Below are 47,802 nucleotides of genomic sequence, written 5' to 3' on the forward strand. Positions count from 1 at the left end.
TCCAGTTCGGCATCGCCCACCAGCGCAACCATGCGCCCCATCGGGGCATCGCTTCCCCAGCTTTTGGCCTTGATGTAATCTTGGATGATCGAGGCGAACGACGTAATCGCGACACCAAGGCCCACCGAGCCGGTGGAGAAATCCACGTCGTCGATATCTTTGGTCCGGCTGGGATAAGACTGCACCCCGCCAAAGCCCCGGAAGTTCTCCATCTTCTCGCGTGTCTGGTTGCCCATCAGGTATTGCATCGCGTGAAAGATCGGTGATGCATGAGGCTTGACGGCCACACGGTCCTCAGGCTTCAGGGCCGAGAAATACAGCGCCGTTATGATTGACACCATTGAAGCCGACGAAGCCTGATGCCCACCGATCTTGATCCCGTCCACCTTGGGCCGAACATGATTGGCGTGGTGAATCATCCAGTGTGACAGCCACAAAAGCCGTTGCTCGATGGTCTTAAGGTGGGCAATATCGGTGGGCATGAGAGGCTCCTTACTCGGCGGCGTGATGCATAGGTTGAGGCAGTGCTTGATCAAGGTCGGCTATGATGTCATCGACATCCTCCAACCCAACCGACAAGCGGATCAGCCCGTCGGTGATGTCATGTTCGGCGCGTTCTTCGGGCGTATAGGTCGAATGGGTCATCGAGGCCGGATGCTGGACCAGCGTTTCGGCATCGCCCAAGGACACGGCTCGCTGGATCATATTCAGGTTGTTCATGAACCGAACACCACCTGCCATGCCACCGTCGACTTCGAAGGCGATCATCGCGCCGGACTTGGACATCTGGCGCGTCGAAAGTTCGTGTTGGGCAAAACTTTCCAGCCCGGGAAAGTGTACGGCCCGGACTGACGGGTGTTCCTGAAGATGGTCGGCCACAATTCGAGCCGAAGCGCAATGACGCTCCATACGCAGGGCCAGAGTTTTCAACCCGCGCAGGATCAGCATCGCATTGAACGGCGCCATGACCGCGCCGGTCATGTCCTTCATGCCAACAAGCCGGATCTCGGCGATCTGTTCTGCCGCTCCGACAACCAAGCCGGCAACCACGTCACCATGTCCACCGAGATACTTGGTCGCGGAATGCAGCACGATGTCGGCACCCAGTTCAATGGGTCGTGTCAGGAAGGGCGTGGCATAGGTATTGTCGACGACCACCTGCGCCCCGGCTTCATGCGCGATCTTGGCGGTGGCGGCAATGTCCACCAATCTCATATTCGGGTTGGCCGGGGTTTCGAAATAGACGACCCGGGTCCGCTCCGAGATCACCGCGCGCAGGTTCTCCGGGTCAGTCATATCTACATGGGTGATTGTCACCCCCCATTTCGCCAGCCCATGTTGCATGAAGGCGAAGGTGCAGCCGTAAAGCGTCTTGTCCACGATCACCTCGTCGCCGGGTGACAGCAGGGTCCACAGCACCGCAGTGATCGCCCCCATACCTGACGACAAGGCCAACCCGGCTTCAGCCCCTTCAAGCGTGGAGATGCGCTGTTCCAGCAGGTCACAGGTCGGGTTTGAGATGCGGCTGTAAATATGCCCCTGACGTTCACCGGCGAACATCTCGCCCCCGACCTCTGTTGTCTTAAACGCAAAGGTCGATGTCAGATGTAGGGGCGGTGTTAGCGCGCCTTGGTTCTGCTGAGGATCATAGGCGTGGTGGATGGCACGGGTGGCGAAGCCTTTGGATGAATTCATGGCAACCTCTCTCATGTTGTTTGAGGCAGGATGCGATGTATTGGCAGGGGGGAGATTGCGAATTATGCTGCGTATTAAATGAATTTTAGCATTATCTGCCAACAAGGGGGCGAAGTGGACGCCAAAGACCGACAGATCATACGCGCCCTGCAGGCAAATGGGCGTATGACTAATCAGGACCTCGCTGCCGCAGTCAACTTGTCGCCGTCGCCCTGCCTGCGCCGCTTGCGCAACCTCGAGGAAAGCGGCACGCTCCGGGGATTCAGCGCCGAGGTGGACGCGAAAGCCTATGGGCTGCCGATCACGGTCTTTGTGCGCATCCGGTTGGAGCGCCACAATGAAGACGATGTACGGCGCTTCGAAAGCAGGATCCATGCGATTGACGAAGTGCTTGAGTGCCATGTCCTGACCGGAGCCTCTGATTATCAGTTGCGTGTGGTGGTGCCCGGGCTGGATGACTATGAGGATTTCATCCGCCATCGCATCCATCCCATCGGAGGCATTGCCTCGATCGATACCAGTTTCGTTTATTCTACCGTAAAGAAGACCAACGTGTTTCCGGCAATCGACTGACCGTCCCTGCAGTGGCGGCAGTAGCCGCGTCCAGTAAGTCGCTGACTCTGGCTGTCGCAAAAGTTTGCGACACATCCGTCATTGAGCACAGAGCTAGAAGAGGGCGCACAGTTTTAGAATTCCAGTTCGACCAGAAGGTCCTTAGCGTTAATCTGGCCGCCGGGTTGCACATGAACGGCTTTGACCACCGCGTCGCGCTCGGCGTGGATGCCGGTTTCCATCTTCATCGCTTCGATGGTCAGCAGCATGTCGCCTTCCTTGACCTCCTGACCGGCGGTGACGGCGACGGTGGCCACGACACCCGGCATCGGCGCGCCGACATGGTTCGGGTTGCCTGCCTCGGCCTTGGGCCGGGCCTGCGTGGTCGATGTCACCATGCGGTTCGGAACCCGGATCACGCGCGGCTGGCCGTTGAGTTCAAAGAACACTTTGACCTCACCCTTTTCATCAGTCTCACTGACGGCCTGGCAGCGGATTTCCAGCGTTTTGCCCGGGTCTATCTCGGCAGTGATCTCTTCACCCGGCTCCATACCGTAGAAGAAGGTGCGGGTGGGCAGAGTGCGGACCGGGCCGAAGACGCGGTGGCGGCCCATGTAATCCAGGAACACCTTGGGATACATCAGATAGCCGTTCAGGTCCTCGTCATCGACCTCTTTGCCTTCCAGCTGCTTGGACAGGTCGGCGCGGGTGGCTTCCAGATCGACGGCTTCGACATCCTTGCCCGGACGCTCTGTATTCGGGGCTTCGTCCTTGAGCACTTTCTTGATGATCGTGTCGGGGAAGCCACCCGGAGGCTGGCCCAGATTGCCGCGCATCATGTCGATGACGGAATCCGGGAAGGCCACATCCGTATCCGGGCTTTCCACGTCGGAACGGCTCAGGTTCTGGCTGACCATCATCAGCGCCATGTCACCCACAACTTTGGACGACGGCGTCACCTTCACGATGTCACCGAACATCTGGTTCACATCGGCATACATCTGCGCCACTTCGTGCCAGCGCTCCTCCAGACCCAGACTGCGCGCTTGCGCCTTGAGGTTGGTGAACTGACCGCCGGGCATCTCGTGCAGATAGACCTCGGATGCAGGGGCCTGCAGGCTGGATTCAAAGGCCGCGTATTGGCCGCGCACCGCCTCAAAATAATCACTAATCTCGCGGATGGCCTTGATGTCCAGCCCGGTGTCGCGCTCGGTATGGCGCAGCGCCTCGACCACGGTGCCCAGCGTCGCCTGAGACGTGTTGCCCGAGAAACTGTCCATCGCGCAATCCACCGCGTCCACGCCCGCCTCGGAGGCAGCCAGAATGGTAGCGCTGGCGATGCCTGCGGTGTCGTGGGTGTGGAAGTGGATCGGCAGCCCGACCTCTTCCTTAAGTGCCCGGATCAGGATGCGGGCCGAGGCCGGTTTCAGCAGGCCAGCCATATCTTTAAGACCCAGCACATGCGCGCCTGCATCGCGCAGTTCCTTGGCCATGCCGACATAATATTTCAGGTCATACTTGGCGCGATCCGGGTCCAGAATATCGCCGGTGTAACACACGGTGCCTTCGCAGATCTTGCCGTTCTCGACCACGGCATCCATCGCCACGCGCATATTCTCGACCCAGTTGAGCGAGTCGAACACGCGGAACACATCGATGTTTTGCGCCGCCTGACGGACGAATTCCTGCACCACGTTGTCGGGATAGTTGGTGTAGCCGACGCCATTGGCCCCGCGCAGCAGCATCTGGGTCATCAGGTTCGGCATCCCTTCGCGCAGGTCGCGCAGACGCTGCCACGGGCATTCCTGCAGGAAGCGATAGGCCACATCAAAGGTCGCACCGCCCCAGCATTCGACACTGAACAGTTGCGGCAGGTTCGCCGCATAGGTCGGCGCCACCTTGATCATGTCGATCGAGCGCATCCGGGTCGCCAGCAGCGACTGGTGGCCGTCGCGCATGGTGGTGTCGGTGATCAGCAATTGCCGCTGCGCCTTCATCCAGTCGGCCACCGCCTGCGGACCCTTTTGTTCCAGCAGGTTGCGGGTGCCCATCTGCGGTTCGGCTTTCAAAGCGGGGGGCCTGGCCTCTTTCAGATCGGCGCGCGGTTCGGGGCGGTCCTTGGTTTCGGGATGCCCGTTTACCGTGATATCCGCGATGTAGGTCAGAACCTTGGTGCCCCGGTCGCGGCGTTTCTTGAAGGTAAACAGGTCCGGCGTCGTGTCGATGAATTTGGTGGTGTACTCATTCGACAGGAAGATCGGATGCTTCAGCAGGTTGATGACGAAGTCGATATTGGTGCTGACCCCACGAATGCGGAACTCGCGCAGGGCGCGGTCCATCCGGGCGATTGCCATGTCCGGCGTTGGTGCCCAGGCAGTGACCTTGGTCAGCAACGAGTCGTAATACCGCGTGATCACCCCGCCCGAATAGGCGGTGCCGCCATCCAGGCGGATGCCCATGCCGGTTGCTTCCCGATATGCGGTGATGCGGCCATAGTCCGGGATGAAGTTGTTCTGCGGATCCTCGGTGGTGATCCGCGTCTGCAACGCGTGCCCGTTCAGTTGCACATCCGCCTGACTTGCCGCGCCGGTTGCTTCAGCCAGCGTTTTGCCCTCGGCAATCAGAATCTGGGCTTGCACGATGTCGATGCCGGTGACTTCTTCGGTAACGGTGTGTTCGACCTGCACGCGGGGGTTCACCTCGATGAAGTAGAACTTGCCGGTTTCCATATCCATCAGGAATTCGACAGTCCCCGCGCATTCATAGTTCACATGGGCACAGATGCGGCGGCCCAGCTCGCAAATCTCGGCGCGTTGCGCGTCGCTCAGGTACGGGGCGGGGGCGCGTTCCACGACCTTCTGGTTCCGGCGCTGGACCGAGCAGTCGCGTTCATAAAGGTGATAAATCTCGCCATGCTTGTCGCCCAGAATCTGCACCTCGACATGGCGGGCGCGGGTGATCATCTTTTCCAGATAGCCCTCGCCATTGCCAAAGGCGGCCTCGGCCTCGCGGCGACCCTCCAGCACCTTTTCTTCCAGCTCATCCTCGGATTCGATCGGGCGCATACCACGGCCACCGCCACCCCAGGACGCTTTGAGCATTAGAGGATAGCCGATTTCCTTGGCCTCAGCCCGGATCGCATCCATGTCATCGCCCAGCACTTCGGTCGCTGGGATCACAGGAACGCCGGCTTCAATGGCAACACGACGGGCGCTGGCCTTGTCACCCAGCGCGCGCATGGTTTCCGCCTTGGGGCCGATAAAGGTGATCCCGTTCTGAACACAGGCATCCACGAAATCGGGGTTCTCGGATAGCAGGCCGTAACCGGGGTGGATCGCGTCCGCGCCGCAGTCCTTGGCCACGCGGATGATCTCGTCAATCGACAGATACGCCGCAACCGGCCCCATGCCTTCGCCAATGCGATAGGCCTCATCCGCCTTGAAGCGATGGAGGCCCAGTTTGTCCTCTTCGGCGAAAACAGCGACGGTGCGTTTGCCCATCTCATTCGCTGCCCGCATCACGCGAATGGCAATCTCGCCGCGATTGGCGATCAGGATCTTTTTGAAGTCAGTCATGTCAGGTCCCGGTCATTTAGGTGTGGCATCCAATAAGCGGATCAGCAGGGTGGGTGCGAGGCGTATTGCAAACAGGCGGACCCCGTTGACAGTCCCCCGGATTGCTTTCGCGACAGGCGGAATCGCCTGAATTCCATCGCTTTGCCATGGGCGAATGAGAAGCGTTTGAAAGGCGCGGAGGTTTCCTCGAAACCGGCATCAAGCAGTAGAAGAATGGAGACGGTGTTGTGCGCCAAACAACAGGCTTCTACGTGTTGTACGCCCATTGGCAACTGTTCCAGAAAACAACGCACAGCCCATCTGCCTATGCCTTTACCTTGCATATCGCGGCGCAGCCAGAAAGACAGTTCGGTTCCTAGGCTGACAATGCCGATCACCTCGTCACCGATGCAAATTGCGCGAGCGATTACATCCGCATCGGCTAGAAAGCGGGTATATTCCTGTAGCGAGGTATGATCGATGGGTATCGGCAAAGCCGCGAGCCACTGCACCAGACCTCGATCTCGCAGTGCCTTGCGAATGGCCGTTGCATCCGAGCGCCGGTAGGGGCGCAAAAATGCCTTGCCGACACAGGCATCAGGGGCGCTGGAAGAGCCTTTTCTGGTCATGGGCAAGATCATAGGCGATGCCCTGCGTTGGGTCGCGTGTCGATCGGGCATCCATCGGGGGACACAACAAAGAAGGTAGAGGCCGTCAGCGTGCCGCTGTTATCGATCAGCGCCAGTTTGAGCGCGGATTCCGGATCAAACAGGCACGCGAAATCGGAACCGTCGAATTCCAGACGTTTCGCCACGAAAAGGTCAAAGGCCGTTGTGCGGAAGTCTACAGGCCGGTTTTCACCCCGAACGCGGATAATGTGGTGTACGGCATTGGCCATTCTGGTCTTTCCCTAGTTTGCCTCATCGGTGATCGATACGCTGGTGTATCTGTTTTCTCGGTATCTGTGGGTGTTTCAGTCGGGCGAACGCTGCTGCAAGAGAAGCATCGACAGTTCTGCGTGTTTTCGGCGCAAAGCCGGCGCACTAAATCCGATCGACTGGCGATATTTGGTGACAGTTCGTCTGGAAAGGTCCAATCCGGCCTCGCTCAGAATTCGGAAAATCTCGGTATCGCTGAGAGGAGCGCGCTTGTCTTCGCGCGCAATTGCCTTTCGGATTATCTGAAGCGCAACATGCTTTGTTCGGGGTTGCCCGCGATACATGACCGGTGCGCAAAACAGGGATCTCAACGCAATGTTCCCTTGTGGACATTGTAGCCTGAGCCCGGTCAAGATGCGGCTTACCGTTGCTTCGCTGACACCTATATCATCCGCTACTTCGCTCATGCGCATTGGGCGCAGGGCGGCGTATCCTTTGGTCGGGAAATCTCGCTGCCGCACAAAAATTGCCTTGATTACGGCCAAAGTGGTCGAGCTTCGCAGGTCGAGGGCAGCCTTGAACGATTTTGCGGAATTCACCAGCTCGCCCAGCTGTGATGAATGGGAAAGGTCATCGCCGCTCTGCGACATTGTCGACAGGGTGAGGCGAACACTGGGAAAGCTGGACCTGTTGAGCTCAATTAACAGTTCGCGGTCAACGATAGTTAGGATGGCGTCACAGTCCCGCAAAAGTGCTTCATCATATTGAAACCTCGTTCCGGGCTTTGGGTCCATCCGCCGGATGTGTTGCAAGCAGCGTGCCACATCGCGTGGGTCCGCATGCAAGCGTTTTGCCAACTTTTGGAGGTCAAACTCCAAAAGGTCATCTAAATGCGTGATCAACTGATCCATCAGTTCATCCAGCAGTCCGCGATCGATCGCCTGAAGCCTCAGGCAGTCGCGCAAATCCCGCGCAAACAAGCCAGCCGGCTCGAGGGTTTGAAGATGGCGCAATACGCGCTCACATTGCGCCTCGTCATATCCGGCATTGCGAGCAACCGCTTTGACGGGTTTTCCCAGCCAGCCGCTTGGTTCGATTTCCGCCAGTAACGCCAGCGCGATTTCCACTTCTGCCTCTGAGCTCAAGATAAGCGGGAGTTGCTCGGACACATGATGATAAAGGCTTACGCGGGTATCACATGACACCTCGGGGCCTTCCTGGAAATCGCACGGCGGGCAAAAGGTTCCAAGGTCATGGGTCGCCCGATCGGCGGAGACAAACGGGTTGCTATCAATCATCTCTGACAAGTGATCAAGCATATCCGCCTTGGACATGCGCATCACGTCGAAGGCCTGAATCATTGACCGGTTCAACGCGCGTGTCTGACTTGGTTTTGGCGTAAGGATCAATCCCATTGGTCCGTCCTTCGCAACGTTCCTTCTGATTGTTGCAGACGCGGATCAGGCGACATCAAACGCGGCCAGGCAATAGTGTCTTGTCGCACGAGCGATCGTTGATAGATTGGCGTCGGCAAAAAGAGAAAACCACCGTCATGCAGATTGGCACTGGACAATACAAACCGACTTCTTTCGAACGGAGTTATCCTGGAATCTCGCCGCAACTTATGGCCCGAACCCGCCAATTGTGGTCGGCGAAAGGTTTGGACCTCGACGAAATCTGGAACAAAACGATCGTTCGGTTTCGCGGTTTCCAAAGCGGCAGAAACTGGGTGCATGACGGTGATAGCGGACCGATCGACAACTTTTTTATGTTCGACCAGGCGGTAATGTGGGTTGCGTCTTTGCACGCAAGTGCCACTGCAGCTGAGAGCGTTGCGGATACCGGGCTCAGCGCGCCGCAATGGGCGGCGCTGCGTGCGTTGACGTTTCGAATGATCGAGCAGTTGGACGCGATCCGGCTGCTGTTCCTGACCGATCTTCCGACGCCCTCGATGCAAATCGCCCGCTCTCTTTCCGAGGACGTGGACATGGCATTGGCCTTTGTGTCCCGGCCCAAGCTTGCGAAGCGGTTTGTCGAGTGTGGAACGGTAGACGAAGCCAACGAATTCTGGCGGCGTCATATCGCCGGCGGCCGCGCCTACAAGGCCGTGAGTGAACAGCTCTATCGGGCTGGATTGGAACTGAACCAGAGCGAAGAATACGGTAATTGGCGCCGTCAAGTTCAAACGATCCTGAGCGCAGCCGTGCATACATCGTATCGTTCGCCCGCAGCGTACCGAGAACCGATTGCGCCCGGACGGTTTAGCGAAACCGGAGATTGCCTTTATTTCGTGACGCTTCGTTTGCAAGAGATGTGTGCCTATTCTCATGGTCTTTGCGCAGAGTTTTCCGAGGATCTGTCGACTATCAGTAGGAAGGGCCCGAATGACGCTGAAGACGGTTTGCATAGGCTGACGCCTGCGATCTCACAGATCACGATGGATCAGTTGCGGTGGACCCTGGATTCCGGATCCACCGACCTAGTGTCTGCCGACCTCGGGTGTTAGTGTTTGATTTCTTCCTGCGGCCCGATCTGGTTCTTTGCGATCCATTGAGCCGCCATGACCAACGCCCCCATGGCAAAGTCTTTGCCATGCTCGTCGATCATTTCTTCGGCGATTTTGGATAGCTGCGCAAAGTAGCGATCTTTGCTCTGTTCTTCGGGTGTGAGTTTGTTGTCCATCGTACATCCCCTTTTCTTTGCTTGGTGGAACTATTTGAACATCTGGGCAGGAAACGTGACCATTGCGGCCTTGCCCGAGGCGAACCCGATGGCGAGGTGCTCTCCGGTTTTTGACCAGCTCAGACTGTTGACTGATGTGTCGCGCTCATGATGAAGCATCATGTCCTGTGACGTGCCGATACGCGCCAGCGTCACCAGTCCGCTGGCATAGCCGGTGGCGACGATGTTTCGCTCGGGGTGTGCTGTGATCGAATTCAGCACGACAAATCCGGGTTTGCCGGTCGTAAGCGGAGTGCCGGGTTTGTCATCGACCGGCAGATCGCTCATGTCCCATCCTGCCAGCCGGTAGGCACCCGAAGTCACCAAAGCATTGCCGGCTTCGCTGAATGCGACGTCGCGGACCGGGTTTGGATAGCCCTCGACGCACTGAACCGAGCGCTGAGCAATGTCTATGATGTAGAACCTGTTTTCTGCCGAAGCGCAGACCAGATGGTGGCCAGATTTTTGCCAGACGAGGCCTGTTATGTCGCCAGGACAGGAAATGACAGTTGGTGTGTCGTTGGTGGCGGTGAGCGGAACGATGCTCAGAGCGCCCGCCCCCCAAGCGGCGGTCGTCCGGCCATCTGCCGCCACGGTCAGACACGAAATCGGGTGGTCAAGCTTGAACTCGGCCTGCACGACCATTTCAACCGGGTCGACAAGTTCGAGTACATTGCCTCGTGCAATCGCCAGCAGGTCGCCGAACTGACTGGCAGAAATTGCTGTAACCGGCTTTGGCTGTGGTTGCAGCTTACGCACGATCTGGCCGCCCGCCGTGATCTGCTGGACGGCTCCGTCCATATCAATGGCAGCAAAGCCCTGTGTACCAAACCGAACGACAGGCAGATCGGTTCGTACCGCGATGTCGGGGGTTAAAAGTGGCGCGACCGGATTCTCGCGCGGGCGTATAGTCGTGCGACCAGTGTCCAACTCCAGACGCGTGCGGACTTTTGGACTTTCCGCATCATTTGTCGATGCCAGCGCGACCTTGCCCGCCGAGTGTATGAAGATCGCCGCGGTATCATCGTGATTGAATGCGATTTGAGTGATTTCGCCATTGAGTGTCCATTCTCTTGCCAAAAGGCTAAAAAGAGATAATCCAGAAGCGCTATTTTCAGCCATCAACTTTCCTCCAGTTTCGCCAATGATTCGAGTTTTTCGTCTATACCGGCAACGTCTCTTTCAAGAGAAGCTATTCGTCTCTGACTGTTTTCCAATTCGAACTCGAATTGAGAATTGGTGCTTTCCATTTCAATGGAATCTGGATTCTTCGCCAAAAGAATTTCGACCCCGGATCTGCGCTGAAGAAGCCGCAAGAACCTTGTGTTTTCTTGGGAAAGTTGACTGACGATATGTGTTCTCTTCCGAAAGAGTTCGGCGGTTTTTTCTGATTGACCGGACATCTAATTTCCTTCTATGGCTTGTTCGTTCAGAATTGAATTATGAAAAACAGAAGGCAAAATGAAATGGGAAAAATTGCAACAAAGAAGTTCTTTGAGACCTTGAACGCAGTTAGTTTGGATATCTTGGGGCCGGAAAGCGCTGTTGTTGATGCAACGCGCAGGGCGCTGAATGATCCCGCGCCGGAAAACCTTGTTATGGTGCAAGAGGCACTTATGGATGCCAGTGAAGACCAAAGAGAGGCCATTATGCGCAAGGTGCATTCGCGATTGCGAAACAATATCGAGGCGATATGGGATCAGTTGCCTTATGCAAATATAGTAGCTCGTCCAAATTGATGGACTTATGCTAAATGCATACACTTTCCGGGTGCTCATTTTTGATAGCGCAAGTTCCATGCAATACCTGTCTGATCGCATACGGCATTCCGTACACGGGTTCGTTTGAGGCCCATTGTGAAAGCACTTGGGGAGCTCGGTTTCCTATCGGTTGAGTTTTTGTCTCAATCGATTTTCGGCGATCAAATTACCATCAATACCATGCGTGACAAAGATCAAATCTTGACATTACGCATCATAGATTCATCTTTTTTTTACGAACTATGAAAAATCAGTTTCGTATCGTTACACATGTAAAATCGGATGGTTTCATAACTTTACAGTTCAGAAAAACGAAAAAATCCCCGGTGCGCATAGTGCGAATCATTTTGCGATCAAAAACTGTGTATCTCAATCCGGTGCAAACAGCTACTGCCCAACATGCCGACTTTTGTCCTGATCCAACCCCAGTCGGGTATATCGAACACATTTCCAAAGTGTAAACATGGCGAAACAAGTGTAACGATCGTAAAGAACCTTTACGATTTTGATACATATTGGATTTGAGATGAAATCGCCCTGACATTGGCAGAATGAAAATCCAATAAAGAAATCCAAGTTTATTTCTGTTTAATTTTGACGAGTTAATAGAAACTTTCGTCAAAAGTTCAATAATTGCAACGCCCCGTGCCCGATTTGGCACGGCGCTTGCATGTACTCCCTTATAACGCCGCGTTTCCGAAATTTGGAAACCACCAAGAACGAAGGAACAGGGAGGTTCCATTTGCAATACCGATGCCAGTTCGCCCGAGCAACGTACGGCAGCAAGCAAATGGTCATACTACCTAAAACCTTTGCCGTGATCCGACTGGCCGGGTCTTTCAAGCGCATTTCGATGTGCTTGCAGAACCTTGGCCTATCAACTGGCAGCAAGCTGCTGCCTCCAACCGACCGTGCAAACGGTCAGAGCTGAAGGAGGCTCATGGCATGGCGATTACGCTAAATAAGATTACCTCCCAACGGGGGATTTCGGTGGGGGAAGCCACCAAGAAAATCTCTGATTTGGGCTGGAATCCAACATACGTTCAGGAAGCGAACACCTTTCCGACCGACTACAAGATCACGAAAGCCCCCCGCGACCCAATGAAACAGGTCTTGCGTTCCTATTTCCCGATGGAAGAGGAAAAAGACAACCGGGTTTACGGTGCATTGGATGCGGCACTGCGCGGCGATATGTTCCGCAATGTCGAGCCGCGCTGGATCGAATGGATGAAGCTTTTTCTGGCCATCATCCCATTCCCGGAAATCTCGGCGGCGCGCTCTATGGCTATGGTTGCCCGTCTTGCGCCGGGTGAAGATCTGCGTACCGGCTTTACCATGCAGATGGTCGATGAATTCCGTCATTCCACAATTCAGATGAACCTGAAGAAGTGGTACATGGAGAACTACATCGATCCGGCCGGGTTCGACATTACCGAAGAAGCATTCGGTAAGTGCTATGCGACGACCATTGGTCGTCAGTTTGGCGAAGGCTTCATCACCGGCGACACCATGACCGCCGCGTGTATGTATCTGACAGTTGTTGCCGAAACAGCGTTCACCAACACGTTGTTCGTTGCCATGCCGTCAGAGGCAGCACGAAATGGGGACTACGCTCTGCCGACCGTGTTCCTGTCGGTGCAGTCGGACGAAAGCCGCCACATCGGTAACGGCCACTCGTTGCTTATGGCTGCGCTGAAGGAGCCTGATAACCATCAGTTGCTGGAGCGCGACCTGCGTTACGCCTTCTGGCAGAACCATGCCATCGTCGATGCGGCCATTGGTACGTTCATCGAATACGGCACCACCAACCGTGACAAGGAGAAAGAATCCTACGCGGAAATGTGGCACCGGTGGATCTTTGAAGACTACTACCGCACCTACATGCTGCCGCTCGAAAAGTATGGCGTCAAAGTTCATCACGACGATGTTCAAGAGGCCTGGAAGCGTATCACTGAGAAGAACTATGTCCACAAGGTCGCCCAGTTCTTTGCAGTCGGCTGGCCGGTGAACTTCTGGCGGATTGAAGCTCAGACCGAGAAAGACTTTGAATGGTTTGAGCACAAGTATCCGGGTTGGTACGCCGAATTTGGCGATTTCTGGAAGTGGTATGCGAAGCTCAGCGTTCCCGGTCAGAAGGTGATCACCTTCAACGAAGAGGTCGGCTATGTCTATCCGCATCGTTGCTGGTCTTGCCTGGTGCCATGTCTGATCCGCGAGGACATCGTTGTTGATGAGATTGACGGCGAACTGCACACTTTTGCGCATGAGCTTGATCGCTGGACCGCCGTAGAGGCGTTCTCGGATGAATACCAGGGCCGTCCGACACCGGCCATGGGCAAGTTCTCGGGCAAGCGTGAATGGGAAACCGTCTATGACGGCTGGGATCTGGCTGACGCCATTCAGGATCTCAACTTTGTCCGCGAAGACGGCAAAACCCTGGTGCCGCAGCCGCATCTGCGCTTCGACAACAAGGATATGTGGACGCTTGACGATGTGCGCGGCAACACGCTGGGCTCGCCGCTCAAAGCTCTGCGTGGAATGTCCGCGTCCGAACGCGAAGCGCATCTGGCGGACTACCGCGCCGGCTTCACGATCACACCGTTCAATTAAACGCAACTACCGCGGGGGCCAAACGGCCCCTGCATCCCGCAATTCGAAGCCGCAAAGAGGTTTCGAACCACAGGAGACACGAGAAATGAGTGACGTATACAACGTCCGACTTGAGCCGGTTGGCGTGGAGTTTGAGGTCGAAGAAGAGGAAACAATCCTCGACGCCGCATTCCGCCAGGGCATCGCGCTGCCGCACGGTTGCAAGGAAGGACAGTGTTCAGCCTGCAAATGTGTTCAACTGGATGGTGAGACCGAAATGTTGAAGTATTCAACGTTCGCTCTCAATGATTTCGAGAAAGACAGCGGTCATATCCTAATGTGCCGGGCGCTGGCTTATAGCGATGTCGAAATCGAACTCCTGAACTTTGATGAAGAGGTTTTGTCGAAATCCATTCCGGTCAAAGAATTTGATGGCCGCATTGTCGATTTCCAAAAGCTAACCCACGACATTCGCGGTGTGGAAATTGAAATTGATGCACCGCTTAAATTTTGGGCGGGGCAATATGTCGACATCACGGTCACCACCGAAAAAGGGGAGGAGATTACACGTTCGTTCTCCATGGCAAATACGCCGAGCGAAGCCCAAAAACTCTCCTTCATCATCAAAAAGTACCCGGACGGAAGATTCTCCAACGAACTTGACGCCGGGGGAATCAAAAAAGGCGCGACGGTCAAAATCAGCGGACCCTACGGAATGTGCTTCCGACGAGAAGACCGAAAAGGACCGGTGATTCTAGTGGGTGCCGGATCCGGAATGTCGCCCGTCTGGTCGATCCTGAATGACCAGATCAGCAGTGGAGAAGATCGTCCGATCTACTTCTTCTACGGTGCGCGAACACAAGATGACCTGTTCAAGCTGGGCGAAATCTCTGATCTGACAGGCTCCAACGGAAATGTCCGGTTCATTCCGGTCCTGAGCCACGCGGACGAGGACACATCCTGGGACGGAGAACGCGGTTTTGTACATGAGACAGTCGACCGGTTCCTGAAGGAACTGGATGCGGACGGCGAGGGCGATGTCTATGCCTGTGGACCGCCCCCGATGATCGACGCGCTGACGCCTGTTCTGTTCATGAACGACTTCGATGCAGATCGGATTTTCTACGACAAGTTCACACCGACTTCTGGTTCATCGGCTCACTGATGCTGGGCTGATCACTAGTCATGTGAATGAAACCAACCATGGGAGGCTACAATGGTAGCTACATCAAGTTCTGTCGGTTCTGGAGCCGCGGGTGCCGCAACATTCGTCGGATCCACTAGCCGCAAATACAATTACTTTGAACCCCGGGGAAAACGGGCCACCCACTACGAAGACGTTACCGTCGACGTGCAACCTGATCCCGAACGCTATTTGATCCAGAACTGGATCATCGAGTTTGAAGGCGGCAAGGGTGGGGGTGCTTATCAAAAGGACAACACCGCGGCTCTGAGCTCCAACTGGCATGCGTTCCGTGCGCCGGATCAGGAATGGGAGCGGACCCATTATCAACGGCAGTCCAAAATCTGTTCGATGGTAAAAGCGGTCATCGACAATGCCCGCAAGGCAGGCGCCCATACCGCCTTCGACAAAACCTGGGAACGAATTCTACAGACCCATCTAGGTGCGTGGAAACACGCCGAGTTTGGTCTTGGCACGTCGTTGATGCAAGCGCAGCGCTATGGCTACACGCAGATGATCAACAACGCGACGCTGACCAATTCGTCCTACAAGATGCGTCTGTGTCAGGACATTACGCTTTACCTGGCCGAGATCGGAATGGATATCGACGGTTGGAATGACGAGCTGGGTAAAAAGGCGTGGATGGAAGACCAGATCTGGCAGCCTTGCCGCGAAGCCATCGAAACGATCATGGGGTCCGAGGATTATCTTGAGCAGTACTTTGCGATCAACCTGATCTTTGAACCGCTGGTTGGTGAACTCGTACGGTCCGGTTTTTTCATGCAAGCCGCCGCCGCAAACAACGACTTCATTACACCGCCGGTTATCTCGGCTGCCGAGGCGGACTATGAGAGGAACCTCGCAAACGCAATTGATCTGGTCTATCTGCTGGCCAATGACGAAGAACATTCTGCCCATAACAAGGCGTTGTTCCAGTCCTGGATCAAGAAGCATGGCGATCTTGCTGACAAAGCTGCCAAGGCGCTGCAGCCGATCTGGTCGCAGCCTCATTCCAAACCGGTTTCATTCGAAGACGTCAAAGCTGTTTCCCATGAGCGGGTCAGCCAGATCCTCAACGAACTCGGCCTGAGCCGCTAACCAACAGGAGTTAAAGCCAATGTCGAATGTAGCACGCGACGCGTCGCAAGGTAACATTTTCAAATCCATGAAGGATATTGAATTCAAGCAGACCATCTCGGACCAGTGCGGTGTGACGATGAATGACTCGGTCGAGGCGCGCGCCATCGCTGAGTACATGAACGAAGATCCGAACGTCACGGTCACCCACAATCCAGCAACGATCCGGGTAGATGGCCGAGGAAAACTGATCTTCAAGATGGACGAAATCAGCGAGTTCCTGGGCCGGGAAATGACCGCTGAAATCTTCGAGGTGAACACGTCCACGCACTACGGACGTATGGTGCGCGTCGATGACAACACCGTCGTTCTGTTCGGAAACATGGACGACGTTTTCGAGTACATCGAGTAACCGGACCGAGGTTCAGGCCCGTGCAAGGCTCGGGCCTGAACCCCTCTAGATCGTGATCTGAACTTTCGGAATACCCCAGGAGGAACAAATGTTTAAAACCAAGGATGGCAAAGAGATTTTTGTGGTCGACGGTCACACCCATTTTTGGGACGGCAGTCCGGAAAATCAAAGCAATGTTCACGGCAAACAGTTTATCGACTGTTTCTATGCCTATCACACCAACCTAAGCCCGCCAGAGCAGCTTTGGGAAAAGGGACGCTTCGAGAAATACTCGGAAGATGACGTGTATCGCGATCTCTTCGTGGACGGACCTGATGACGTCGCCATCATCCAGTCGACATACCTGCGGGACTTCTACAAAAACGGATTTTCCAGCATCGAGCGTAGCACATCAATGGCAGCGCGCCACCCTGAACGCTTTATCGTGAACGGATCGTTCGATCCGCGCGATGGCGAGAAGGCACTGGAATACATCCACTACATGAAAGAGAATTTCGACATTCAGGGCGTGAAAATGTACACGGCTGAATGGAATGGTGAAAGCAAAGGTTGGGCGCTGAACGATCCCGCAGCCTACAAGTGCTTCGAGCTCTGCGAAAAGCTGGGTATTAAGAACATTCACGTCCACAAGGGCCCGACCATCATACCGCTCAGCAAGGATGCGTTTGATGTCCATGACGTTGACCACGCAGCAACTGATTTCCAGAATCTGAACTGGATCATCGAGCATTGCGGTCTGCCGCGTCTGGATGATTTCTGCTGGATCGCGACCCAGGAAACGAATGTCTACGGCGGTTTGGCGGTTGCGCTTCCCTTTATCTTCTCGCGCCCCCGCTACTTTGGTGAGGTTATCGCCGAGCTATTGTGGTGGGTCGGAGAGGACAAGCTTCTGTTTGGTTCGGACTATGCTATCTGGACCCCGCAGTGGCTGGTTGAGCAGTTCTGGGACTATCAGATTCCGGAAGACATTTCCGCCGAACGTGGCGGTGTGCAACTGACAGATGAGATCAAGGAGAAGATTCTCGGTCTGAATGCGGCGAAGCTTTACAACATCGATGTTGAGGCAAAGAAAAAGCAACTCAGCGCCGCCCCTGTCCAGATAGCAGCGGAGTGATCCGATGACTTTGGAGATGCTTAAGGACGAACTGGAACTCGAAATCTGGCAGCAGCTGGATCTTGTGACTGACCCAGAGTTGGACGAGCCCATCACAGAGATGGGATTTGTGGAACTCGTTGAAGTCGATTTGGATTCAAAAGTGGTGGAAGTTGAGTTTAGGCTTCCGACTTATTGGTGTTCTCCAAATTTCGCTTTTCTCATGGCATTCGACATTCGCCATGAGATTGGCAGGCTGAAATGGGTTCAAGGTGTCAAAGTCACCTTGAACGACCACTGTTTCGCTGATCGGGTCAATGAAGGCGTCAACGGTGAAAAAGACTTCAACGAAGTATTCCGGGAGTATTGCAACGGTGAAGAGTTGAGTGCCGTTCGAAACAAGTTTCTGGAAAAGGCTTTCATCCGCCGTCAAGAGACGGTCCTGCTCGCCTTGGAAGAGCGTGGCTTTTCCAGTGAAAAGATTGTCGACATGACGTTGGAGAAGTTGGATTCGATCCGCTTCGACAGCGGTGAAGAAGAAAAGCAAAAACCGCGATATCTTTCGTTGTTGGTGTCCAGGGGACTGGCAAAGACAGCAAGCGATCGGGCTTTTGTGACCTGGGATGGTGAGCGGCTGACGTCCAGTGGCCTACGGGAATATCTCGGCAAGCTGCGTGGTGTTCGGATCAATATGGAGTTCAACGGCGCACTGTGTCGTGGGCTTCAATCCACCCGGTACAAGGAAGTCGAAATTGGTGAAGATGGACCAACGTTGATCGACTTCATCCAGAACCGAGTTCCACCGAGAGGGGCCGAAGCGCACAGCTAAGAGCACACCGCATCTCGCAATCGAATACAGCAAACAAGTCATCGACACGCAAGCGATGGCAAGGAGAAGTTATGGCTAAACTACTGATACACAACGGAACTGCCCGGCATGCTTTGGCCAAAGGTGTTTCGAAACTGGCTGCGGCGGTGGAGCCGACGTTGGGGCCCAAAGGTCTGAATGCAATGATTGACCGACCAGTCGGAACGCCGCTGGTCACACGCGATGGAGTTTCGATCGCGTCAGAAATTGAACTGTCTGATCGGTTCGAAAACATGGGCGCACAGGTGGTGCGGGAAGTCTCGATGCAGACGAATGAAGTTGCAGGCGACGGCACCACAACTGCGATCGTTCTGGCCAATGCATTAATCCAGAAAGGGGTCGAAATTACAGCCAGCGGTGTTAAGCCGGTCGACCTGTGCAAAGGCATCGAGCTGGCCGTTGAAAAGATCATAGACGGTCTCGATCAATCGTCCCGGTCTTGTGAGGACAATCCGGCCTATCTCGAAGCAGTAGCGCGGGTGTCGGCGACTGATCCCGAACTCGGCTCACTGGTCGCCGAAGCGTTCAAGCGCGTCGGCAAAGAGGGTGTCATTACCGCGGATTTCGCGGTGACGATCGATACGACACTTGAGGTGGTCGAGGGTATGTCCTTTGATCGTGGGTACATTTCACACCATATGGTTACGGATCAGGACAATATGGAGGCGGTGCTGGACCACCCCCTGATCCTGATGACGGATCACAAGATCCTGCACCCGGAAATACTCGATAACGCGCGCACAATCGCGGATCAGCAAAATCGCCCACTGTTGATTGTGGCTGAAGAGATTGCTCCGGAAGTCGTAATCGCGCTGATGGACGGGGGCGGTGCGGGCAAGTACCTGATCGTCCATCCGCCTGAATATGGCCACTGGCGCGCTGCCATGATGGACGACCTGGCGATCATGACCGGTGGCGAAGTTCTGGCGCGTGATCTTGGAAAGAAGATCGAAAATGTTACGCTGACCCAACTGGGGGGTGCCCAGAAGGTCAAGGTCAGCTCGTCGATGACCAGCGTATTGCGGGGCGAGGGCGATCCGGCAGCGATCCGTGCCAGACGGGCCCAGGTTCAGCGCCAACATGATGTCGCACCACCGAACATCGAACAGGACAAGTTGCGCGAAAGGGTATCGAAACTGTCCGGCGGGACGGCGGTTATCTATGCGGGCGGGTTCACCCCGGTCGAACAGAAACGCAAGATTCAGTTGATCGAAGATTCCCTTTGCGCTGTACGCGCCGCTTCTGAAGACGGTGTCGTTGCAGGAGGTGGTACCGCGCTGGCACAAATCGGGGTGGTGCTGGATGACATTGTCTCGGCCAACGAGGGCGACGTCAAAAAAGGGGTAGAGCTAGTCCGGTCTGTCCTGACCCAGCCGGTACAAAGGATAGCCAGCAATGCGGGCGCAGACCCGGTAGCTGTCGTTGCTTCGGTCATCTCGGCGCAGCAAGGCCACGGCTACGACGCGTCATCTGGTGAATTCCGCGACATGTATGACGCTGGAATTATTGACCCGGTGCGTGTGACAGCAAGCGCGTTGGTAAATGCGACGTCTGTCGCGACCCTCATCCTGACAACCGAAACACTGGTCGGAGATCTCTCCGAAGGCGAAGCTGACCCGACCGAAGGACCGGCCCTAGGCGGTGGCGCCGAGCTTTTGGGACGCCCGTAACCGAAATCCGGCGCCAGCAGGCAAATGTGCTGGCCCCAATCCACGAAAGGGAACAAAAAAATGAAAGCCGCACGGTTATACGAATACGATCCGGCAATGAATGTTCAGCTGAAAATCGAAGAGGTTTCGGCACCGACGATCAATTCCCCGGATGAAGTGATTGTCAAAGTTGGGGCGGCCGGGCTGTGCCGCACCGATCTGCACATCATTGAAGGTGTTTGGAAAGATATCATGGATGTCGAAGGCAATCTGTTGCCTTACGTCATGGGCCATGAAAATGCGGGTTGGGTCGAAGACGTTGGTAGCAATGTCACGTCGGTAAAGCCCGGTGACGCCGTCATCTGTCATCCTCATCGTAGTTGTGGAATCTGTCTGAACTGTCGGTATGGCCATGACATGTACTGCGATCACGGTTTGTTCCCGGGGCTCGGGTTGGATGGTGGTTTCGCCGAATACTTCGTTACGAATGAAAGTTCGCTGATCAAACTGAACACCAATGTAACTCCGCTGGAAGTTGCCCCAATGGCTGACGCGGGGATTACGGCTTATCGTGCAGCAAAGCGAGCGGCAGGTCTGGTTTATCCCGGTGCGTATGTCACAGTGTTGGGCGTTGGCGGGTTGGGCCACATTGCCATTCAATGTCTTAAAAATCTGTGTGGTGCCCGCATAATTGCGGTTGATCGTGAGCCCGGTGCGCAAGCTTTGGCCAAGGATCTGGGCGCAGATATTGTTTTGGACGGCGGCCCTGATCTGATTGAGCAGGTGATGGACGCCACCGGTGGTGGCAGCCATGTCGTTATCGACTTTGTTGGCGAGCTCGGCGTCGAAAACATCTGTTGGAAACTTCTGCGCCAAGGTGGCGAATTGGTTGTGGTTGGATACGGCGGCACGATTGAAGTTCCGACGGTCGACTTGGTAGTAAATGAAATCAAGATCGGCGGCAGCTTGGTCGGTGACTATACAGAGCTTGTTGAACTCATGGAGTTGAATGCTGATGGTTTGGTGAAAATGCATCAGACGGAATACTCGTTGGCCAACATTAATCAGGCAATCGACGACTTCAAAAACCGCCGGTTCACGGGGCGGGGGGTTATCGTTCCCTGACCATAATTGTCACGAGCGCGAACACCGGTAGTTCGCTCTCGTGCCTGAAATCAAACCACCAAAACAATGGATATCCCGTGCACCTCTGGCCACGGGCTTCAGAAAACGTATCTGCTAATGGAGGAAAACATGCAGAAATTAATTGCGGAATGCCTGGGGACTTTCACCCTCGTGTTCATGGGCTGTGCTACTATTATTTTCATGGTCCACGAGGTGGGCCTGCTGGGTGTGGCAGCTGCCTTTGGTCTGACCGTCGTCGGTGTTGCATACGCCATTGGACATATTTCCGGGGCACACCTTAACCCGGCCGTAAGCCTGGGCGCCGTCATCGCGGGCCGACTGTCGCCATCCGAATTTGCTGGATACGTCATCGCGCAGTGCCTTGGAGCAATCGTGGCAGCAGCTCTGCTCTATGTGTTGGTCCAAAGCAAGCAGGGTGGTTATGATATCACAGCAAATGGTTTCGCCCAAAACGGGTGGAAAGACTACAGCGTCGTCGGCGCATTTCTGTTTGAGTTCATAGCGACCGCACTGTTTCTGATCGTTATTCTTGGAAGCACAGAAGAAGGCGGTGCGGGTGCAAACGCGGGCCTCGCCATTGGCTTTACGCTGGTCGTCATTCACTTGGCAGGTATCGTTGTTTCCGGTTCTTCCGTAAACCCTGCAAGGTCGCTTGGCCCGGCATTGTTCGCTGGTCCCGAAGCGATTGGACAGCTTTGGCTTTATATTCTGGCACCTTGCCTTGGTGCTGCTCTGGGTGGGGTTGTGCATCGCAAATTTCTGTCTAACGAGGCTCGCAGCAACCGTAAACTCGGGGACGCAAAGCCAGCGTGACTACACCGATACCAGGACCCGCGTTCGTTTCTCCCCCCCGAACTTCATGCGTCCTGATAAAAACGGCGGCGGAAACCATTCCGTCGCCGTTTTCTTATTTCCCGCGATCAAGCCCGTATTGTCGGATTTTTCGATATAAAGTTGGTCGCGATATGCCCAGTGCCAGTGCAACTTTTGTTAGATTGCCGTTTTCCAGTTTGATCGCGCGTTGAATTGCTCTCGACTCGATGCTGTCCAGTCCCAGATCCGTGCTTGGTGCATCGGGGGACGTTCCGAACAAAAAGTCATTCGCGTCGGGTTCTGTGATTTCCTTGGGTAGGTCCTTGGCCGTGACAGGTCCATTACGATGCAGCAAACAGAGCCTTTCAATCGTGTTGCGCAACTCTCGCACATTACCAGGCCAGTGATATGTGCGAAGCACTGCCATTGCCTCGCTATCGAAATTCAAGCGTTCTCGTTCGAATTTTTCAGACAGAATCCTGTTGAAATGTTCAATCAACAAGTCGACGTCGCTGCCACGTTCGCGAAGGGGGGGAACGTCAATAATTATTGTGCCAATCCGGTAAAAAAGGTCCCTGCGGAAGCGTCCGGTTTCGATATCCTGTCGCAGGTTCCGGTTCGTCATTGCAACGAGTTGAACGTCGATCGGGCGTCTTTTGTCACAACCAATTCGATAGACTGCGCGCTGCTCTAGAGTCCGCAACAAATATGTCTGCAGTTCCGGAGGCATATCGCCGATTTCGTCGAGACAAAGAACGCCGCCATTTGCCTGTTCAAATTTACCGGGTTTGCCCTCGCGTAGTGCACCGGTAAAAGCACCCGCGACGTGACCAAAAAGCTCTCCGCCGATCAATTCTCCAGAGATTGCCGCACAGTTTACGGCGACATAAGGCGCTTTTTCCTTTGAGTGATTGTAATGGATAAGACGGGCAAAGAGTTCTTTTCCGACACCGGTTTCGCCCTGAACCAACACGGCCGCTTTGGCCTTTGCTGCTCTGCGGGCAAATTCGATTGCTTCCAGCATTTTAGGGCAATCGCCTAAGATCGTAATGGTGTCTTCCTCTACACCATCTCGTGGTTTTATTGTGATGCCGCGAGGTCTCGCGGGGGTTTGGAGTTGTTCCTTTCCTGGCATGACCAAGGCTGCGCCCTTTACCTCACCGCCCAGTTTAAGCAGATCAATTTTTGAGTTTACGAAGTTGGGCGACAACGCCGCGGCCAAATCTCCGTCGGTCATGCTTGGTTTCCAGGAAAGCAAGTGTTTGCCGATCGAAAAGTCATTGGACTCTTGGCCGGTCGCTTGATCAATGTTCTTGTTGAACACAATGCGGCCCGAAGAATTCAAAAGCACAATTGCATCTTCTTGGTTGTGAGATTTTGGCAAGTCAATGAAGGCTTCAAGCAGGCTTGTGCGCTCCTCACGCTGCTGTTCTGCCAGTGCGATTTCGATTTCCCTCGCAGCGGCAACGACAAGCGCCATGTTGTGCGGTCGGAAGATATCGGGCGGCCCGGAAAGGTCGACCACTCCAACGATTTGGCGATCCAACGGGTCGAAAATAGGAACCCCTGCACATGTCCAGGATTTGATGCCTTGGCAGAAATGCTCTGATGCGTGGACGAACGTTGGCAGACCGGTGCGCAACGCCGTTCCAATTCCATTGGTGCCAATTACCTGTTCATCCCAGACACCACCAATTTCCAATTGAATTTCGCGTCCGGTGTCCAATGTCTGCGCGTCGCCGATCGCATCAATTATCGTTCCGGACCTGTCCGTCAGGATCAGTATTGCGCCGGACTCGGTCAGGTGCGGTGCCAACCTCTCAAATGCAGCTCTTGTTGCGCGGCAGAGGGCGCTATTTTTGCGTCTTAGATCATGAACGGCTTCGTCGCCAATTTTTTGCGGAGTCGCGCCGGAAAGTGCGTTAATACCCAAGTCGGTACACCGCGCCCAGGATTGCAGAATTTCTCGCCGTACATTCTGTTCGATTTCATCCGTGGTATAGCCCAGTTCTATGAATTCTTCCCAGGCGCTCATCGTGGCTCTTTGCTTGCCCACGATTGCAGAAACGTCGGATTGAGCAGAGATTGTTATTGGTGATGTCGGTTTCTTGTTTGGCATGGCTTTCTTTCGATGGATGCACAAACAAGGCGTGTGGCGCATCCTTAACCGGCTGGACTTGTTCGAAACCTCAGAGCTTCAGACGTTTAGTTATCACCTCGGCCAATTTTTCTCTGATGTCGTCGTTTTCGATCACGACCCCATTCAAATCTTCCAATAGCTCCTCAATCTCCGGATCGACGGGAGAGACAAAGCCGTTTTGCTTCGTCGCGAGCGTGAAGTACTTAGTGCCGTTTTGATTGGTGCGTAGTTGGCCCAGAAATTCCATCTGCTTGCCAGAGTTTGCATCCATTATGAAAACGCGGTCGTTTAAGCTGATCCGAATAACAGGATCGGGTTCCGCATCAGCAGTCCCTCCACCAAGAATGTGGATGTTCTTTCCTTCGGGCTGAGGTTCTTTCTTCGCCTGCGCCATTCTGGCCCGGGACCGGGAAAACTCGCCATTGCTGATCTGATCCGCAAGTCTGTGTATGGTGGCTCTGTTGCCTTGAAGCAGTCGCTTTGCTTCCGCATCTTCGCGGCGGGGCCCTTCCTTTTTCGAAAAAATATCGACCATGATCTCGCTCCAAGTTCTCCATGTGTCGGATCTTTAGAACACACCGGCCCGCTTCGCCGTTGAAGGTGCAAAGCAAACCCAATCCGGAGAGATTTCGGTTCCGATATCCGGCGCGTCATTTTGTCCTGTTCGCTGTGATAAGGCTAATGAAAATGGAGGAATGAGTCTAGGAAATAGGCCCTGAAAACCCAATAAATTAGGCGTCTTTGACGCGAATCAACCCTTTGGCGGTCCGTTTTCCGTCTGCTATATTTTAAGCGGAGTACGCGGGCCGAAATTCGGGATTGCAAAGGCGATTTCGGGCCGTGGAATATGAAGGCGAATTTGCGACAAATGCCTTCCTTTGGCAAATAACCGCGTTCTGTCGTGGCTTAAATTTCGCGCACAATCGGTTCAACGTTGGCATCAAAATTTTTCGGACTAACCTGCGGTCGGAACCAACGGAAAATAGCTTAAGCAAGCGGATTGCGATTGGGAATTTCTAAAAAACCATTTGTCGCATCTGTTAGCAGTTTTGCAGCGTTGTCGGTCAGAGTTTCTTGCCTAACTTCCATCCGGTGACACCTCAGCGAGATGACACGAACACGGATCGCTCCGAAAGGTTAGCGCCGGTCTTGGATGCTGAACTGGAGATTTGTCGATGATCTTAGCGCGGCTGAAGGCATCGAGTTGCAACAGGAAAACGATTAATACGAAACAAAGGTATCTCGACCCAAGGATATTGGATCGAGATTGTTTTTGTTTTTTAACAGATGGTTACAGGTTTCCCTGGGACATCTGCGAAGCAATGTGATCGGCTTGGCGAATTGCAAGTGCGACGATCGTGAGCGTCGGATTCTCAGCAGCTCCCGTCGTGAATTGCGAACCATCCGAGATGAACAAATTCGCGATATCATGGGTCTGACCCCATTTATTCACCACGCCATCACGGGGATTTTCCGACATACGGTTTGTCCCCAGATTGTGCGTTGAGGGGTAGGGCGGTGTTGGGAATGTTCGGGTTGCCCCAACCGCGTCGTAAACCGCCGCGCCCTGCTTATAGGCATGGTTTCGCATCGCAATGTCGTTCGGATGGTCGTCGAAATGGACATTGGCAACCGGCAACCCGAACTGGTCCTTTACGTCCATGTTCAGTGTCACGCGATTGGTTTCCTGGGGCATGTCCTCTCCGACGATCCACATTCCGGCCATGTTCTCATAGCTGTCCAGTGCTGTCGTGAACTCGCGACCCCAACCGCCTGGATCAAGGAAGGCAGCCATGAATGGCAGACCCAATGCCAGTGTCTCCAACTCGTAGCCACCAACGAAGCCGCGAGACGGGTCGTGCCGTGACTCATCTTGGATAATCCCCGCCATCGTAGTGCCACGCCACATCCGGACCGGCTGATCAAAGACGGCATAAACTGAACCGGTCATGTGCCGCATGTAGTTGCGTCCGACTTGACCAGAGGAGTTCGCAAGCCCATCCGGGAACATTGAGGAGGCCGAATTCAGTAACAGCCTTGGCGATTCAAAAGAGTTGCCGGCGACACATACGAGCCTCGCTTTCTGCATTTGCAGATTTCCATCCGCATCAAAGTACTCGACGCCCGTTACCTTGCCACTATCGTCGTGCAAAATTTGTGCGACGTGCGATTTCTCTCGGACTTCCAGATTGCCGGTGGCTTCGCCCTCTGGAATGTCAACATACCCCGCAGACCACTTGGCGCCCCATTTGCACCCCTGGAAGCAGAAACCCGTCTGCTGACACATATTGCGGTCACGGTTTTCGTCGGAATTGATCGCCATTCGACCGGTGTGCACTTGCTCGTAACCAAGCGCTTTTGCCCCTGATTCGAAGATCTTGTAGTTGTTGTTTCCAGGCAGACCGGGGCGATCGCCCGTCCGCGTCACGCCCAGTTTGTCTTCGGCCCGAGTGTACCAGGGATCCATTTCTGCCGCGTCGATCGGCCAGTCCAACAGACTTGCGCCTTGGACGTCACCATATGTCGATTTGGCTTTCCATTCATGGTCTTGAAACCGCAGTGACGCGCCTGCCCAATGTTGGGTCGTTCCTCCGACTGACTTTACGATCCATGCAGGCAGGCCCGAAAAATCCTTGGCGACCCGCCAGTCGCCTGACGTTGTGCGTGGATCGAGCCATGCCAATTGACCAAAGCTCTCCCATTCATCATTGATAAAGTCTTCAGGCAGGTGCCGTCCTCCAGCCTCAAGCGAGACTACGCTGACCCCCTTCTGGGCCAGTTCGTTGGCGAGAACGCCGCCGCCGGCGCCGGTTCCGATTACGACAACAACGCTGTCGTCCGTGAGATCAAAAGGTGCCGTCATGGTGCCGATCTCCCTTAAAGCCAGTTGATGTCGTCAAAGCCGCGGTCGATGTAACCGCCCTGAGAGAAGGACTCGCCTTCATAACCGAAAAGCGGCCAAACTGCCTTTTGGTTATAGAGACCGGTCACCAGCCCACCTCGGATTTGCTGAAAGAACGGGCTGGCTTCCATCGATCTGAGAAGATCGGCTCGATCACGTTCCCATCCCATGGATAAGTAATCGGCGTGGCCCCTGCCTTGCGCTGCTGCATTCAGGGCGGCGACGCCAGCTTCGACGCTGGGTGCGGCGTCTTCGGTATCGTACCCCTTTACGGCGATTACATAGTATTCGTCACCGACATGGTCATGCGGGTAGATGTCACGCGCCATCTGAACCAACGTCGCCATGGTTTCGGGCTGCAGCGACGTCGTTTCCATCGCCCAGGCGGCGTTCGAGCTGGCGACATAGCCTGCGCCCACTACAAACCCGGCCCCGGCTGCGACTGATCGCGACAGCAGATCGCGACGCGTTAAAGTTTTGGTTTTATGTGTAAATCTCACTTCTTATCCTCCCGTTCAGATGCGTGTGCCTGCTATTGGTAGTGACCTGCGCGCTGAAGAACTTCGATCTCGTACCCGTCCGGATCTTGAACGAAGAAGAACTTGGCGATCAGATCGCCATCTGGTGCGAACTCGACGATTTTTCTGGGGTTCAACCCTTCAGCCTCAAAGCGCGCATGTTCGGAATCAAGATCGTCGACAACAAAGGCGATATGTCCGTGTCCGTCGCCCAGGTTGTACGGTCCTTCGCGGTCTTTGTTGATGGTCAGTTCGAGCTCAAACGGCCCGTCGTTACCTCTCAGGTAGACGAGCGTGAATGCTGAAAAGTCGAGACGGTGAGATACTTCGAGCCCGAATGCCCGTTCATAAAAATCCAGCGATCGCTCTTCGTTTAAAACGCGGATCATGCTGTGTATGGCTTTTGCCATGCCTTCCTCCGAACCATTTGCCTGGTTCGAAAAGGCTGACAGTTTCTCGCGGCGCCGGGTAGTAAGTGAATACTACAGTGTAGGAAACCACTTACTCGGCTGCGATCCTTGGATCGTTGGAGCTTTCGAGGTTCTCAATGTGAAGCAGACATGTGCATCGCAGCAAAGAGGTGAAATTCTTCGTTTCCCCGTGTATTTCAAGAACTTCGGTGTGAAGTTTGGAAATGAAACCGGGTGTGGAAAACCCCTCTTGCTCGGCGAGTTCGTCGACGATCGCCCAAAACGATTTTTCCAGTCGTATACTGGTGCTTTGACCATTCAACCTCATGCGACGCGTCTCACTCTGATAGCGTTCCGGGTCTTGGCCGGCAAACATCTGGCACATACCAATCCTCCCTTCGGTTGTCCCATGATTGCGTGCGCCCACGCCCCATTCGGTGCGTTTTGTTGTGTCCAGCGCGCGCTCAACCTAAAGCAAGCAAGTTTTTTCGTAAACAGCGCTTCCCGAAGTAACCGCCGGCAAACTTGCTGAATGTATAGACGCTGGCGCAGTTGCACGCAGTAGATGATCCATCAGGTCTTGTCAGAAGAACTTTGGTTGAGCGTAGCAGGGGGGTTGCGTAGTTTTTGTCCATGACCAGACCTGCCTCTTTCAAATACTTTAAAACCAGCCCCGAGATCATCCGCCTTGCGGTGATGCTGTACATCCGTTTCCCACTCTCGCTTCGGAATGTTGAAGACTTGTTGCACGAGCGAGGCATCGACGTGAGCCACGAAACTGTCCGATACTGGTGGAACAGGTTTGGCCCAATGTTTGCGTCAGAGATCCGAAGAAAGCGTGTTCAGCAATTGAGAGCATACTGCAAATGGAAGTGGCATGTGGACGAGGTTTTCGTGAAGGTGAATGGCAAGAGACACTACCTCTGGCGGGCCGTCGATCATGAGGGCGAAGTGCTGGAAGCAATCGTTACCAAACGTCGAAACAAGCAGGCGGCATTGAAATTCCTCAGGAAATTGATGAAGCGCCACGGTAAAGCGGAAAACGTCGTGACGGATCGCTTCGCCTCATACAGAGCCGCGCTCAGAGAGCTGGGCGCCAATGAAAAACAACAGACGGGCAGGTGGCTCAATAACCGGGTTGAGAATTCGCACCTGCCGTTTCGACGACGAGAACGCGTCATGCAACGTTTCAGGCGCATGCGAAGTTTACAGAAATTTGCGTCCGTCCATTCCTCCGTCTACAACCACTTCAACCAGGAAAGATCGTTAGCCAGCCGAGACACCTTCAAGCTGACCCGCGCCGCCGCTCTCAGCGAGTGGCGTCAACTTTGTTCCGGATAGGTTCGCAGCTTCCGCGGCAAACTGAGACTGGTTCGAATTCGTCTGACAGCACCTCTGACACATCGCAAGACACGGCGAGTGAATCGCCACCGAGTTCTGCCATCGCTTCCGTGTTTATCGGGTCCATATCCCAGCTCGCAACGCGTACGCCACGTTCGACCAACTGGCGCGCGACTTCAAACCCGATGCCCTGCGCACCACCGGTAATAACTGCGATGTGATCTTTCATCTCTGTACCCCTGGAATCTGTGGTTCTTTTTGACGCCTAAGGACGGGTTCGAGGCGTTCGAATGCGGTCCTCAGCGTCTCAGCCGGTTGCGCGTAGCAAAGGCGCAGATATCCTTCACCGCTGTCCCCGAAGGCAATTCCGGGGGCCAATCCAACTCCGGTTGCTTCCAAAATAACCGTCGCTGCCTTATAGCTGTCTGGCATGTCGTCTACGCGAAAAAAGCTGTAGAACGCCCCGTCGGGTTCGATAAACCTGACCCGTTCAAGGCCAGACAAAAATTCCGACGTGAGCTGATACCCGACCTGAATGCGGTCTCTGAGCTCGGTGACTGCCGGCTCGCAGTCTCTCAGAGCCACAACGCCAGCGTCCTGCACAAAACCTGCGGTGCAGGATGTATTGAATTCCGTAAGCTGACCGAGTTTCGCCTCCACCGCAGCAGGGGCGATGATCCATCCCAGCCGCCACCCCGTCATGCTCCAGGCCTTAGAAAACGAATTGACCGAAATCAGCCGATCTTCTGCGTTGGCGATATCCAGAAATGAGGGAGCGACATTTCCATGCCGATACAATCGACGATAGACATCATCCGAGACGACCCAAATCCCGTTCGCGCGACAGTGGTCCAGAAGAATTGTCTGGTCTTCTATGGGCATGGCCCAGCCCGTCGGGTTATTGGGTGAATTGATTAGCAACGCAGTCGTTTCCGGCGTCAGCATGTCCAGCAGCGCGTTTATGTCCAACCACCACGAGCCGTCCTTGGGTTGCAGTGCCAATCGGCAGATGTCGGCCCCCGAGTTCTGGAATGCTGCGGCAATGTTCGGCCAGTTTGGCTCGATCACAACCACCCGGTCACCGGGCGTGACGAGCAGTTCCGCAACCAGCCTAAGTCCCTGCATGCCCGATGGCGTCACCGTCACGCGGTCACGCGTGAGAGTCGTTCCCGTCAGTTCCTGTTGATACCGACAGATCTCATCCCTCAGCGCTATGCTGCCATTATTCGGCTGATACATATGGTTTCCTGAGCGCAGGGACTTGACCGCGGCCTCGACAATCAAGGGGTCGGTGTCCCAAGCGCCTTCGCCAAACCACAAAGGAATGACATCACTCCGTCCCATTGCGCTTTCTGCAACCGCACGAATCTTTGACGCTTCCAGCGCACGGGCGCGCACAGATATGGATGATTCAAGTGGGTGAATGTTCATGAGGGAAAGATTGCGGATGTCCGTCCGGTTTGTCGCGTGCTAGATCAAACAAACGGCTAGTCATTTTGACTATTGTCTTCGGTTTGGGCAGGCAAAAGGGGACCGGTACAGATGGTCGACCAAATAGATGAAAAGATCCTCGGGATACTCAGAATGGATGCGAGGACACCTGTTGCAGAGATTTCACGTAAAGTCGGTCGGTCAAGAACCGCAGTCGTAGCGAGGATCGCCCGTCTTGAATCTAGCGGCAGAATCGCGCGCTACACGATTGCAGAGCGCGGACAGGCTAACGACGGGCTGGGCGCCATCATTCTGGTTCAGATGGTCAAACGGGGAGAGGTCGAGAAGTTTTCATCACTGATACGCACATCCGGATGGGTTTCTGCTTGCTATGGAGTATCCGGCGAGTTTGATCTCGCGGTGGTGCTGAAGTCACTTGACCCTGATGTTCTCGAGAGGTTCATGAGGGACCTTATTGCCACCGGAGAAATTCGACACTCAGAAACGCTGGTTAAAATTTTACGGGATTTTTGAGGCTCGTTCAAACCGGTCACACGACAAAACGACTTCTACCCAAGGCACCGGGCGGGCGGGTGCAAGGATATGGTGCTAGCAAAATTCATGTTCCTGAATAGCTGGATTTAGGACGTGCGATGCTTCGCAATCATAGACTTGTTGCGTTTGTGAACGAGTACTGTGCCGATACAGACCCAAACTACATCGCCTGAAGAGCCGGCTAAGCCGGGATCGCAAAGTCCAGTTATGAATTTGCGGTTTGGGCTGGCAACCGTAATTGCTTGCGATGGTGATGATGGCGGCTTTGTCGGTAATCTGTGAGTCCGAACCAGACCAAATTATGCAGCTGCAGCGAATGGCGGCAAAGCGGGCGCCGATGCTTCATCCGAGCGGTGCCCTGGATGTCTTCTTTGGGCCGTTTACAGTCGTTCTTGAACTTCGATCCCCAGAATTGTGGGTAAATGCCGGGAAATCTCGCGCCAAGATTCACCTTCGTCGTGGCTGGCAAACACTGAACCACTGTTTGTGCCAAAATAGAGTCCAGGCGGATCATCCGTATCGCCGGCCATCGCCTGACGTAGAACGGTGAAGAAGCAACCCGTCTGTGGAAGCCCCTTTCGCATTGCCTCCCATGTCTCACCGCCATCGCGGGACCGCCATACTGCAGCAGCCGCGTTTGGCGGATACCGGCCCACCGAATCTCCGTTGAGTGGCAGGGTCCATATCGTTTTGGAGTCGCGCGGATGCACACGGATCGGAAAGCCAAACGTCGAAGGCAGACCATCCGTTATGTTGTACCAACTGCGGCCACCATCCGATGAACGCCAGACACCATGGTGGTTCTGCTGATAAAGTAAGTCGTCAGCCCCGTTCGCGCGCATCATGTTGTGTACGCAGTGTCCTGTCTCGCAATCACGAGGCGCTGCAGGATGATCGTGGTGACCGCAGTCTTGTGTATTTGATAGCCTGTTACGCCGTTCCCAGGTTTGGCCACCGTCTTCGGAAGCAAATACACCAGCCGCGGATATTCCGACCCAAAGTTTCTGAGGATTGTCGGGATCAGAAATAATTGTGTGCAAAGTCAGCCCAGCTGCGCCCGGGTTCCAGCTGTCGGCTGACTCATGCTCGCTCAGGCTGCGTAAATCTTCCCATGTCTTTCCGCCGTCTGAGCTTTTCAGCAGCTTTGCAGGCTTGGTTCCGGCATAGAGGTTCCCGTCGGTGTAATGCAAAGACCAAATTTGGGAAAACTTGTCTTCAAACGGGAGCTGTTCATCTATCCAACCAATCATTTCGGCGAAATCTGGATCATTGGCAGCCCAATTGTCCAATTCACCTTTGCTAAGCCGCGTGACATTCCACGTTTTGCCGCCATCGTCTGAGCGCCAGACGCCTGCGCCATTCCAATCGCTGCCGCCGCCGGCCCAGATTGTCCCCGTTTCCGGATCGCTCGTAAAATGATTGATGGGCCAGCCGTCGCAGTACGGACCATCAACTATCCATGGACCTTCCGCACCATCGCGCCGAAGCAGAAAAGCGCCTTTTGTTGTGCCAATAAGAATTGTTGTTTCTGAGGACGACATTGCTTTCACTCCACGTTGCCTGAACAGGCTGCTTGCCGCCCGCTAGACCTCGACCAGTGATTGGAAACTCGCAAAAATCATGCGTTTGCCATCAAAGGGCATTGGATTGTTGTCCATAGACGCCTGCATCTCGGACATGACCTTTTCCATGTTTGCATCGTGGGTCTCCTTGTCGGGCCAGATGACGTGCGAATAGGCGACGGTTTCATCCGGTTCGCACTTCACAGCCATTGGGAATGACGTGACTTTGCCGTCCGGAACATCATCGCCCCAAGCGTCCACGGCGGCGAGTGCGCCATGCTTTTTGAACAAAGGCGTCACTTCTTTGGAATGTGCAATGAAGACATCCTTGTTCGCCGTGGGGACGGCATAGGCTGCAACAGTAATATAGGTCACACCAAACTCCTTGATTTATGATGCTGCAAATGCGGCTTCCAATTTGGAAATGTCGATCTTCTTCATCTTGTACATCGCTTGGCGCGCTCGCTCTGCAGCGGCCTGGTCTTTGGCAGCCTGCATATCAAGCAGTACTTGCGGGTAGATTTGCCAGGACAGGCCCCAACGATCTTTGAGCCAACCACACTGAGCTTCCTCACCCCCACCCGAGGTCAGCGCCGCCCAGAGACGGTCGATTTCACCCTGATCCTTTGCAAGCACACTGATCGAAGCCGCTTCGGTCAGCTTAAAGTGAGGACCACCATTCAGAATCTGAAACGGAGCACCTGCAAGTGTGAAGTCCACCAACAACGGCTCCTCCACGTCCGGCGTTAGAACGGTTTCCAACTGGCTATCAGGCAGCAATGACACGTAAAACGCCGCTGCATCCGCGCCGCCACTCTCAAACCAAAGGCAGGTGCGGACCTTTTGCATTATGCAACTCCTGTTTTCTAAGGGTATCCGTTCCAGTTGGAAGCGAGATACTACTGCCATTCCTGACCACCGTTGAACGCGATCTGAGGCCGCCCGATTCAAGCGCCTTGATCCCTTGTCAGGCATAATCGGTGAGCAATCTCATTGCGCACCAACTCAAGAATCTCTGTTCCACAAACAACACAATATTGACAGAAACGTTGATGTCAACGTAAACGGAAAATATGAGATCCGACTTGCCAATTGAAGTTACCCATGAGGTTCGGGATCGGTGCTTGTGTCTACACCTTCAGCGTGCCGCACGGGCAATTGCCAGGCGATTTGATGACGCTCTGAGACCGCTGGGTTTGACCCACGGCCAGTACTCACTTTTGATGGCGTTGAATCGCCCGGGGGCACCGAGACTTGGCGAATTGGCGAAGTTCCTGGCCATGGATCGCACAACCCTGACTGCAAATTTGAAACCATTAGAGCGTCGGGGGCTTCTGAATATGCAACCGGACAGCAGCGACAAACGCAGCAGGCGCGTCGGTTTGTCAGACGCGGGCCGTGACCTACTGGTTCAGGCCGTTCCTGTCTGGCGAAAAACCCATGACGACGTTGATGCACTACTCGGAAGAGACGACACGCAGCTTTTAAAGGCTGACTTATTGTCCCTGTCTTTTGGGGAAACCTAAATGGAACTTCTGGAATAGAAACCCCAAAGCCGGATTAATACCGCAGAATTTAAGTTCGCCAAGGTTCCGATTTTTTTTGTCGCGGCGAATGGCGACTTGGCTGGCTGCATCCGCGGTAACTGAGAGCCGGGTCGAGTGAGCGCTTTGGGCTACTAATTCGGCGATCCACATCTAGAAGATTGGGAACCAAGTCGTGAAACCTTCGATTTCCAACGCAAGATGGGTTGTTTAGGCACACTTGAGTGGCAATCATTGGAAACAGAAAAATCTCAAATGTTGGAGCTGTATATGATCAGAACTGCATTCGTTTCTTCATTATTGTTAATTTCGTCCCTGTCGCCAATATCCGCAGACACGGCCATGGAGTGCGGTGTACAAGTCTCCAGCCAAGTTGAGATTGCCTCCTGCGTCGATGCGCAAGTCCGAATTCTCAATCAAGCGCTGGATGAGGCAATTGGTTTTGCACAAGACGCAGCCAGTGAGTTGGACCGTGTGAACGAACGCGATGTTGCTCTGCCCGCCTTGGAAGCGGCGCAAACGGCTTGGGTTGCTTATCGTGATACACAATGCAGCTATAGTGCTGCATTGTTCGGTGGTGGGTCCGGGGCTGGTATCGCTGAAGGCGCGTGCCATGTTGAGTTGACCCGGTCACGGATCGCTGAGCTAATGGACTCCCTTCCATGAGTCCGCGTCTTCTCCAATTCAGCGTTTCTGCGGCCATCGTCGCTGCAATCGGCGTAAGTATCGCGTTGGCCGAAGTACCTGTTCCTGAGTTTGCAGAAGATGACCCGGCGCGGATATGGATTGAGGGAGATGCAATCCACTATTCGGGTGCAATCTCACTTGCGTCACAGGACGTTTTCTTGGATTTCGTTGCGACGGAAGACACGTCAGCTGCTAGGCGTTTTGTGATCAACTCACTGGGCGGCGATACACACGTTGGTCGTGTCATCGGGCGCTGGATTTATGATCAAGGCCTGTCGGTTGTCGTTGATGCGATCTGCTTTTCTTCCTGCGCCAACTACGTTTTTCCGGCAGGGACATCTCGCAGCATTCGTGCCGACTCTTTCGTGGGTTGGCATGGCTCTGAAACGCAATACGAGGTTACCGCTTTGAGTATTCCCGGAAAGAGTGGCGAGGATCTCGAACGAGAGTCGCTTAGAGCGGCACTCCTCCCAGTCCTGCCAGAAGATGCCTCTGACGCGGACATTGAGCAGGCAGTCGATCAGCAAATCGAGTTGGCAAACGCCTCGCGACAAGACGAAGCGGAATTCTTCGCAACTCTCGGCATTGATGCCGAGTTCACTGTGCATGGCCTTCGTCCCGGCAATATTGAGGCTTGGCGTCAAAGTGGGCGAGCAGGTTGGACATATACCTTGGAGGACATGAAGCGTCTTGGTTTGGGTCCGATTCAGTACCTGGGTGAGGGAGACTATGCGACCAGTCGGCAAGTGATACGAAACGTGTTTGTTGCGCCGCTAGATCCAGAAGAAGCTCCTACGCAGTAGCGATTGAACTCAATCAATCGCCCACAACGTTCAGAAACACTGGAGATCGACGGCAATGCGAACGGGCTGCGCTCCTGCGATATAAGCGTCCAGTTCCTGGTCCGGTTTTGGTGATGCATAACACCCGGTCAAAACCCCTGCTGCCTCCAGTGCCCGCTGCACCATTTTCTGTTGCCCGTCCCAATCGGAGGGGTTTTCTGTATCAAGCGTCACAACAGCTTCATCGCCGGTTTGTTGCACAGTTGCTGCGATACCATCGATCACATAGGCGGGCTGCGCCAGATCATCGGAAGTAACGTCACACCCGGACGTGATTATGAGCAGCAGGGCCAGTACTCGTTTCACTGTTAGTCCTCCAAAAATGCGTGTTGCTCAGAGGCGCATTTGGTCATCGCCGTGCCAATCAGACTTGCCAATCTGCGCTGTCTGTCGCTTGAGCCTCTTAGTTGCTTAAGTTTTCCACCGTGTTCGGGATAAGTTGCAACGCATCCAGCACAATGGTGTCGGTCCGCTTTTCCGAATATCCATGCTGCTGCAATGTGCGTCCTACGAGTTGCACCACTTCGGGTGAGCCCGCAAACTTGGAATGCGACCCGGTCCTGGAATCATCGATGTCGCTGAGATCAATAACAGTGATGCCAAGTCCGGCCAGTTCGTCCACCTCAGCATCTCCAACGCGGTCGATGCCCCCGGCAACCTGGCGCGAGAGCCCCAATGCGGGGTCGCCATCGGAAATGAGGACATAAAGATTTCCAGGGTTGTTGGTAATCTGGCTGAGTTGAGACGCGAACACGTCCACGTCTATATCCGGCGCCGCAAACAGGATGTTCCTTAGACGCCCTGAACTGCCGAGCGATCCCTGTAAGTCCGACTGGACCATGACTTCTGTGACCAAAAGTGTTCCCATGGAATGTGCAAATACATCGAACCCGGAGGCATTTGTTTGAACGATCAGACCGGAGGCCTCTTCCAACAACGGCCTAGCCGCAAGGACGCTGTTCAGGTCATAGGCATATTTCGCAACCTGACCGGCTGATGCCCAGGAAAACAAGACCGGCACGCCTTCAAATCCGGAATCTTCAACGAATTGTGCGACGCGTAGCACCGCGTCACTCAGTGTATTGTTGTAGCCATGGACAAAGACCAACACGTCTCTGTTTTCTCGCGGTCTTTCGGAGAGTGCATTGTTGATTTTTGCCACAAACCCCGAGCTATCCTGAAACACTATTGGATCAACGACCGTAAAGTCCCGGCTGGCGTCCGGAGGGAGCCTCCGGGGGCGCGTGATTTCACCGGGCTGGTGGTTGGGTGGGATCGTCACGGTGACAACCGCCAATCCCAACTTGTCAGATCTTTCTGACGAAAAAAGCTCAGCGGTATCGGGCGAGGGTGAACGTGTTGTGGCTATAAACATATCGTGACGAGAGACCTGCGTTTCCATCTCAGGGCTTCTTTCAGGATCGGCGACACCAATCACGTTAGGAGGACGCGAACAGGCGGCAACCAAAATAGTTGCCGTGAAAAACACAGGAAGTAGTTTCCGAAAGAAATGCGTCGCAATCATACTCTTTCGCACTCGAGAAGCACCTAACTTGCTTCTGACTTTATCAAGTGCTGGTTTTCCGGATAGTGCATACGAACGGCAATATGATCGTAGGTTTGAAGTAGGCATAGCCCAAGAGATGTGGAGCCTCAATTGCCAAGCTCCTGTGCCAAATCATGAAATAAGACAGGGTCCAGGGCCGCCGGCATACGATAGGGATTAGACATAGCGTAAGTGGTAAACAGAACAAACCCGGTATATGTCGCAAAAGCCCCCAACAGGATGAGGTTCTCTCTAATCGGCGGGAATGGGAAATACCCGATGGATAAGAGCAGAACGCCGGATATTGCGGCAATCCAAAACAGAGAGCTCAAGGACGATTTTGCTTGATATTCTCTGAGATCGCGGCTGTCAGAGACGAGACTAAGGTTATCGAGTAAGTTGTCTCGGATGGACTCATGGCGTGCGGTCTGGGGATCAAGCTCTAGTGCCGCATCGTAGGCGATGCCCCAGGCTTCCCATCCTGAATCAAGTAAATCTCCTGTTTTTCCCAGGCTCTCCCATTCCGAGTTAGCAGCAATCGACAAATAATTGCGAAGCGCAGCTTGAATCGCCCCCGTTTCTTCCTCACCATATCTGATCGCGTCGTAATACGCATCAGACACAGCGTTGGTTTCGACGGCGCTTTCGAATGACAATTGATGGTAGTCAACTACTTCGGAGGCAAAGACCAAGGCAAGAACCAGGCTGTGCAAAGCGGCAATTCGGAACAAAATTGAGGCTGCAAGGTCTCGCGTTTCTTGGTTTGGGTTCGAGCCCAGTACCAGCCGGGCAAGGAAGTAAACGCCGTAAACCGAAGAAATAGTAGCGAGAACGATCAATACTGCTGTCAGCATTCGGTATCTTGCTCCCACCGGTCCTTTTGTCGAATGATACATCGACGCTGAAACGAAGATGCAACTTGTAGTACTACCCAAAAGGAAACTGGTCTCAACTGCAGCGTCTTCCAGTACAACTGCCAGTTTAGGCGAACTGTTGCCGGAAAGTTGAAACCCAATCGCCGATTAAGATCAACAAGATTGTCAGTGCAACAATGGTGTGCTTGGGTGTGGAGCCGCAAACTCCTGTTACAATGGCAACATCGTACCTCAAAAAATGCAACAAAACCCCGTATGCGTGAGGGTGCCGGACGATCTTCGCAAATTGCGTGCGTGAACGTCGTGCATGCAGATTGTACAAATGTAGCGAAGGTCCTGCGTGGATGGTTCCTGCATGGCAAGGTATTTTGAGCTGATACGAGCGTCTGTCAGATGCAGTCGTGTGCCCGGCCTGTTTGCGCCGTGCACGCGGCTGCTGGCCCTTATGGTTTCCGCTGACCAAGTCTCAAACCGCTTCGCGGACGACGATGTGTCCCTGATATCCGACGGGGTGTCTAGGTTGGCGGGCTGACATTGCTCCATCATCTCCATGGTCTTGCGTCTCGGATGTTTCTTTGTTTTCCGTTATGCTTTGTCCATGAACATCTACGGCTTCGATCACATCGTGCTCTGCGTTCGCGACGTCGACGCAACGCTTGAGTTCTATCAACACCTGCTAGGTATGTCCCCGCGAGAGGAACGCCCCGGCAAATGGTCCCTACATTTCGGTTCAAACAAAATCAGTCTCCAAGATGCGGGCACAGCACCAAATCTGGCGAAGAAAACTGTTCCGGGAAGCGGCAATTTCTGCCTATTGACAGATACGCCAATCGAAGAAATCACCGAGAAGCTTCGCGCGCATGACGTCACTATCGTCGAAGGGCCTTCTGAGAAACTGGGCGCCGTCGGAAAGCTGATGTCTGTCTACTTCCGCGACCCCGATGACAATTTGGTCGAGGTTAGCAACAGACTGGCATAGCAAACAGAGTGCAACACACTGGCAGCCACGCAACCACGGTCGGGAACAAGCGCCAGCCTTTCGACATTTGCATCTTGTGAAACGCCCAATATAACCTTGATGTCGAATCCAAGAGAAAAAATCAGCTCGCTGATCACGGCACAACGTTAGTGCCACAAGACTAATTAATCTGTGGAGCAGTCATGCCCAGAACGGGGTTCATAGATCATATCGGTGTCGCGGTGCCGGATCTTGCGACGGCGAAGGCCTACTATGACGATCTAATGCCGATCCTTGGTTTCAAGGAGTGGTTCAAAACCGAACCGGAGTTCAACTACGGACCGGATGGAAAACTCGGGACGCAGCTGTTCTTCTACCAAGCGAGGGACAATGGGCACTATTCGCGCCATGCTACGGGGTTACAGCACTTAGCCTTTTCGGTGGAAACGCGTGAGGTCGTGCGTGAGGCGTACAATTGGGCACTCTCGCGGAAGTCACATATTCTGAACGCACCCCAAGAGTTTCCTCAATACGGGACGCACTATGCGGCCTATTGGCTCGACCCACACGGCATCAAGCTTGAGGTCGTCTGCCACAAAGATGGTGAAAGCGATTGAGACATTAGTTTATCACCGAGCTACAAAGCCGGACATTTGATACACAGCCGAAAAGCCTCGCGCTACGTCCACCTAAAAGTCCGGCGACGAAGGTCCGGAGGGAGCCCATAGCTCCAAGGATCGACACCGCAGCAACTTTCAATCCAATGGCAGGTTTGTCCCGCATCCTGTGAATTCGCAGATGTCGAGATTTTGCATTTGCAGCGAATGTCAGCAAAGCAGGCTGCGACCGCAGAAAGCCAGCTGGGTGTCGAACGTCTCTTGTGGGCCGCTTCCTATGATCAAGCGAAGTTGGGTATGAAAGATGGAGCGTCGTCTCCAATGATCGCGACAAGTCCAAACTCGAATGGTATCTGAAGTGCATTACTCCAGGGCTTTCAGCAAACTTGGTAATCGTGCGCCTTGCAGCATGATGTGATCGCGCATCAAAGTGTTCGCAGTTGCTCCATCCTTGTTGAAGATCGCGTCGGCAATCTGCTCATGCTCTTCGACCGATTTTTCCAGTCGACCGACAACTTCATATGGCAACAGCCGGTAGACGTTGATGCGAGCTTGAAGTCGCTCCAGTTGATCACTGAGCCATTCGTTTCCGGCTGCTCGGTGAATGGCTGCGTGAAATACGAGGTTTGCAGCGGCGTAGGCAGTTGGGTCTTCTTTCGCGGCTGCGTCCTTGCATTGTTGCAAGCCTTCTTGGATCGACTTTTTGTGTGAAAGCGTCAAAGACTCGCTGGCTAAACGCGCCGCCATCCCTTCAAGTTCCGCCGCGACTTCGAATAAGTCGTTCAACTCTTTCGCAGACAAAACGCGTACTATGGCACCTTTGCGAGGCCTCGTTTCGAGAAACCCGCCATCCACCATTGACCTTATCGCTTCGCGTATTGGAGTGCGGCTGACGCCAAATCTTTTGGACAGTTCAGCCTCTTCCAACTGATCGCCAGGCTTCAGTAACCCACTGAAAATCTCGTTTTTTATCTGCTCGATAAGAATATCTGATGCGCGCGGCATGGCTGCTCCTTTCCAACATTTTCATACAGTGCAGCGGATTCCAATTCCATACAAAAAAGCATCAACAGGATTTTTTTAGTTGCTATATGTATACATATAAGTCATGTAATAATCCACAAGGAGGAATCACAATGAAAAATTTTGCACGATCAACTGCATTGGGCTTGGCGCTTTTTGCGGGCAGCGCACAGGCGGAAGAGCTGCGCCTCTCTCACCAATGGTCGACCGCAGATGTCAGGCATGAGGTCGCTCAAATCGTTGCTGATGAAGTCGCCGCCGCGGATGTGGATCTTGAGATCAAGATCTTCCCGTCCAAGTCGCTCTTTAAGCCGCGTGAACAGTATCGGCCACTGTCACGGGGCCAGCTTGATATGACGGTTTTCCCGCTGTCCTATGCAGGTGGGCAACAACCGTCATTCAACCTCACTTTGATGCCGGGTCTCGTAAAGAACCACGATCATGCCGCGCGTTTGAGCCAGTCTCCCTTCATGGAGGCACTCGAAGAAAAGATGGCTGAAGATGACGTGATGGTTCTTGTGCACGGTTATTTGGCAGGCGGCTTTGTCGGCAAGGACAAATGCATCACCAATCCATCCGATGTCGAAGGACTACAAACCCGCGCCGCTGGAAAGTCTTTTGAGCAAATGTTGGTAGGGGCAGGTGCATCGATTACGTCGATGGCGTCGTCAGAAATCTATTCGGCCATGCAGACGGGTGTTTTGGATGCAGCAAACACATCATCTTCCTCGTTTGTGTCCTACCGGATTTTCGAACAGGTCGCGTGTTATACGCCGGCCTCCGACATTGCGCTGTGGTTCCTGTATCAGCCGCTTTTGATGAACAAGTCCACGTTTGAAAGCTTGTCGGATGAGCAGCAGGCCGCACTCCTCGCCGCAGCGGAGAAAGCCGAGGCGCATTACCTCGAACAGGCGAAACTTCAGGACGCGAAATCGGTTGAGGTCTTCAGCGCAGCCGGCGTGGAGATCGCTGAAATGACCGCTGAAGACTTCCAAGATTGGCAAACGCTGGCGCAAGAGACGTCATATGCCACTTTTGTCGCCGAAGTTCCCGGCGGTCAGGAGCTTTTGGATCTCGCTTTGGCCGTCGAATAGCCCTGTTGCGTCCGGGGCCAATGCGCCTCGGACAACCTTTTCACGAAAGCAAAGGACGCCTGCCATGTCCGGACACGCCCCAGCAGCAATTGTTCGAACGACAAGTGACAACCAAATTGTTCGATCCATCCACAAAATTTCAAGCGCCGCCGGTTGGTGCTCTGCATTAATGATCCTGACAGCAGTCGTTCTGACTTGTCAGATGATCTTTGTTCGATTTGTCCTGAATGGATCGACTGTGTGGCAAACAGAGATCGTCGTCTACCTCGTCATCGCCGCAACATTGGTCGGGTTGCCCTTCGTTCAATATCAGCGAGGGCACGTCAACGTTGATTTGATCCCCTTGGCATTGCGGGGTCGCGCTCGGTTTGGCCTTGCAGTTCTGACCCTCGGCTTGTCCATTATCATCACGGTTCTGCTGCTGTTCTACGGCTACGAGTATTGGCACTTTGCCTACAAGCGTGGTTGGACATCTGATACGGTCACAGCCGTTCCGTTGTGGATACCGTATCTGTCGCTACCTGTCGGCTTCGGTTTGTTGCTTTTGCAACTCGTCGCTGATCTCGTCGCACTCCTCACAAAATCTGAAACCCCGTTTGGGTTGGAGGCATAACGATGGACCCCCTCATCCTTGGCGCTCTTGTCGGCGTTTGCACAATCCTTGTTCTGTTCTCTGGCGTGTCCGTTGCCGTAGGCTTGATGATCGTCTCCGCAGGCTTCTTGTTGGTCTTTGACGGCATTCGGTCGTTAGAGCTGATGCCGGAAATCTTCTTTGGAAAGCTCGACAGCTTTGCGCTTCTCTCGATCCCGATGTTCATCATCATGGGGGCATCTATTGCATCCACACGAGCGGGCGCAGACCTTTACGAAGCACTCGAAAGATGGCTCACGCGTATCCCCGGCGGGCTGGTGGTCTCGAACCTGGGCGCCTGCGCATTGTTCGCTGCAATGTCTGGATCGAGCCCCGCAACCTGCGCTGCGATCGGCAAAATGGGCATTCCAGAAATGCGCAAACGCGGCTACCCGGAAGGGATCGCGACGGGTTCTATCGCGGCGGGCGGCACGCTGGGTATCCTGATCCCGCCTTCGGTCACGATGATCGTCTACGGGATCGCAACAGAGACCTCGATTGGCCGTCTGTTTCTGGCAGGTGTCTTACCCGGCCTGCTTTTGGTGGGGCTCTTCATGATTTGGTCGCTCTACGCGACCTGGCGATCCGGCGATACCGCGCTGCTGACCGCGCGCAGTTATTCCTGGAGGCAAAAGTTCGAAGTTCTGCCGCGTGTTGTGCCGTTCGTCGCCATCATCATCGGCGTACTTTATACCATGTACGGTGGCGTTGCCACGCCGTCAGAAACGGCGGCAGTCGGCGCAATCCTGTGTCTTGTCGTGGCCATCGTCATCTACAAGCTTTGGGATATCCGCAAAATCTGGATGATCTTGCAGGACAGCACCAAGGAAAGCGTGATGATCCTGTTCATCATCGCAGCCGCCGGCGTGTTCTCTTACATGCTGTCGAGCCTTTTCATCACGCAAAGCATTGCGACCTGGATCGGGACGCTGGACGTGAACCCTTGGGTTTTGATGATCGCTGTGAACATCTTCCTAATCATTGCGGGCTTCTTCCTTCCTCCGGTCGCGGTGATCCTGATGGCGGCTCCGATCTTGTTGCCAATCATTACAACCGCCGGCTTTGATCCGATCTGGTTTGCCGTGATCCTGACGATCAACATGGAAATCGGGCTGATCTCTCCACCCGTTGGCCTGAATCTTTATGTCATCAACGGTATCGCCCCCGATATTTCGTTGAAGACCATCCTGACCGGTTCCCTCCCTTTCGTTGCCTGCATGTTGATCGCCATCATCTTGCTTTGTGTCTTCCCGGGCATCGCAACCTGGTTGCCCGAAGTCGTCATGGGCCCCGCGCTCTAACCCTATCTCCTGAAAGGAAAGACCATGTCTTTTGCTACAAAGTACCGCCGCGTTGGCCTGATTGTTCCCAGCTCCAACGTCACCATGGAAACGGAAATTCCCGCACTTTTGAAAGCGCGGGAGACGATCCTGCCCGATCGTTTCGCGTTTCATTCGTCCCGCATGCGGATGAAAAGTGTGGTGAAGGAAGAGCTTGAAGCTATGGACGCCGACAGCCAGCGTTGCGCGGTCGAGTTGTCCGACGCGGCAGTCGAAGTGCAGGCCTATGCGTGTCTGGTTGCGATTATGTCCATGGGGTTGGGCTATCACCGAAAATCTGAAGTCAAACTCAATCAAGCGACGGTCGACAATGGATGCCCAACTCCTGTCCTGAACTCTGCGGGCGCGCTCATCGATGGAATGAAGGATCTCGGGATCAAAAAGGTCTCGATCATCTGCCCGTATATGAAGCCGCTCACGAAAATGGTTGTGGATTATATCGAGAACGAGGGTATCGAAGTGCAGGACTTCCTTGCACTGGAAATTCCGGACAACCTCAAAGTCGCGTCACAAGACCCAACAGCTCCTGCCGAGCTTTGGCGCAAGCTTGATACGCGCGGTGTCGATGCCATTGTTGCATCTGCCTGTGTCCAAATGCCGTCGCTCCCATCAGTCGAAATGATTGAACGTGCGTCCGGACTTCCAACTCTGTCAGCCGCCGTTGCAACGACGCGCCAAATATTACGTCGTCTGGATTTGACTGAGGTTGCACCGGGCGGCGGTGCACTGCTGTCAAACGGCATGACAGCGTCCTTGCAAGAAGTGGCCTGATTATTTTCTGCGCTGCTCTCCCGTGGGGCAGCGTATTTCCAAGCGAGACCAAATCGTGAACCGTGAACCGAAAACTGAAGCTTTGGAAGTGTCGCATCAGGTATCCATCTATCCGATTACTCAAGCGACAACAGCAACGTTTACGGAACTCTATTTTCGGCTGACTTTCCTGTTCTTTATTCAACGCGGCAGCAAATACGTTCTGCATCCGACCCAAGGCGAAATGCTTGGCGAAGAAGGGGATTTGATGATCTTTCCACCGGGCGCCATGGTCACCATGGAAAACCGGCCGGTCATGAATGAAACCTACCGCGCTTTGGGAGTCTGCTTTTCTCACGATTTGGTGGATGGCGTTTTCTCTGATGTGCCCAAAACGCAGGCTGAAAGGGGCGTCCAAATTGTTAGAGCTTCAGAGCACAACCCATCTGATATCCTTAGCTTGATCACAGATACGCTGAACAACGCCTCGCTTTCGGAAATGATAAAAAAGCATCGACTATTAGAGCCTTTACTCTGGCTTCGCGCACAGGGATTCAATCTGCCAACGCAAGTTGAAGACGATCCAATCAGTCAAGTCCGCCGCTTGATCGAAACGGACCTCAGCCATCCTTGGATGGCCGGGGACGTCGCTGACCATTTCGCGATGAGCGAAGCTACCATGCGACGATGGCTGTCAAAAACAGGTCAGGGGTTTGCAAAGATTCTATTGCACACGCGATTGGAACGAGGGTTGAGTTTGCTGCAAACCACAGACAGCCAAATCTCCGCAATCGCAATGGATTGCGGTTTTAAAACGCCATCTCATTTTTCGGACGCTTTCCAAAATAGGTTCGGGATTAGGCCAAAAGACATCCGCTCCGCGAAAGGTTGATCGAATTTCGACATTATTTGCGTGGCTGTCAGAGGCGGCACTTGTGCGTCGTGTCTAAGTTAGCTCCATCGACAACACGAAAGTTCAGGAAAGGAACTGAACAATGCTACGCACATCTCTTCTTGCGCCCATGCTGGTAGTAAGCGGCTTCGCTTCCCCCGTTGTGGCGGATAACTTCAAGCTGACCAGCCCCCATATTGCAGAAGGCACCCAGCTTGACGCAGCCCAGGTTTTTCAAGGCTTTGGCTGTGAAGGCGGCAACATTGCTCCGACGTTGGCTTGGTCTGGTGCACCCGAGGGTACCGAAAGCTACGCGGTCACTGTCTACGACCCAGATGCGCCAACTGGTTCTGGCTGGTGGCACTGGTTCGCTTTCAACATCCCGGCAGAAGTAAGTGAATTGCCCAGCGGCGCGGCGGTCCCGACAGGTGTAGTGGAACTGACCAACGACTATGGCGCGGAAGGCTTCGGCGGCGCATGCCCACCGCCGGGTGAGGTGCACCGCTACAACTTCACGGTTCATGCTCTCGGCACCACTCTGGAGTTGGACAACTCCGTCAGCAATGCACTGGCCGGGTTCATGGTGAACGCCAACAGCCTGGCCTCTTCCACCATCACAGCCGTCTACAATCGTTAATCACTTGCGCCTCGGGTTGGCACCGGGGCGTGACGTTTCCTCACGGAGAACACCCATGAAAATTACAATCAACAGCTTTGCCAATGGCTCACCGATACCCGCTAAGTTCGCCTTTGGAAGAATTCCGACCAAAGGTCGCTTCGCATTGTCGAATAACGTGAACCCTTCGATCGCGTGGAGCGACGCACCTGAAGGTACAAAGTCCTTCGCCATCATTTGCCATGACCCAGATGTTCCATCATCCGGAGACGATGTTAATCAAGAGGGTAGAACGGTTCCAGCCGATCTGCCACGTGTTGATTTTTACCACTGGGTTGTTGTGAACATTCCAGCGAATGTATCCGAGATTTCAGAGGGCGCAGACAGTCTTGGGGTCACGGCCAAAGGCAAAACCGCGGGCCAGCGTTCCTACGGCCGTACCGGGATCAACAGCTACACAGACTGGTTTGCTGGCGATGATGAAATGGGCGGGAACTACGGCGGTTATGACGGCCCGTGCCCACCTTGGAACGACAGCATCATCCATCACTACCACTTTACTGTCTATGCATTGGACATTGACCAGCTGGATCTACACGGATCCTTTACCGGGGCAGACGCGCTGGCGGCCATGAAAGGTCATGTCCTGGCAAATGTCTCCCATATCGGCACCTACAGCATGAACCCTGACGTCGTTGCCTTAGCAGTCTAAACACCGGGAGCCTCTTAAAGGCGAGGCTTCCGCTCCCCAAGGGTCGACCCATGTTTTACGAACCGCAAAACGGCCACGGTCTGCCGCACAATCCCTTCAACGCGCTCATCACACCAAGACCGATTGGCTGGATTTCCACCCGCGGCGCAGATGGATCGGAGAACCTCGCACCGTATTCGTTCTTCAATGGTGTCTCTTACTCCCCTCCGCAGGTCATGTTTGCATCAACGTCCAGCAAAGAGGACCGCCAACGCGGTAAAGACTCTACCGGCAACGTGATCGATACAGGGGTATTCTGTGTCAACGTAGTCGGGCACGAAATGCGCGACGCGATGAACAAGACCTCTTTGTCGGCGAGCCGCGATGTCGATGAATTTGAACTCGCCGGGCTCGAACGCACTGAATGCGAAACGATCCCTTGTTCACGTGTGGCCCACGCCCCTGCGAGTATGGAGTGTAAACTGACCAAGGTTGTAGACCTGCCTGGCAGCTCCAATATCGTAGTCTTTGGTGAAGTCACAGGCATTCACCTCAACGAGAAATATCTGATCAATGGCATCTTCGATGTTACCAAGTTCCAACCCTTGGCACGTTTGGGCTATCAGGACTATGCGCGCGTGACAGAGCTGTTCAGCCTCAAGCGGCCAAGCGCTTAAGTCTCTTCAAAGGGCAGAGGAATTGAGTTTTTCTCTGGCTACGCCAGTCAGACAGATACAAAACTCCCAGTGTGGCAAATTTACGATGCAGCATTCGGTGCTTGGTACCCAAGACATCGCCCAATCTTTCCCGCAGAGAATAGCGGGGAATCGGCTGCGACTGCCCCCGG

Annotated in this window: 51 protein-coding genes (1 of these 51 cut by a window edge); 27 read left to right on the forward strand and 24 right to left on the reverse strand. The window is 54.2% G+C overall.

The window, feature by feature from the left end; genetic code table 11:
- On the reverse strand, positions 1 to 482 hold the start of the coding sequence (locus ACR0EZ_RS11890; RefSeq protein WP_480613252.1) for a 1-deoxy-D-xylulose-5-phosphate synthase N-terminal domain-containing protein. The gene continues 1,915 nt to the left of window position 1, outside the view; the window shows 482 of its 2,397 coding nt (coding positions 1-482); it begins with the start codon at positions 480 to 482; the stop codon falls past the left edge of the window.
- Positions 483 to 492: 10 nt separating this feature from the next.
- On the reverse strand, positions 493 to 1,695 hold the full coding sequence (locus ACR0EZ_RS11895; RefSeq protein WP_480613254.1) for a methionine gamma-lyase: 1,203 nt from the start codon (positions 1,693 to 1,695) through the stop codon (positions 493 to 495).
- A 114-nt stretch (positions 1,696 to 1,809) separates the two neighbouring features.
- Between ACR0EZ_RS11895 and ACR0EZ_RS11900 the strand changes: the two genes are divergently transcribed.
- Entirely contained in the window at positions 1,810 to 2,268 is a 459-nt protein-coding gene (locus ACR0EZ_RS11900) for an Lrp/AsnC family transcriptional regulator (RefSeq protein WP_170497330.1), read from the forward strand.
- Between the two features lie 113 nt (positions 2,269 to 2,381).
- Here ACR0EZ_RS11900 and ACR0EZ_RS11905 read toward each other — a convergent pair whose 3' ends face one another.
- The 4 genes from ACR0EZ_RS11905 to rpoN form a co-directional block, all read right to left on the reverse strand.
- Positions 2,382 to 5,822 (reverse strand): pyruvate carboxylase, encoded by a 3,441-nt coding sequence (locus ACR0EZ_RS11905; protein ID WP_480613256.1) that lies wholly within the window; start codon positions 5,820 to 5,822, stop codon positions 2,382 to 2,384.
- Between the two features lie 41 nt (positions 5,823 to 5,863).
- Positions 5,864 to 6,430, reverse strand: a complete 567-nt coding sequence (locus tag ACR0EZ_RS11910; protein ID WP_480613258.1) for a GNAT family N-acetyltransferase — start codon at positions 6,428 to 6,430, stop codon at positions 5,864 to 5,866.
- A gap of 8 nt (positions 6,431 to 6,438) precedes the next feature.
- Positions 6,439 to 6,699, reverse strand: coding sequence for a hypothetical protein (locus tag ACR0EZ_RS11915; RefSeq protein WP_480613260.1), 261 nt, complete (start codon positions 6,697 to 6,699; stop codon positions 6,439 to 6,441).
- Between the two features lie 75 nt (positions 6,700 to 6,774).
- On the reverse strand, positions 6,775 to 8,094 hold the full coding sequence (rpoN, locus tag ACR0EZ_RS11920) for an RNA polymerase factor sigma-54 (RefSeq protein ID WP_480613262.1): 1,320 nt from the start codon (positions 8,092 to 8,094) through the stop codon (positions 6,775 to 6,777).
- 245 nt (positions 8,095 to 8,339) lie between these two features.
- Here rpoN and ACR0EZ_RS11925 point away from each other — a divergent pair, with 245 nt between their 5' ends.
- Positions 8,340 to 9,185: a hypothetical protein gene (locus ACR0EZ_RS11925; RefSeq protein ID WP_480613264.1), complete on the forward strand. Its 846-nt coding sequence runs from the start codon at positions 8,340 to 8,342 to the stop codon at positions 9,183 to 9,185.
- Here ACR0EZ_RS11925 and ACR0EZ_RS11930 read toward each other — a convergent pair.
- From ACR0EZ_RS11930 to ACR0EZ_RS11940, 3 genes are read right to left on the reverse strand one after another with little or no spacing between them, the layout of a single operon-like run.
- Complete coding sequence (locus tag ACR0EZ_RS11930; RefSeq protein ID WP_170759004.1) at positions 9,182 to 9,361, reverse strand: hypothetical protein; 180 nt, start codon at positions 9,359 to 9,361, stop codon at positions 9,182 to 9,184. The two genes, ACR0EZ_RS11925 and ACR0EZ_RS11930, sit on opposite strands and share 4 nt — an antisense overlap.
- 30 nt (positions 9,362 to 9,391) lie before the next feature.
- A complete protein-coding gene (locus ACR0EZ_RS11935) occupies positions 9,392 to 10,522 on the reverse strand; it encodes a WD40 repeat domain-containing protein (RefSeq protein WP_480613266.1) in 1,131 nt (376 codons plus the stop codon).
- Positions 10,522 to 10,803 (reverse strand): hypothetical protein, encoded by a 282-nt coding sequence (locus ACR0EZ_RS11940; RefSeq protein ID WP_170759008.1) that lies wholly within the window; start codon positions 10,801 to 10,803, stop codon positions 10,522 to 10,524. Before ACR0EZ_RS11940 ends, ACR0EZ_RS11935 begins: the two co-directional genes overlap by 1 nt.
- Before the next feature lie 39 nt (positions 10,804 to 10,842).
- Here ACR0EZ_RS11940 and ACR0EZ_RS11945 point away from each other — a divergent pair, with 39 nt between their 5' ends.
- The 10 genes from ACR0EZ_RS11945 (at position 10,843) to ACR0EZ_RS11990 (ending at position 21,990) form a co-directional block, all read left to right on the forward strand.
- Positions 10,843 to 11,139 (forward strand): hypothetical protein, encoded by a 297-nt coding sequence (locus ACR0EZ_RS11945; RefSeq protein WP_480613268.1) that lies wholly within the window; start codon positions 10,843 to 10,845, stop codon positions 11,137 to 11,139.
- Positions 11,140 to 12,105: 966 nt separating this feature from the next.
- A complete protein-coding gene (locus ACR0EZ_RS11950) occupies positions 12,106 to 13,770 on the forward strand; it encodes an aromatic/alkene/methane monooxygenase hydroxylase/oxygenase subunit alpha (protein WP_170759012.1) in 1,665 nt (554 codons plus the stop codon).
- Positions 13,771 to 13,855: 85 nt separating this feature from the next.
- The gene (locus ACR0EZ_RS11955; RefSeq protein ID WP_480613270.1) at positions 13,856 to 14,914 is read left to right on the forward strand and encodes a 2Fe-2S iron-sulfur cluster-binding protein; all 1,059 of its coding nucleotides are present in this window, start codon (positions 13,856 to 13,858) and stop codon (positions 14,912 to 14,914) included.
- 51 nt (positions 14,915 to 14,965) lie between these two features.
- Entirely contained in the window at positions 14,966 to 16,030 is a 1,065-nt protein-coding gene (locus ACR0EZ_RS11960; protein WP_480613272.1) for an aromatic/alkene monooxygenase hydroxylase subunit beta, read from the forward strand.
- Between the two features lie 19 nt (positions 16,031 to 16,049).
- Complete coding sequence (locus tag ACR0EZ_RS11965) at positions 16,050 to 16,421, forward strand: MmoB/DmpM family protein (RefSeq protein ID WP_170759017.1); 372 nt, start codon at positions 16,050 to 16,052, stop codon at positions 16,419 to 16,421.
- An 88-nt stretch (positions 16,422 to 16,509) separates the two neighbouring features.
- Positions 16,510 to 17,535, forward strand: coding sequence for an amidohydrolase family protein (locus ACR0EZ_RS11970; protein WP_480613274.1), 1,026 nt, complete (start codon positions 16,510 to 16,512; stop codon positions 17,533 to 17,535).
- A gap of 4 nt (positions 17,536 to 17,539) precedes the next feature.
- Positions 17,540 to 18,343, forward strand: coding sequence for an iron-sulfur cluster assembly protein (locus ACR0EZ_RS11975; RefSeq protein ID WP_480613276.1), 804 nt, complete (start codon positions 17,540 to 17,542; stop codon positions 18,341 to 18,343).
- A 71-nt stretch (positions 18,344 to 18,414) separates the two neighbouring features.
- Positions 18,415 to 20,052, forward strand: a complete 1,638-nt coding sequence (gene groEL, locus ACR0EZ_RS11980; protein WP_480613278.1) for a chaperonin GroEL — start codon at positions 18,415 to 18,417, stop codon at positions 20,050 to 20,052.
- A 60-nt stretch (positions 20,053 to 20,112) separates the two neighbouring features.
- A complete protein-coding gene (locus ACR0EZ_RS11985) occupies positions 20,113 to 21,156 on the forward strand; it encodes an NAD(P)-dependent alcohol dehydrogenase (RefSeq protein WP_480613280.1) in 1,044 nt (347 codons plus the stop codon).
- 129 nt (positions 21,157 to 21,285) lie between these two features.
- Entirely contained in the window at positions 21,286 to 21,990 is a 705-nt protein-coding gene (locus ACR0EZ_RS11990) for an MIP family channel protein (RefSeq protein ID WP_480613282.1), read from the forward strand.
- Between the two features lie 94 nt (positions 21,991 to 22,084).
- On the opposite strand, the gene ACR0EZ_RS11995 is transcribed toward ACR0EZ_RS11990, so the two are convergent.
- The 6 genes from ACR0EZ_RS11995 to ACR0EZ_RS12020 form a co-directional block, all read right to left on the reverse strand.
- The gene (locus ACR0EZ_RS11995; RefSeq protein WP_480613284.1) at positions 22,085 to 24,025 is read right to left on the reverse strand and encodes a sigma-54-dependent Fis family transcriptional regulator; all 1,941 of its coding nucleotides are present in this window, start codon (positions 24,023 to 24,025) and stop codon (positions 22,085 to 22,087) included.
- A gap of 154 nt (positions 24,026 to 24,179) precedes the next feature.
- Positions 24,180 to 24,665 (reverse strand): hypothetical protein, encoded by a 486-nt coding sequence (locus tag ACR0EZ_RS12000; RefSeq protein WP_480613286.1) that lies wholly within the window; start codon positions 24,663 to 24,665, stop codon positions 24,180 to 24,182.
- Positions 24,666 to 25,421: 756 nt separating this feature from the next.
- The gene (locus ACR0EZ_RS12005; RefSeq protein WP_480613288.1) at positions 25,422 to 26,993 is read right to left on the reverse strand and encodes a GMC family oxidoreductase; all 1,572 of its coding nucleotides are present in this window, start codon (positions 26,991 to 26,993) and stop codon (positions 25,422 to 25,424) included.
- A gap of 14 nt (positions 26,994 to 27,007) precedes the next feature.
- Positions 27,008 to 27,532 (reverse strand): Twin-arginine translocation pathway signal, encoded by a 525-nt coding sequence (locus ACR0EZ_RS12010; RefSeq protein WP_480613290.1) that lies wholly within the window; start codon positions 27,530 to 27,532, stop codon positions 27,008 to 27,010.
- A gap of 32 nt (positions 27,533 to 27,564) precedes the next feature.
- Complete coding sequence (locus tag ACR0EZ_RS12015) at positions 27,565 to 27,960, reverse strand: VOC family protein (protein ID WP_480613292.1); 396 nt, start codon at positions 27,958 to 27,960, stop codon at positions 27,565 to 27,567.
- 91 nt (positions 27,961 to 28,051) lie between these two features.
- Positions 28,052 to 28,345 carry a ribbon-helix-helix domain-containing protein gene (locus ACR0EZ_RS12020; RefSeq protein WP_480613294.1) on the reverse strand — a complete coding sequence of 98 codons (294 nt, stop codon included), beginning with the start codon at positions 28,343 to 28,345 and terminating at the stop codon, positions 28,052 to 28,054.
- Positions 28,346 to 28,593: 248 nt separating this feature from the next.
- Between ACR0EZ_RS12020 and ACR0EZ_RS12025 the strand changes: the two genes are divergently transcribed.
- Positions 28,594 to 29,301 (forward strand): IS6 family transposase, encoded by a 708-nt coding sequence (locus ACR0EZ_RS12025; protein WP_480613296.1) that lies wholly within the window; start codon positions 28,594 to 28,596, stop codon positions 29,299 to 29,301.
- Here the strand turns inward: ACR0EZ_RS12025 and ACR0EZ_RS12030 are convergent.
- Together ACR0EZ_RS12030 and ACR0EZ_RS12035 are read right to left on the reverse strand one after the other, a co-directional pair.
- The gene (locus tag ACR0EZ_RS12030; protein ID WP_480613298.1) at positions 29,270 to 29,530 is read right to left on the reverse strand and encodes an SDR family NAD(P)-dependent oxidoreductase; all 261 of its coding nucleotides are present in this window, start codon (positions 29,528 to 29,530) and stop codon (positions 29,270 to 29,272) included. The genes ACR0EZ_RS12025 and ACR0EZ_RS12030 overlap by 32 nt on opposite strands.
- Complete coding sequence (locus ACR0EZ_RS12035) at positions 29,527 to 30,732, reverse strand: pyridoxal phosphate-dependent aminotransferase (RefSeq protein ID WP_480613300.1); 1,206 nt, start codon at positions 30,730 to 30,732, stop codon at positions 29,527 to 29,529. The genes ACR0EZ_RS12030 and ACR0EZ_RS12035 overlap by 4 nt, the downstream gene beginning before the upstream one ends.
- A gap of 111 nt (positions 30,733 to 30,843) precedes the next feature.
- Here ACR0EZ_RS12035 and ACR0EZ_RS12040 point away from each other — a divergent pair, with 111 nt between their 5' ends.
- A complete protein-coding gene (locus ACR0EZ_RS12040) occupies positions 30,844 to 31,266 on the forward strand; it encodes an Lrp/AsnC family transcriptional regulator (RefSeq protein ID WP_480613302.1) in 423 nt (140 codons plus the stop codon).
- 401 nt (positions 31,267 to 31,667) lie between these two features.
- Here ACR0EZ_RS12040 and ACR0EZ_RS12045 read toward each other — a convergent pair whose 3' ends face one another.
- The 3 genes from ACR0EZ_RS12045 to ACR0EZ_RS12055 are packed head-to-tail and all read right to left on the reverse strand — an operon-like array spanning position 31,668 to position 33,698.
- A complete protein-coding gene (locus tag ACR0EZ_RS12045) occupies positions 31,668 to 32,828 on the reverse strand; it encodes a sialidase family protein (RefSeq protein WP_170720393.1) in 1,161 nt (386 codons plus the stop codon).
- Positions 32,829 to 32,870: 42 nt separating this feature from the next.
- The gene (locus ACR0EZ_RS12050) at positions 32,871 to 33,224 is read right to left on the reverse strand and encodes a DUF1428 domain-containing protein (RefSeq protein WP_480613304.1); all 354 of its coding nucleotides are present in this window, start codon (positions 33,222 to 33,224) and stop codon (positions 32,871 to 32,873) included.
- Between the two features lie 15 nt (positions 33,225 to 33,239).
- Entirely contained in the window at positions 33,240 to 33,698 is a 459-nt protein-coding gene (locus ACR0EZ_RS12055; RefSeq protein ID WP_170720387.1) for a VOC family protein, read from the reverse strand.
- A gap of 374 nt (positions 33,699 to 34,072) precedes the next feature.
- On the opposite strand from ACR0EZ_RS12055, the gene ACR0EZ_RS12060 reads away from it, so the two are divergent.
- The 3 genes from ACR0EZ_RS12060 to ACR0EZ_RS12070 all read left to right on the forward strand — a co-directional run bounded on the left by ACR0EZ_RS12060 (position 34,073) and on the right by ACR0EZ_RS12070 (position 35,883).
- On the forward strand, positions 34,073 to 34,375 hold the full coding sequence (locus ACR0EZ_RS12060) for a MarR family winged helix-turn-helix transcriptional regulator (protein ID WP_480485037.1): 303 nt from the start codon (positions 34,073 to 34,075) through the stop codon (positions 34,373 to 34,375).
- 288 nt (positions 34,376 to 34,663) lie between these two features.
- The gene (locus ACR0EZ_RS12065; protein ID WP_480613306.1) at positions 34,664 to 35,059 is read left to right on the forward strand and encodes a lysozyme inhibitor LprI family protein; all 396 of its coding nucleotides are present in this window, start codon (positions 34,664 to 34,666) and stop codon (positions 35,057 to 35,059) included.
- On the forward strand, positions 35,056 to 35,883 hold the full coding sequence (locus tag ACR0EZ_RS12070; RefSeq protein WP_170720380.1) for a Clp protease/crotonase-like domain-containing protein: 828 nt from the start codon (positions 35,056 to 35,058) through the stop codon (positions 35,881 to 35,883). Before ACR0EZ_RS12065 ends, ACR0EZ_RS12070 begins: the two co-directional genes overlap by 4 nt.
- Positions 35,884 to 35,913: 30 nt before the next feature.
- On the opposite strand, the gene ACR0EZ_RS12075 is transcribed toward ACR0EZ_RS12070, so the two are convergent.
- The 3 genes from ACR0EZ_RS12075 to ACR0EZ_RS12085 form a co-directional block, all read right to left on the reverse strand.
- Positions 35,914 to 36,228, reverse strand: coding sequence for a hypothetical protein (locus tag ACR0EZ_RS12075; protein WP_170720377.1), 315 nt, complete (start codon positions 36,226 to 36,228; stop codon positions 35,914 to 35,916).
- A gap of 97 nt (positions 36,229 to 36,325) precedes the next feature.
- Entirely contained in the window at positions 36,326 to 37,447 is a 1,122-nt protein-coding gene (locus tag ACR0EZ_RS12080; protein ID WP_480613308.1) for an alpha/beta hydrolase, read from the reverse strand.
- Positions 37,448 to 37,575: 128 nt separating this feature from the next.
- A complete protein-coding gene (locus tag ACR0EZ_RS12085) occupies positions 37,576 to 38,322 on the reverse strand; it encodes a bestrophin-like domain (RefSeq protein ID WP_170720370.1) in 747 nt (248 codons plus the stop codon).
- Between the two features lie 619 nt (positions 38,323 to 38,941).
- Here ACR0EZ_RS12085 and ACR0EZ_RS12090 point away from each other — a divergent pair.
- Both ACR0EZ_RS12090 and ACR0EZ_RS12095 read left to right on the forward strand, forming a co-directional pair.
- On the forward strand, positions 38,942 to 39,322 hold the full coding sequence (locus ACR0EZ_RS12090) for a VOC family protein (RefSeq protein WP_170720367.1): 381 nt from the start codon (positions 38,942 to 38,944) through the stop codon (positions 39,320 to 39,322).
- A 182-nt stretch (positions 39,323 to 39,504) separates the two neighbouring features.
- Positions 39,505 to 39,918, forward strand: a complete 414-nt coding sequence (locus ACR0EZ_RS12095) for a VOC family protein (protein ID WP_170720362.1) — start codon at positions 39,505 to 39,507, stop codon at positions 39,916 to 39,918.
- Between the two features lie 363 nt (positions 39,919 to 40,281).
- Here the strand turns inward: ACR0EZ_RS12095 and ACR0EZ_RS12100 are convergent, their stop codons facing one another.
- Positions 40,282 to 40,923: a GntR family transcriptional regulator gene (locus ACR0EZ_RS12100; RefSeq protein ID WP_170687412.1), complete on the reverse strand. Its 642-nt coding sequence runs from the start codon at positions 40,921 to 40,923 to the stop codon at positions 40,282 to 40,284.
- A 131-nt stretch (positions 40,924 to 41,054) separates the two neighbouring features.
- On the opposite strand from ACR0EZ_RS12100, the gene dctP reads away from it, so the two are divergent.
- The 8 genes from dctP (at position 41,055) to ACR0EZ_RS12140 (ending at position 47,632) form a co-directional block, all read left to right on the forward strand.
- On the forward strand, positions 41,055 to 42,035 hold the full coding sequence (dctP, locus tag ACR0EZ_RS12105) for a TRAP transporter substrate-binding protein DctP (RefSeq protein WP_170687437.1): 981 nt from the start codon (positions 41,055 to 41,057) through the stop codon (positions 42,033 to 42,035).
- 64 nt (positions 42,036 to 42,099) lie between these two features.
- Entirely contained in the window at positions 42,100 to 42,648 is a 549-nt protein-coding gene (locus tag ACR0EZ_RS12110) for a TRAP transporter small permease (protein WP_480613310.1), read from the forward strand.
- 2 nt (positions 42,649 to 42,650) lie between these two features.
- Positions 42,651 to 43,967 carry a TRAP transporter large permease gene (locus tag ACR0EZ_RS12115; protein ID WP_480613312.1) on the forward strand — a complete coding sequence of 439 codons (1,317 nt, stop codon included), beginning with the start codon at positions 42,651 to 42,653 and terminating at the stop codon, positions 43,965 to 43,967.
- 24 nt (positions 43,968 to 43,991) lie between these two features.
- Entirely contained in the window at positions 43,992 to 44,777 is a 786-nt protein-coding gene (locus ACR0EZ_RS12120; protein ID WP_480613314.1) for a maleate cis-trans isomerase family protein, read from the forward strand.
- Between the two features lie 55 nt (positions 44,778 to 44,832).
- Positions 44,833 to 45,648 carry a helix-turn-helix transcriptional regulator gene (locus tag ACR0EZ_RS12125; protein WP_480613316.1) on the forward strand — a complete coding sequence of 272 codons (816 nt, stop codon included), beginning with the start codon at positions 44,833 to 44,835 and terminating at the stop codon, positions 45,646 to 45,648.
- Positions 45,649 to 45,778: 130 nt separating this feature from the next.
- Positions 45,779 to 46,285: a YbhB/YbcL family Raf kinase inhibitor-like protein gene (locus tag ACR0EZ_RS12130; protein ID WP_480613318.1), complete on the forward strand. Its 507-nt coding sequence runs from the start codon at positions 45,779 to 45,781 to the stop codon at positions 46,283 to 46,285.
- 55 nt (positions 46,286 to 46,340) lie between these two features.
- On the forward strand, positions 46,341 to 46,976 hold the full coding sequence (locus tag ACR0EZ_RS12135; RefSeq protein ID WP_480613320.1) for a YbhB/YbcL family Raf kinase inhibitor-like protein: 636 nt from the start codon (positions 46,341 to 46,343) through the stop codon (positions 46,974 to 46,976).
- A 50-nt stretch (positions 46,977 to 47,026) separates the two neighbouring features.
- Positions 47,027 to 47,632: a flavin reductase family protein gene (locus ACR0EZ_RS12140; RefSeq protein WP_480613322.1), complete on the forward strand. Its 606-nt coding sequence runs from the start codon at positions 47,027 to 47,029 to the stop codon at positions 47,630 to 47,632.
- Positions 47,633 to 47,802 lie beyond the last annotated feature (170 nt).

It is taken from the genome of Ruegeria sp. AK4, assembly GCF_056541025.1.

Coding starts and splice junctions, on each gene's coding strand:
- dctP (WP_170687437.1), top strand. CDS start 41,055: ATGAAAAATTTTGCACGATCAACTGCATTGGGCTTGGCGCTTTTTGCG.
- ACR0EZ_RS11995 (WP_480613284.1), bottom strand. CDS start 24,025: ATGAGCGCCTGGGAAGAATTCATAGAACTGGGCTATACCACGGATGAA.
- ACR0EZ_RS12005 (WP_480613288.1), bottom strand. CDS start 26,993: ATGACGGCACCTTTTGATCTCACGGACGACAGCGTTGTTGTCGTAATC.
- ACR0EZ_RS12030 (WP_480613298.1), bottom strand. CDS start 29,530: ATGAAAGATCACATCGCAGTTATTACCGGTGGTGCGCAGGGCATCGGG.
- ACR0EZ_RS12000 (WP_480613286.1), bottom strand. CDS start 24,665: ATGGTCGATATTTTTTCGAAAAAGGAAGGGCCCCGCCGCGAAGATGCG.
- ACR0EZ_RS11915 (WP_480613260.1), bottom strand. CDS start 6,699: ATGGCCAATGCCGTACACCACATTATCCGCGTTCGGGGTGAAAACCGG.
- ACR0EZ_RS12040 (WP_480613302.1), top strand. CDS start 30,844: ATGGTCGACCAAATAGATGAAAAGATCCTCGGGATACTCAGAATGGAT.
- ACR0EZ_RS12095 (WP_170720362.1), top strand. CDS start 39,505: ATGCCCAGAACGGGGTTCATAGATCATATCGGTGTCGCGGTGCCGGAT.
- ACR0EZ_RS12020 (WP_480613294.1), bottom strand. CDS start 28,345: ATGTGCCAGATGTTTGCCGGCCAAGACCCGGAACGCTATCAGAGTGAG.
- ACR0EZ_RS12015 (WP_480613292.1), bottom strand. CDS start 27,960: ATGGCAAAAGCCATACACAGCATGATCCGCGTTTTAAACGAAGAGCGA.
- ACR0EZ_RS11910 (WP_480613258.1), bottom strand. CDS start 6,430: ATGACCAGAAAAGGCTCTTCCAGCGCCCCTGATGCCTGTGTCGGCAAG.
- ACR0EZ_RS11955 (WP_480613270.1), top strand. CDS start 13,856: ATGAGTGACGTATACAACGTCCGACTTGAGCCGGTTGGCGTGGAGTTT.
- ACR0EZ_RS12060 (WP_480485037.1), top strand. CDS start 34,073: ATGGCGTTGAATCGCCCGGGGGCACCGAGACTTGGCGAATTGGCGAAG.
- ACR0EZ_RS11990 (WP_480613282.1), top strand. CDS start 21,286: ATGCAGAAATTAATTGCGGAATGCCTGGGGACTTTCACCCTCGTGTTC.
- ACR0EZ_RS12115 (WP_480613312.1), top strand. CDS start 42,651: ATGGACCCCCTCATCCTTGGCGCTCTTGTCGGCGTTTGCACAATCCTT.
- ACR0EZ_RS12110 (WP_480613310.1), top strand. CDS start 42,100: ATGTCCGGACACGCCCCAGCAGCAATTGTTCGAACGACAAGTGACAAC.
- ACR0EZ_RS11905 (WP_480613256.1), bottom strand. CDS start 5,822: ATGACTGACTTCAAAAAGATCCTGATCGCCAATCGCGGCGAGATTGCC.
- ACR0EZ_RS11935 (WP_480613266.1), bottom strand. CDS start 10,522: ATGGCTGAAAATAGCGCTTCTGGATTATCTCTTTTTAGCCTTTTGGCA.
- ACR0EZ_RS12090 (WP_170720367.1), top strand. CDS start 38,942: ATGAACATCTACGGCTTCGATCACATCGTGCTCTGCGTTCGCGACGTC.
- ACR0EZ_RS11985 (WP_480613280.1), top strand. CDS start 20,113: ATGAAAGCCGCACGGTTATACGAATACGATCCGGCAATGAATGTTCAG.
- ACR0EZ_RS12130 (WP_480613318.1), top strand. CDS start 45,779: ATGCTGGTAGTAAGCGGCTTCGCTTCCCCCGTTGTGGCGGATAACTTC.
- ACR0EZ_RS12120 (WP_480613314.1), top strand. CDS start 43,992: ATGTCTTTTGCTACAAAGTACCGCCGCGTTGGCCTGATTGTTCCCAGC.
- ACR0EZ_RS12055 (WP_170720387.1), bottom strand. CDS start 33,698: ATGCAAAAGGTCCGCACCTGCCTTTGGTTTGAGAGTGGCGGCGCGGAT.
- ACR0EZ_RS11950 (WP_170759012.1), top strand. CDS start 12,106: ATGGCGATTACGCTAAATAAGATTACCTCCCAACGGGGGATTTCGGTG.
- ACR0EZ_RS12045 (WP_170720393.1), bottom strand. CDS start 32,828: ATGTCGTCCTCAGAAACAACAATTCTTATTGGCACAACAAAAGGCGCT.
- ACR0EZ_RS11960 (WP_480613272.1), top strand. CDS start 14,966: ATGGTAGCTACATCAAGTTCTGTCGGTTCTGGAGCCGCGGGTGCCGCA.
- ACR0EZ_RS11945 (WP_480613268.1), top strand. CDS start 10,843: ATGAAAAACAGAAGGCAAAATGAAATGGGAAAAATTGCAACAAAGAAG.
- ACR0EZ_RS12140 (WP_480613322.1), top strand. CDS start 47,027: ATGTTTTACGAACCGCAAAACGGCCACGGTCTGCCGCACAATCCCTTC.
- ACR0EZ_RS11975 (WP_480613276.1), top strand. CDS start 17,540: ATGACTTTGGAGATGCTTAAGGACGAACTGGAACTCGAAATCTGGCAG.
- ACR0EZ_RS12135 (WP_480613320.1), top strand. CDS start 46,341: ATGAAAATTACAATCAACAGCTTTGCCAATGGCTCACCGATACCCGCT.
- ACR0EZ_RS12070 (WP_170720380.1), top strand. CDS start 35,056: ATGAGTCCGCGTCTTCTCCAATTCAGCGTTTCTGCGGCCATCGTCGCT.
- ACR0EZ_RS12025 (WP_480613296.1), top strand. CDS start 28,594: ATGACCAGACCTGCCTCTTTCAAATACTTTAAAACCAGCCCCGAGATC.
- ACR0EZ_RS12100 (WP_170687412.1), bottom strand. CDS start 40,923: ATGCCGCGCGCATCAGATATTCTTATCGAGCAGATAAAAAACGAGATT.
- ACR0EZ_RS11940 (WP_170759008.1), bottom strand. CDS start 10,803: ATGTCCGGTCAATCAGAAAAAACCGCCGAACTCTTTCGGAAGAGAACA.
- ACR0EZ_RS12035 (WP_480613300.1), bottom strand. CDS start 30,732: ATGAACATTCACCCACTTGAATCATCCATATCTGTGCGCGCCCGTGCG.
- ACR0EZ_RS12080 (WP_480613308.1), bottom strand. CDS start 37,447: ATGATTGCGACGCATTTCTTTCGGAAACTACTTCCTGTGTTTTTCACG.
- rpoN (WP_480613262.1), bottom strand. CDS start 8,094: ATGGGATTGATCCTTACGCCAAAACCAAGTCAGACACGCGCGTTGAAC.
- ACR0EZ_RS11970 (WP_480613274.1), top strand. CDS start 16,510: ATGTTTAAAACCAAGGATGGCAAAGAGATTTTTGTGGTCGACGGTCAC.
- ACR0EZ_RS12065 (WP_480613306.1), top strand. CDS start 34,664: ATGATCAGAACTGCATTCGTTTCTTCATTATTGTTAATTTCGTCCCTG.
- ACR0EZ_RS11930 (WP_170759004.1), bottom strand. CDS start 9,361: ATGGACAACAAACTCACACCCGAAGAACAGAGCAAAGATCGCTACTTT.
- ACR0EZ_RS11895 (WP_480613254.1), bottom strand. CDS start 1,695: ATGAATTCATCCAAAGGCTTCGCCACCCGTGCCATCCACCACGCCTAT.
- groEL (WP_480613278.1), top strand. CDS start 18,415: ATGGCTAAACTACTGATACACAACGGAACTGCCCGGCATGCTTTGGCC.
- ACR0EZ_RS12085 (WP_170720370.1), bottom strand. CDS start 38,322: ATGCTGACAGCAGTATTGATCGTTCTCGCTACTATTTCTTCGGTTTAC.
- ACR0EZ_RS11965 (WP_170759017.1), top strand. CDS start 16,050: ATGTCGAATGTAGCACGCGACGCGTCGCAAGGTAACATTTTCAAATCC.